The following is a 57,671-nucleotide window of genomic DNA, read 5'->3' as shown; positions in this document are numbered from 1 at the left end:
TATCGTCCGTCGCATCCCGCTCGCAAACCGGATCGGCAGCAAGATTATACCCTCTCTTGCGTTAGATATGCTCAGGGTCGCGACCGGACGCAATGTCATTATACAAACCAACGAGAATGGCATTACCGGCTTTAAGGTAGCGGGCACACTAGTCCCTACAGACACAAAGGGGCGGATTTGGGTAAAGTACGCAAAATATGATCCTTCCCTCTATGTCTCCGCTCTTGACGTCATAAATGGTACGATTGACGAGAATGTGCTGGCCGGTAAGCTCGTTCTTGTTGGTACGTCCGCGACCGGGCTCAAAGATCTGCGAGCGTCCCCCCTGACTTCGAACTTGCCGGGCGTGGAGATGCATCTTCAACTTTTAGAGAACATCTGGACCCAAACCTATCTCTTTCGGCCTGAATTTATCGCTATTTTCGAATGGGCCGGCACGCTCTTAACCGGCCTGTCATTGATTATTCTTGTACCGCTTGCGGGGGCGCGCACGACCCTCGGGTTACTCATTTTCATCTCGGTTACAGCAATTGCATCTTCCGCCTATTTCTTTGTCTATAACTCTGTCTTGATCGATGTGAGTTATACCTTGTTTATATCGATTCTTGTCTACATCACGATGGTCTATTCAAACTATCGCGGCACGGAGCAAGAACGAACCCGCATTCGAACGGCGTTCGCCCATTATCTCTCCCCCGAGCTCGTCAAGCGGCTTTCAGCCTCTCCCGATAGCCTCGTTCTGGGCGGGGAGGAGCGAGAAATGACATTCATGTTCTGCGATGTTCGCGAATTCACCGTTATTTCGGAGGGATATAAACACGACCCGCAAGGTCTGACTCACCTGATTAATCGCTTTCTCACACCCATGACCGGTAAAATTCTCGACCACAAAGGCACTATTGACAAATATATGGGCGATTCCATCATGGCCTTCTGGAATGCGCCACTTGAAAATCCGCAGCACCCAAAAGATGCCGCAGATGCAGCCTTGGAGATGATTGTTCGTCTTGCAGCCTTGAATGCTGAGCTAAGGGAGGAAGCAAAGCAGGAGAACCGTAAATTCAAGGCACTTCATGTTGGCATTGGCCTTAATACCGGAGTGTGTATTGTTGGCAATCTGGGGTCTGAGCAGCGGTTTGACTATTCCGTCCTTGGCGACCCAGTCAACTTGGCTTCCCGCCTCGAAGGTCAGACAAAAGAATATGGTTTCAGCATCATCCTTGGGGAAAGCACCGCACGCGCGATACCTGACTACGCAATGATTGAGCTCGATCTAATAGCTGTGAAGGGCAAGGAAGAGGCCGTGAAGATTTTTGGCCTGCTTGGTAATGAAGAACACAAGAAACGGCCTGAATTCATTGAAGCAAAACAGGCCATAGAAACGTTTCTGACCTTATATTTTTCGCAAGATTGGGATGCTGCCCTCGAAAAGCTTGCTTTTATCGAAAGCTTGAATCCCCGCCTGAAGAAGTTTGTTTTACTTTACCGCAATCGCATTCACAACTTCAGGGTTATCCCACCGCCGGTGGACTGGGACGGCATCTATCGGGCTACAAAAAAATAGTGGCCCTGAATATGCGTGAAGGTAACCAACCCCACCAAGTCAGGGTAAACTGATAATTCTCGCTAATATGTTGAAGCAAGCAGCTCGTTTCAGCTCCCTAACCTGGACAGAGTTCTGTCAGGCAAACGTGAGATTAGCCGCCGCCGACAGGTCCCTCAATGCCTGTTCTTCGCTGACAACCTTAATCGTCTTCATTCCCATTGCGGCGGCAGGCTTCAGATTTATGCCAAGATCATCGAGATAGACAACTTCCTCTGGCGTCACTTCCATCTGCTCGCATGCATATTCATATATACGCGGATCGGGCTTGCGAAGGCCTATCTTACTTGATTCTATAACCTGCCGGAACAATGCCATTACCTTCGCAACCTCTGCCTGCGCCGCGGCATCCCGTGTCATTCCCGGCCCCTTACCGGCGGCAACATTATTGGTAAGGCAAGTGCAATTATACTGTACTCCACATATTTTCAGGGCATTGACCATATTGGGGCGAACGTCGCCCGCCAGCAGCTTGATAATCTCTATACCGGGAATTGCATGCCCTAACGCGCCACTTTCCGCTTCAAACAGTTTATCAAACTCATCCATCGTAACTTCGCTACGTTCAAATTTCGCCCAGGCATTGCTATCAGGATTCGTTGAGTTAACACCCCGAATAAAATCCTTAGGCAGGCCATTTTCACTTTCAAACCGAGAGAAGGCCTCAAACGGACTCGTCGTCAGAACGCCGCCAAAATCCCAAAGGATGGCTTTTATCATTTATGAAATTCCTTATTGGCAAATGATTAAAGGCGACCCATGTCGCCGTATCTTATTATTACTTTTGTTAAATAGTGACAGGCGTATTTTATCCTGTCAAATATCTAGGTAGATTGAATTCGCCATTTTATCCGTTAATTTACTTCCTAAGTAAATTTAAGAATAATAATTTTGCAGGAGCATCCCTATGAGAGCCTCAATTATATGCGCCGTAATTTTGCTGGTCAGCATGGCCAACGCAAGTGCCTTTGAAAGTCAGGATCTTCAAAAACTGACGAAAACGGGCAGTTGTGGTGGCTGTGACCTGCGGGGGGCAAAACTGCAATATAAAGATTTTAGCGGCTCTTATCTCAAGAGCGCAAATTTGCGCGATTCCATATTGAAGCAGATCAATCTCAGCCAGGCAAATCTGACGGATACAGATATGCGCCGGTCAGATCTTGAGAAAGCGATACTCGTCTCTGCCGATCTTGAATACGCAATACTGCAAGATGCGGATATGGAAAAAGCAATGATGACCAATGCTAATCTCCGGCGAACAGACCTGCGCAGTGCAGACTTTGACAGCGCGAATGTAGAAGGCGGAAATTTCCAGGAAGCGGATATCCGAAAGGCTTATTTTAAACGCGCCACTCTGACAAACGCGAATTTTAGCAATGCCTTGGTAACGGAAGTAAACTTTAAACGCGCAAATTTGATGGGCGCCAATATGTTTAAGGCGGAACTAAACGACTCGAATTTTACCCGCGCTAATCTAACGAATGCGCGTCTGGAAAAAGCTGATCTACGACATGCAAATTTCTATAGGGCCGATTTGGTGGGAACAATTCTGTCCGGCGCAAGGGTTGCAAACGCGTCATTCTGGGGCGCCAATCTTTCAGGCGCCAACTTGGAAGATGTATCGGGGTTAAAGCAGGAACAGCTTGATAGCTCCTGCGGTGATAAAAAGACGATCCTTCCCCGCAATATATCCATCAAGGCATGCATGCCCTAAGTTGAGACGGACGTTACCTGAATTTTGTCAATAATTCTGGCAACTCACCAAAATGCGTGATGCTGTGAAAGCGTGTAGCGTTGATCGGCGCCTCTGCATGTTCATGCACCCAGGTTAAGTCATGGGGAATATGCACACCAACACTACCGGCCTCAATCGCTGGAATTATATCACTTTTCAGTGAATTACCCACCATCATGCTTTCATTTGGTGTTTTCCCCGCAGCACTAAAAATCCGCTGATAGGTATACCGATTTTTCTCACTGACAATCTGCACATCGTCAAAAAGATCACCTAAACCCGATTGCGCGAGCTTCCGCTCCTGATCAAAAAGGTCTCCCTTCGTAATCATGACCAATCGGTAGTGGCCAGACAGGTCAGTCAAGGTTTCACGGACATGAGGCAGCGTTTCCACAGGGTGGCGTAACATCTCTCGTCCCGCTCGCAAAATATCATGCAGGATAGTGGCGGGTACCTTGTCCTCCGTTACCTCAATGGCGGTTTCTATCATCGAGAGGGTAAACCCCTTAATGCCATATCCGTAAAATTCGAGGTTCCGCCGTTCTGCGTCCAACAGACGCTCTGTAATATGCTCGCTATCGGCATAATCGCTCAATAGATCCGAAAACTTTTCTTCGGTCATGCGAAAGAAATACTCATTCTGCCAAAGCGTATCATCGGCGTCGAACCCGATTACTGTTAGAGGTTTTGAGGACATATATCGATACAGCTTTCAAAGATTTATTGCTTACCTGGCCTTATTCCGCTGCACGTTCCGGAAGAATTTTACCAGGGTTCATGATGTTGTCGGGATCAAGCGCCTGCTTTACCGCCGCCATCACATCGACTGCATCCCCATGCTCCAGATACATGTATTTCTTCTTCCCGAGCCCGACTCCATGCTCTCCAGTACATGTTCCGTCCATGGAAAGGGCGCGCTTGATCAGACGAGAGTTGAGTCTTTCCGCTTCTTCCAGTTCCTCGGGGTTTTCTTTCTTGATGACAAAGGAGAGATGGAAATTTCCATCGCCGACATGTCCGACCAGAGGGGCAATTAAAAAACTATCGGCAAGGTCCTTCTTTGTCTCCAGAATACAGTCGGCAAGCCGTGAGATCGGAACGCAAACATCCGTTGCCCAGATCTGCGCCCCATTTCGTAGCGCCATGGCCGCATAAGCCGCATCGTGCCGGGCCTGCCAGAGCTTGGTGCGTTCTTCCGCCTGCGTCGTCCATTTAAATCCCTCGGCGCCGAATTCGGAGCAGATTTCGCTTACCCGCTCCGCCTGTTCCTTTACGTAGGCAGGACTGCCATGAAACTCGAGGAACAAAGTTGGCTGTACTGGTAATTCAAGATTGGAATAGCGGTTTACCGCGTCCACCTGTACTTCGTCCAGAAGTTCAATCCGTGCGACTGGAATACCGCTCTGGATCGTCAGAATAACGCTTTGGATAGCGCCTTCGATATCTGGGAAGGAGACCGTTGCTGCCGATATAGCTTCAGGGATGCCGTATAGGCGAAGCGTAATTTCCGTAATAATGCCGAGCGTCCCTTCGGATCCGATATAGAGCTTGGTCAGATCGTAACCCGCAGCGCTTTTCTTCGCCCGATGACCGGTCGAGATAATGCGGCCATCCGGAAGCACCACTTTCATACTCAGTATATTTTCCCGAATTGTCCCATAACGGACTGCATTGGTGCCAGAGGCTCGGGTAGACGCCATACCGCCGATAGAGGCATCTGCGCCGGGATCGATCGGGAAGAACAAGCCAGTATCGCGCAAAAACTCATTCAGTTGCTTGCGGCGAACACCCGGTTGTACCGTACAGTCAAGATCTTCCGGGCTGACCCGCAAAATCTCATTCATCTCATTCAGATCGATTGAGACACCGCCGGAAACAGCATTTACATGCCCCTCAAGCGATGTGCCAGCGGCAAACGGAATAACAGGAACCTTATGTGCCGCGCAGATCTTGACAATACTCGAGACTTCTTCCGTGCTTTTAGCAAAGCAGACAACATCTGGCGCTTTCGGAAAATGCCAGCTCTCGTCCTTGCCATGTTGTTCACGCACGGCGGAGGCAGTTGAACACCGCCCCCCGAGAAGTTCTGTTAATTTGGAAGTCACCTGATCCATTTCCGGATGTCGGGTCATTTCTATAGCTCCCTATTTTCCTTCGTTAACTGGGGTGGCCAGCCACTTTCTTTAAAAGTATCATACAATCTACCGTCCAGTTAAAGGAATAAGAAATAAGGAATGACAATGAACATTTCCACCATGCCAATGATCCATGAGCAAACCGTGCTTCCCGAATGGATAGACCATAACAAGCATATGAATGTAGCTTATTACGTATTGGTTTTTGACCTTTCTCTGGATGCTTTTCTTGATGAGATCGGCCTTACCCGGAAGTATCGAGAGTCAGCAAACTGCACAGTGTATGTGCTGGAAACACATGTAACCTACATTCAGGAAGTGCATGAGGGCGATCCATTGGAAATATATGTGCGGGTTCTGGATTGTGATGAGAAACGAATGCATCTTTTCCTGGAAATGCGTCATCGAGATAAAGGATTCCTCGCGGCGACGTCCGAACAGATGATCATGCATTTGAGCACAGAAGACGGACCAAAAGCAGCCCCGATGCCAGAGTTCCTTCAATCATGCTTGCAAGGCCATAAAGACCAGTTCGCGGATGCGCCGCTTCCGAGTCAGGCCGGTGCAGTGATTGGCATCCGTCGTAAATCACAATAAAAATACACCGCCCTGATAGGGTGGCGTTTCTGCAGGCGGCTTGAATATCCGGCCAGGCCGTTCAAGCGGCCTGAGTATTACCTGTAGAACTGTTGCTAAGCTTGGCGATTAAATAATCAACATTGTCACCATCGAACTCATCCTGGAAGTGGGTAAGAACGCGTTCAATAACCTGGTTGCGATATCGTTCCCGATCCCCAGGAGCCCCATCAAAATCGAGCTCATTGGCGACGTCCAGACCAACTTTCATGATCTCTTGCAAGCCGCCTGAGATATTCGATTTTTTGCAAAGCTGCTGCAAGCCTTTTCCACCCGCGTCATTGATAAGGATATGAACATTTGAAACCGCAATGTTTGAGTATTTTGCCATTGCCGTTTCAAAGAAATCAACATCACCGACACAAAGAGCACGAAGGATAATTGTTGGTGTCAGGCGACCGTTCTCTTGGAGTTGGTCAATAAGATCCACGAGATCTGAATGGCTTGCTCCGTCCTTAATAAAGCCAATCATCGTTTTTTCGCGGCTTTCCAGAATGATATCTGTCGCCATGCTCGGTGACATTTCATGATGCGTCACCAAATGTTCCCGCAACTTATCAGAGACCAATGTCACCAACCGTTCTGTCACAGTAATCGGCAACTTGCTTCTCTGCGTCATCGGCTCCTGGATCTTTTCGCTGTCTCCAAATTGATCAAGCACCTTCTCATAGGTTTCATCGGAGATTTCAGCGCCTTCGTTATGCAACAATGTTGCGACAACGTCTTCTGAACCACTATCGACAAGCTTTTCAGAAACAGCCTCAGATAAGGCTTCTCTGCTGGCTACAGCGATCTGATGCAGATCAGATTGTGAGTTGATAATTTCAAACAGGTCATCATCCGAAAGCGCGTTTGAAAAGCTAAGCATCGGGGTGGCCACGTCGGCAATGTCACTGGCAAGTGTTTTCGCAATGTCATGTGGCAAGTCCGGAACCGATTTCAAACTTTCCGCTAATGTTTGGCGAACAAGAACCTCTGCATCATTTACGAGAATCCGAAAAATTTCCTCGGCTTCGCGACGTTCTGTCTCGCTAAAGCTTGTGCCCGTTATACCGCCCGCAATCTTTGCGACTGTTTCCGCTCGCGCCTTTGCCGAGCGATCCATCAATAATCGCTCTACATCTGCTGGACTTAAAGAACCGTTATTTGACACATTGGCTCCAATAACTTTTAGTTGTTCGGAGCCGCTATTCTCGCTAAATTATGTTAATTTTCCTTTAATCCAGACGCCCTCCGATTACTTCTTTAATTGCTCGAATCTGGTCTTCAACGCTGATTTCAAGCAAACTGGTAATCTCCAAATCTCGATCCTCAAATACATCCACATCAGGCTTTTGCGATTGCCATTCAATGATTTTTGCATCACGCGCAACTATCAGCTGTTCTATTTGGGGGCGAAATATGATCGGCATTGCAGTAAGCCAGCGGTTCGCGGGCCATGACGGGGTGCTATGGTCGATAATAAACCTATCGAGCATGTCAATTACATCTGCCTTATCATACCAGTTTTCTCCAGTAACCCAGCGATTTGTCGTAAAAAGTGCTGTTGGAAACCCTGCGCTATCCATCGAGATTGCGATCAAATGACAAATAATTTCGTCTTCTTCCGTCGGCCATTCGGTATCGCCGTTGTAAGGAACTGGCTCAACCCCTATCCGCATACCCTTTTTGCGCAAGAAGGTATGAAAATGCCCATGCTCGCCAGCCCGATGGGCATGGTAATAATACTGGGCGTGGGTTTCACTATCATAGCAATCACCTTCCGGATAATGGTCCCATTCGTAGAATGTCCCCTGACCTTTCAGAATTTCGCCCACAATATTCGCATCGCCTTTTTTCAGCACACGGTAGCATTCTAATATCTCATCCGCTGCCGTATTCATACGAGCCATCCGCTCTGGGGATATGCCTCTCAATACTTCCCGCAAGTCTTTTGAATTTTTTATTATCCTGCTCTCTGCACCATCTCCAAGACTATCTATCTTGTTCATTTTAGTCCCTATTCCTTCATTACCAAACGGCCCGCATGCGGATGGCTGCTAACCGGCACAACCACATCTGCTGCCAAAGAAGCGAGAAAATAAACAGTGATCGGCTTTAAGGTTTTTCAATTAGCTTCCTTGCTACACCAATATAAACGTCGATAAACGCAACGAAACGGTCTTTCACGGTAAGGTGATGGAATGTGTTGTTAAAATAGCTGTGCCGCGACACTATGCCCCTACTCCACTCATACCAACTATGCTATCCCATTTGGAAATTAGTTACGCCTTGATAAATTGCAAAAGGAATAAACAATGAAAATGTTAAAGCTGGCTTCTCTGGGATTATCCCTTGCAGTCTCTCTAGCGGCAACGACGGCACACGCGGATGGCGACGTCAAGAAAGGCGAGAAGGTCTTTAAAAAATGCACGGCCTGCCACACTATTGAACAAGGTGGCAAGAATAAGATCGGCCCAAATCTTTTTGGCGTTGTCGGAAAAAAATCAGGCTCGGTTGAAGGCTATAACTACTCGAAGGCAATGGAGGCTGCGGATCTCACCTGGGATGACGAGACATTAAATGCATACCTTAAAAAGCCGAAAAAGGTTGTCAAAGGCACAAAGATGAGTTTTGCAGGTCTCAAAAAAGAAAGTGACCGGGAAAACCTGATCGCCTATCTGAAGACGTTCCAATAAGTAGAACTAATTTGAAATAAACGAAAACTGTATTATTCCCGTTCGCTCTAGAACATTCGCTATAGATCGGTAGCCGTCGTGAACGGACACCGATCGCGACTGTAGCTTTTCAACAGTGATCAAGAACGACCCTCCCTCTTGGTTCGATACTGGCCCTTGTTTGTTCAGCCACTACATCAAGCAAGGTTGTAAAAACTTTCCCTTTCGCAGAGTTCTGCTCGAAACGGCACTCCCCCACTTCCCTATCTTACTGTTCCCGGCAAATTTGTCTCCGTCATAATATGGCCTATATTCACATTGAATAGAGACGTAATTGGTAATTATTCGCCTTCTGTCACTCTCTATCTTGTAAAGAAAGAGTGGCAATTATTTCTTATTATGAAAATTAAGACCTTCTTTACATACTAGGTTTATACGTTATTTACGAGACAACCGACATCGCCGTGAAACATACTGTTAATATATTTAACTTCGATAGAGAAATAGTCCATTGAATACCAGAGGTTTAGCATCAAAACAGCTTTCGGGCCATAGTCCCGCTGGGATCCATCGGTCCGCGGCGCCGGACAACCATGTTCTCAAGCTAAACTACAGCAAGTTGCAGCTGTTGATCTTGGAACCGGACGATTACATCCTCAATTTTTGCGATGAAATCAACATCCCGGTTGCTGCCCATGAAGCAATCTACAGCGATTCCGTTGCAAAAGATATTGCAGCCGGTGTCTACAACTGCATCATCATTGACGGCACACGCGGCAGCAATGAGTACAAAGAAATCCTGACTGAAGTTTCCAACAAGCCGCCCTTCTTGCCGGTAATCGTTATTGATGGATCCCTCAACTTTCTTCGCGCCGGCGCCTCCGAGAACATAGCCAGTAATGACCTTACCGCAGAACGTCTTGAAACAGCGCTTTTCAACGCTGATCGACTCTGCAAGCTGAATAACCGTACGGCGATACTTGAAATGGAATTGTCCGCATTTATTGAGGAGGATCCTCTCACGGCCTTGCCCGGGCGCAGCAAGTTCCGCGTGCGCATGGCAAAGGCAATTGAGAAAGCACATAGTGCAAAAAAATCTGTATCACTGATCATCCTCGATTTGAACAGCTTCAAGGAATTGAACGAAAGTCGTGGTCATGACTTTGGTGATGAGGTTCTGAAAACAGTTGCCAAGCGCCTGTTCAAGTTTGCCCCCTATAACTCAATCGTTGGGCGCCTTGGGGATGATGAATTCGCTCTGCTAGCAGTTGATCAGGACTCCAGCCCGGAAGCTAGCGATATTGCTGCACGGCTCATGCATGAAATCCGCAAACCCTATATTATTAAAGGCCAGAAAACGGATGTAAGCGCGACTATTGGCCTTGCCCAGCTTGACGACCATGACACCGCCGACGGGTTGCTTCATAAATCCATTTCCGCGCTTTACTCGGCAAAAAGGGATAAAACACACTTCACCGTCTATACCCACCAAGACGACCTTGAACGACGCCAGCAACTACGGCTGGCCCAGGACCTGCCGGACGCTGTAAAAAACAACCAGCTTGTACTTAATTACCAGCCGATTGTCCGAATTAGCGATCAACAGGTTATCGGTGTCGAGGCATTGGTTCGTTGGCAGCATCCGAAACAAGGCCTCATCTTTCCAGATAGCTTTATTCCTTTAGCCGAAGGATCCGGCTCCATTGATGCATTGACGGAATGGGTCTTGGAGCAAACAATTATACAGGGAAGCTCTTGGTTGGCCCAAGGAACGAGGCTCTCGGTTTCAGTTAATATTTCAGCATTAATCCTGCATAATCCCGCGTTCCCGGATATGGTGGCGAAAAAACTGGAGAAAACGGGTTTTCCCGCTGGACTACTGAAGTTGGAAATCACGGAAAGCGCGATTATCTCAGATGTAAGTCGAGCAACGGAAATTGTGACCCGGCTTCATGAAATGGGTGTTCGACTCTCGATTGACGATTTCGGCACCGGGTATACGTCACTGGCCTATCTACGCAAACTTCCGTTCGACGAGATTAAGATCGACAAAAGCTTTGTCCTTAATATGACGCAAGTTGCAGATGATGAAGTGATTGTTCGTACATTGCTAGACCTGGCAAAAAGTCTCGGCCTTTCAGTTGTTGCCGAAGGTGTGGAAGATGCGCGAACATGGAAAGTCCTGGAAGCTCTCGACTGTGATGTTGCCCAAGGCTACTTCATGAGCAGACCAATTGATCTCGAAGCATTTAACAGCTGGATTATCACTCAGCCCTGGAAAGATGAATTGAAATAAATTCTCTTCCAAACTCCGTTTGACGCCGCGACATATATCCCTGAGAATATCAAAAAACCAAGGGAGTTTCGAATGTCGGAGTTTGGTCCAGACGTCACCATCAATAAGGCCGCCTATCTTCACCCAAGCGCCCTGATATACGGTAAGGTCAGCATCGAAAAGGGTGCGTCGCTTTGGCCCTATACAGTCATTCGCGCGGAATCCAAAGAAGTGATGATTGGCGAATATTCCAATATTCAGGACTTCGTCATGATTCATATAGGTGAGTCAACCGGGACAATAGTCGGCTCTCACTGCTCTATTACGCATCACTGCACATTGCACGGATGTACCATCGGTGATAATTGCCTGATCGGTATTAACACAACGATCATGGATGGCTGTGTTATCGGGGATAACTGTATTGTCGCAGGGCATTGCTTCCTCAAGGAAGGGACGATAATTCCGGATAATTCAATCGTTATGGGCACACCGGGTAAGGTTGTTCGAACACAAAATAATTATGCCCGTTGCCGACTAAACGCCTTCATGTATTATCGCAACGCACTTGCCTTTACGCGAGGAGAACATCGGGAATGGGCCTCCGAAGATTGCTTGATGGAAATGCAGCGCGAAATAGGTAAACTCCAGAAAGAACAGACCGCCCTAGAGCAAAAATCTTCTGTTTAAGTTGGGCTATTAATTTATTGAGAGGCGATATGACGGAAATGCAAAACCCCTACCTCATGTTCCTTGGTGACGTCGAAGATCAACTGGCCGCCAAGACAGCGAAAGGTATTGTCGACTGGCGTCCTGAATGGTGTATTGGCCAATTAAAACTGGCAGGATGCGTCGCGGATCTCGGCATTGAGGATATGACCATCGCAGAGGGGATAAAAAACGGCGCCAAGACAATGGTTGTTGGCATTGTCAATTCTGGTGGTTTCCTGCCGGATCACTGGATTTCTGTCATTGTGGACGCATTGGATGCGGGCATGGATGTGGCAAGCGGGCTACATATGCGCCTTGGTGACGTGCCGGAAATCAAGGCAGCTGCGGAACGGAACGGTCGCGCTCTCTTCGATGTACGCCATCCATCACGCAATCTTCCGACTGGTAAGGGAACGCCACGTCAGGGCAAAAGATTACTTGCGGTAGGAACGGACTGTTCCGTCGGCAAGATGTATACAGCGCTCGCGGTTGAGAAAGAAATGCGCGATCGTGGCATGAAAGCGGATTTCAGGGCAACGGGCCAAACGGGAATCTTCATTGCTGGAACCGGGATTTCTATCGACGCCGTAGTCGCTGATTTCATCTCGGGGGCGGTTGAGGAACTTTCACCGGAAAATGACCCCGACCACTGGGATATTATCGAAGGGCAAGGATCGCTTTTCCACCCCTCATTTGCGGGTGTAAGCCTCGGCCTTCTGCACGGCGCCCAAGCCGATGCGCTTGTTCTGTGCCATGAACCAACACGCACTCACATGCGTGGCCTGCCCCACCAGCCTCTACCGGACCTTAAAACCTGCATGGAGCTTAATCTCACAAGCGCCAGGCTGACCAATAAAAATGCCAAATTTGTCGGCGTCGCGATTAACACCTCTGCTCTTAAAGAGGACGAGCGGCAGGCCTATCTCGCGAAAGTTGAGAAAGAACTTGGGCTTCCGGCAGTCGATCCTTTTAAGGATGGGACAGCGCCGATTGTTGATAATCTGGCATGAACAAGCGAACACTGGAGGCAAGATCGGAAAGCTGGCCAATTACCGGGAGCTTCAGGATCAGTCGTGGGGCAAAAACATCCGCCGAAGTAGTTGTCGTTGAAATTACAGAGAATGGCGTAATAGGGCGCGGCGAGTGCGTGCCCTACGCACGCTATGACGAGAGTGTCCGCTCTGTTCTCGGTCAGATAACTACCGTTCGTGATTTCATTGCTGACGGATTGACCCGTGATGGCCTGCTAACGGTCATGCCATCCGGTGCCGCCCGCAATGCCATTGATTGCGCACTATGGGATCTGGAAGCCAAACTGATGGGTAAAACCGTCGCAGAGATTGCGGGCATTCCAGCCCCGGGGCCAACAATTACCGCCTATACGCTCTCTCTGGATACACCGGAAAATATGGGAGCTGCAGCTAAAGCGCAAAGTAATCGCCCGCTATTCAAGCTCAAGTTGGCAGGCGAAGGTGACCTCGAGCGAGTGGCAGCAGTACGCAATGCGGCGCCGCGAACTCGCCTGATTGTCGATGCGAACGAGGCTTGGACCGCAGATATGATGCGGGAATTTTGCCCTAAAATGGCGGACCTCGGTGTTGAATTGATCGAACAGCCACTGCCCGCAGGCGAGGACTCTATTCTCGGTGAGATGGATCGGCCTGTTCCTATCTGTGCCGACGAAAGCGCCCATGACACCGCTACCCTCGATGAGGTCGTAGAGCTTTACGATTACATCAACATCAAACTCGACAAAACCGGGGGCTTGACGGAGGCTTTGTTGCTCGCCAACGCAGCGAGAGAATTCGGTCTTGGCGTCATGGTCGGCTGTATGCTGGGAACCAGTCTTGGCATGGCTCCGGCCCTATATCTCTCATCTTACGCCCGGTTCGTTGATCTTGATGGCCCGCTTCTTCTTGAAAAAGACCGGGAGAATGGCATCCATTTCGACGGTAGCGTAATGCACCCTCCCTCACGTGAATTATGGGGATAGCGGTCAGGCTATCCCCGTCACCTGTCAGCGCCCCTTGAATTCAGGCGCACGCTTTTCGACAAAAGCAAGAGCGGCCCCTTTATGATCCTCTGTTTCGAAGGCACGCATCATCTGGTTGGCTTCCCAGTCCAGTACTTCAGATAAACTCCCCTCGGAGGCAGTGTTTATGTTCTTTTTCATATAACCAATGGCAACAGTTGGTAGGCTGGCAAGTTTACTGGCCATAGCCGCTGCTGCGGCAGGAAGCTCATCCGCCGGAACAGATTTATTGACCATGCCGAGGGCTTCGGCGTCTTTGCCAAGCACCACATCCGCGGTGAAGTAAAGCTCCTTCGCTTTCGCCTCACCAAGAAGTTTGGTCAGGAAGTAGGAACCACCGAAATCGCCTGAAAGGCCGACCTTCGAAAAGGCTGTCGTTATCTTGGCATCATCCGCCGCAATACGCATGTCACATGCCATGGCAAGAGAAAATCCCGCACCTGCAGCTGGGCCAGGAATAACAGCAAGTGTCGGCTTTGGCATTTCATGCAACAAGCGGCTTACTTCCATACGTTCCCGTAAATCCTGTATTCGCTCGTCCATATTAACTTTCGCGCCAGCATTGGCGGCAAAACCCTTCACGTCACCGCCTGCACAGAAAGCCCCACCGGCACCGGTAAGGACAACAGCGCGGACTGAGTTATCTTTGGCAAGGCGGGACAATTTTTCACTGAGACCCTCCATCATTTCCCGAGTAAAGGCATTACGCGCCTCGGGCCGGTTCATGGTAACAGTGGCAACCCCGTCCTCAATTGTTTCAAGAAGTACATCAGACATTTTTTATTTTCCTTTTTTATATTTATCTTAGAGAAAATTCGCTATCAGCGAGGCAGTTGTTGCTCGACAAGCCGGGCCCAGATGCTGGCACCAATCGACAAAACCTCGTCATTGAAATCAAACTCCGGATGATGAACTGCATGATAATGTGTCTCATCATTTGTGCCGAGGAAGAAATAACAGCCCGGGCAGGCTTCCAACATGAAAGCGAAATCCTCGCTGCCCATCCGGATGGGTGTTTCCATATTCACATTTTCATGCCCAACCACTTCGATCGCGGCACGGGCGGCTATTTGGGTCTCTTTCTCATGATTAACAACACTGGGATAGCGGCGCTGATAATCAAGAGCGATCTCCACTCCATGCGTAGCCGCGACACCGGTGCAGATTTCCCGGACACGATCCTCGATTAAATCTCGGATCTGCGCCGTCATTGCCCGAATCGATACGGCCAGTTTCGCCTCTTGAGGAATAATATTTATACCGCTGCCCGCTTCAAACTGCGTAACACTGACAACCGCGTTGTCGACAGGACCAACGTTACGCGCGACAATGGTTTGCAGCGCCGTATAAAGCTGAACTCCTGCGGCAATAGGGTCATTTGTTAAATGCGGATAGGCAGCATGACCACCCTTCCCCATTATTTTTATCACCGCAGTATCGGCCGATGCCATTATCGGCCCTGCCCGAACATTAAAGGTGCCGCGTGGCATGCCCGGCTGATTATGGAGACCATAAACGCCATCGCAGGGGAATCGCTCAAACAAGCCGTCCTTGACCATAGCATCTCCGCCACCGCCGCCTTCTTCGGCGGGCTGAAAAATGAAATGAACTGTTCCGTCAAAGTTGCGTGTTTCGGCCAGATATTTTGCGGCACCCAACAAAATCGCCGTATGACCGTCATGACCACAGGCGTGCATTTTCCCATCGATAGTCGATTTATAGTCAAAATCGTTCAGCTCCTGCATCGGCAAGGCGTCCATATCGGCGCGGATACCAATGGTCTTTTTGCCGTTCCCCTGCCCTTTCAAGACGCCGACGACACCGGTTACGCCGATGCCTTCATGCACTTCAATGCCCCAGTCGCGCAATTTTTCTGCAACGATCGCGGACGTACGCCGTTCCTCGAAACAAAGTTCCGGATGCTGATGAAGGTCCCGCCGCCAGGCCTGCATATCGTCATGAGTTTCGGCTATTCGGTTGTAGACGGGCATTCGGCTCCCTTTCTTTTTGTTTTAGGTTTAACTGTAATGGTGCCACCCTTTCGGTGGGTTGGCAACAATGCGAGCCGCTGCATTCACTTAATCAGAACAAATAACTCATTTGTCAGAATAACCTTTTACTTTTCATTTTCGTGACTATATGAGAAAACCTGTGTGCAAGTGCGAAAGGATTGCTTGCTAATCCCGCGATCAGCGTTATACTGCGCGCGCTTTTTACAAAGACGAAGAATATATCATGGAAATTCGGAACGTAGCTATTATCGCCCATGTTGATCATGGGAAGACAACCCTTGTGGATGGACTCTTGAAACAGAGCGGGACGTTCCGGGACAACCAGAATGTGGCCGAACGGGCCATGGACAGTAACGATCTGGAGCGTGAGCGCGGAATTACAATTCTCGCCAAATGCACCTCGGTCGAATGGGAAGGATATCGCCTTAATATTGTCGATACGCCAGGCCATGCCGATTTCGGCGGCGAGGTGGAGCGCATTCTCAGCATGGTCGACGGTGTCGTCGTCTTGGTGGACGCGGCCGAAGGGCCAATGCCGCAAACCAAGTTTGTAACGCAGAAAGCTCTCGGACTTGGCTTGAAACCAATTATTGTCATTAACAAGGCGGATCGCCCTGATGCCCGTTCAGATGAAGTGCTGGATGAATGCTTCGATCTTCTTGTCGCACTTGATGCAGATGAGGATCAGCTTGATTTCCCTGTACTTTATGCCTCCGCCAAGGAAGGTTGGGCTGTAACGGATTTATCCGAACCCAAGGAAAACCTCCATCCGCTTTTTGACCTGATCGTTAAACATGTGAAGGCACCTGAGGTTGACGAGAAAGCTCCCTTTCGTATGCTTGTCACGACGATTGAAGCCAACCCCTATCTTGGCCGCCTGCTAACAGGTCGTGTGGAAAGTGGCGTTCTCAAGACAAATGACCAGATCAAGGGGTTGAGCCGCAAGGGCGGCAAGATCGAGGATGCCCGTGCAACCAAGATCATGGCCTTTCGGGGACTAGAGCGTGAAATAATATCAGAAGCGCGGGCCGGAGATATTGTCTCCGTTGCGGGACTGTTTAAAACAACTGTTGCTGATACACTCGGAACACCTGAAGAGACCGAGCCACTTGATGCGCAGCCAATTGACCCACCAACAATCTCCATGACATTCGCAATCAATTCCTCACCACTCGCAGGGCGCGATGGCGACAAGGTACAGAGCCGGGTAATCCGCGCACGTCTCTTGAAAGAAATCGAGGGCAATGTGTCCATTCGCGTTGAAGATAGTGCGGATGCAGATGCTTATATTGTCTCAGGCCGCGGAGAATTACAGCTGGGCGTGCTAATCGAGACAATGCGCCGTGAAGGATTCGAATTATCCATCAGCCGCCCAAGAGTCCTGTTCCGCGAAGGTGAGAACGGCGAGACACTTGAGCCAATCGAAGAAGTTGTGGTTGATGTGGACGATGAGTTCTCTGGCGTTGTCGTCGAGAAAATTGCTCTTCGCAAAGGCGCGATGACCGATATGCGCCCCTCTGGTGGCGGCAAGACACGGATCACATTCCATTGCCCCACCCGCGGGCTTATTGGCTATCACGGCGAGTTTCTGACCGATACGCGTGGAACCGGTATTATGAACCGGCTTTTCCATTCCTATGTGCCCCATAAGGGAGAGATTCCCGGTCGGCGCAACGGTGTGCTGATTTCCAACTCAACAGGCAAGTCCGTGGCCTTCGCACTTTGGAACCTGGAAGCACGTGGTTTCTTCTTCGTCGGAAGTGGCATTGACGTCTATGAAGGCATGATCCTGGGCGAACATAACCGCCCCAATGATCTGGAAGTCAATGCGTTGAAGGCGAAGCAGCTGACCAACATCCGCGCCTCGGGAACTGATGAAGCAGTGCGTTTGACAACCCCACGCAAACTGAGCCTTGAACAAGCGATCGCCTATATCGACGATGACGAGCTGGTGGAGGTTACGCCGAATCACATCCGCCTGCGCAAGCGCCATCTTGATCCGCATGAGCGCAAGAAGGCTTCCCGAGAGAAGGTTGCCATCTAGTCTTCATCACTGAAGGTCGCAAGCAATTGCAACATCCTAAAATAAGGGTGGCGAATAAGTGCGTCTTGTGAAAACATACATCGATCAAAAGAATAACAAAAAACCAAACGAGGGTTGAGATGGCGTTGATTGATGTAATTGCCGAAGTTGCGGGTAAAGTCTGGAAAGTCGAAGCTGAAGTCGGACAAAAACTGGAAGAGGATGATGAAGTTGTCATTCTAGAAAGCATGAAAATGGAAATTCCGGTTGGGGCACCCGCTGATGGAACTCTCAAGGAAATTCTGGTTGGAGAAGGCGATGCTGTTGCAGAAGATCAGGTCATTGCACGTATAGAAGCCTGAAGACTCCCTAAAGTTACCCGGAAAAAAACGACCAGAACCCGGTCACCGGATCAGGAACAGTTTCTTCGCGAGCATGCCATTTATGGCCTGTGGCGTTGCGAAAGACAAACCAGAGATACGCCGCCTGTATAATCAGGAAATCGATGCTCGCGAAGATCAGCCGCGAACAGATCGCTCCTTGAAGGGAAACATCCAGAAGCGGCGTATCTGATGGCGAGGATATACCTAAACACAGGACCCCTGTGTTTAGGCGCTATCTTCCAAATGCTCTATAATGCTATTCATTTGACTACCCCTCTATTGTCACTCCAGGCCTTCCAGGGCCTCCTGGAGCAGGAGGTATACTTTACCCACATCAGCCGTAATAAAGGCGTCAGACAGCAACTCCGAATGATCGACGGACCCTGCCTCGGTCATGATTTCACGAAACTCTGACACATACTGATTGGCAAAACGGCGGAAATCACCATTGTCCCGATAACGCGCACGAATTTTGTCCGCATCGCGTGTTTTGAGAAGTTTCCGCGTAAAGATTCCCTTTTCTCCTTTTCGATAGCGGCGCCACAGCTCCTCGGAAAGGTTGCTGTCCATGATCCGGTTTAAATCGATGGTCAGGGAATTGAGGTTCTCCATAATGAAGGCAGTTGACTTCATGAACTGTTCATTGCGAATCTTGTTCTTCTTTTCGCTCAGGCGATCCGCTTCTTTCTTTGCCCGTGCCGCTGCAGTTGTCAGATTCGTGGTTTGCTGTTCAATTTTCTGCCCCGATAACAGCGCATCCTCCGCCGCCTTCTCCGCTGCGGATTTAAATGCTTCGCTTTCTTCCTTCAGAATGACCGCGGAATGATTAAGTGTATTTTCCACAAGTTTGACGGATTCAGCGAGTTTCTTATGCTGGCTTTCAAATTGTTCACCCAACGCCCGTGCACTTTCGTTGGCTTTATTGGTAAAGCGGATTAAATCTTCCGCCTTTCCGTGAAATAGATCCGCCGCCCCGGAGCCAGTTTCCTTCACCTGCTTGCCAGCCTCAGATATCTTTATTGTCACCCGGTCGAGGTCTTCATGAATATGACGGCGGGTATCATCAATTTCCATTTTGTGTTTTGCCAAAGCCTGATCTGCGTATTGAATACCCTTGATCATAAGTTCGCTGGCCTTCGCAAGCTCAACGGAGCGACGATGGAAACGCTCACTTGCTTCAGATGCCTGATCTACAGACTGGTCCAGCATGTAGGAGCGTTCGGACAAGGTTTTCTCGACAGTCTCCACCTGCTCGGTCAGTTGTCGGGCAATAGCGGAAAGAGCCAAAGTTTCCTGCTGGAGGATTTCCTCCATGGCTTCTGCATGATCTTTTGCGCGGACGGAAATATCAGCAAGTTCTTCCATATGCACCTTGGCCGAGCCGCTCGCTTCACTGATATTGGCAAGAGAAGAACGCGTGACCTCCGCAAGTCGGCTACCCCGGTTTTCAGCCTTGGAAGCGGCCATATTCAACTGCTCGATATGATCAGAAGCCTGATCACCCATCGCGCGCAACTCAGCGGAAGCTCGTTCTGCAGTCTTGGCAAGTTCCGCAGTTTGGGAATATGCTGCCTCACCCGATTGTCGTGCCTGCAACGTCGCCCGTTCTGCCGTGGCCATAAAGTCCTGATGATAGCGTATGGTTTCCTCGATCGCAGCGGCAAGCTTTCCTTTGGAATGATCGGCAGAAACACCAAGTTCTTTCTGCTGCTTGGTGAGTGCTTCACTGGCAGACACCAAAGTGCGCGACGCCTTGTCTGCGCTCACTTCAATCTCCGAGCCTTCACGGCGCAATTCCTCGCCTGCTTCGCGCATTTTCCCTGTAACCGCATCAGAAGTTTGCCGGAGCTCCTCCGCTTGTTGTTGCAAGCTTGTCCCGACCTCGGCAATCCGGCCTTTAGTATCGGTGCTGGCGTCATTAAGCAGCGTTACGTCCTTTTCAAGCCGTTCACTGATTTCCCGTGACATCTCCAGAATCTGCTGTGATGCCTGTTCAAAAACCGCGATCTGGTTCCGGAGTTGCTCCTGAATAAGGGTCGTCCGTGCGCCTGTTGCCTCGGAAGCGTCATTCAGGTTCATCGCATGGTTCGCCAGTTTTTCACCTAGCAGGTCGGCATTACGCAAGGACTTATCACCTGCGGCGTCAAGCAACTCCTTCCCATCACGGAGACTCTGGTCGATTGCCTGCAAACTGCGCCCTGTAGATTTCAAAACATCATCCAGCGCGACCGTCTCATCTTTAAGCTTCATGCTGTTGAGCAGCATTTGTTCCGTCATTTCACTGGTCTTGACGGCTAGGCCCTGCGTATTCTGTCGCAATACTTCGGCGGCCTCATTCGCACCGGTTTCAGCATCCTTCGCCACCTGTAATAAACCACCTTCGCGACTTTCGAGCTGATCCAGCGCCTTATCAACCTCATTAATGCTGTTTATCAAAGTGTTACGGAGCGCGTTAAGACGAGTAACCCCTTCATCGCTTGCAATGCTTAAATCGGTTGTACTTTGCAATAGAATATCGGCGGTCTTGGAGAGCTCGTTCGAGGAATTACGAGATATATTGGCAATTTCCTGTCCGCGTTCGCCAAGATGCGTAGTCCCATCCTCAAGTTTCTGGCGCAGTTCGTCCGCAGCAGCTTCAAGGCTCTTGATCTGCGCGCCAAGAGCGTCTTTTACCGCAGTGGTCTTTTCAAGTGTCTGGGTTGCGCTTACAAAGATTTTCTCACTGGTATCGCCAAGAATTTGGGTGATATCCTTGGATTTCTCATCGGCAGCACGAATAGCATTCTCAAGCGCCGCGATCTGCGCCGCTAGCGCATCTTGAACGGCCTTGCTGCGATCTTCCGTTTCACTGGCCGCGCTATGGAGGCTACTGGTTTGCAGCGTTATGGCGTCATTAAGACGGGTACCCTGCTCATTAATCTTATCAATTAGTACGGTAATCTGCCGTTCGCGGCTTTCAAGTTCATCTTTTATCCGATCAGAGGTTTTAACTAGCCCATCTGTTACAGAGCTGGCCGCATTCCCCTGCTTTTCCAAGCGATCAGAGGCATCTTCAATGCGACTGGCGGCCTTCTCAGTACTTTCCTGCACGGATTTTGATTGACGCTCCAGCGTTGCAGTCAGTCGTGCAACACGAACCTCGGCGTCCGCACTCGGGTACCCGAGATTGGCCATAAGCTGGTCAAGGGCATTGCCTTTCAGGCGCGCCTCAAGTCCGCGATAAAAATAGCCGAGCAATAACCAGAGAAAGGCAAGCGGTGCGAAAGCACCAAGAAACATGATTCCAAGATCAAAAGGAGCAACCTGCAGAATATCGGGCCAGCCGATTCTTGTATAGACAAACGCGCCAACCGCAACAAGCCACACCAATGTCAAAAGAACACCGATACCGAACAGCCAGGTGGCACCGGATAACCCCTTATTTTTCGTTGGTTTTTGCGACATAACGCCTGTCTTCGCGACGGGCTTACTCTCGCCGCTGCGAATTTGAACATTCTGATGTTTTTGCAACATCACCCCTCTCCTACTAAACAATCAGAGAAGGGTTCCGCAAAAGCTTCGCTGCGTCAAGTTTTCTGATTAACGGAACCCCTCCTGAATCTGGAAACCCTTTAAAAAACGATCACTTGATAACACCGGCATTACGCAGGTCATCTATGGCGGCATCGGCAATTCCCCAGTCCCGCATCGCCTCCACCGTATGCTCCCCCGGCAGGCAGGGCGGGCTCTGGATAGACGCCTCAGTCCGGCTGAAACGCGGAGCCGGCGCGGGCTGAACTATACCTTCATACTCGACAAAGGTCTTCCGGTGAGTGTTATGCGGATGCTGCGTCGCCTCCATAATGGACAGGACAGGTGCATAGCAAACATCCGTTCCCAGCATTATTTCATCCCACTCATCACGTGTTTTCGTCTTGAAAATCTCCGTCAGGCGCGCCTTCAGGATTGGCCAGCTTTTGGGATCCGTCTGTGGGGGCAGATCTTCTTTGTCGAGGCCAGTGCGCTCTAGCAACTCCTTATAAAACTTTGCCTCAATAGAGCCGAGCGAGATATATTTACCGTCTGCCGTCTCGTAGACCTCATAATAATGGGTGCCTGTATCGAGCAAATTGACGCCACGCTCATCTTTCCAGTTGCCCCCCGCCATCAAGCCAAAGAATATTGTCATCAGAGAGGCCGCGCCATCGACCATCGCGGTATCAACGACCTGTCCTTTTCCTGATTTTTGAGCTTCAAGAATACCACAAACAAGACCAAGCGCGAGATACAGCGCACCGCCGCCAAAATCTCCAACAAGGTTGAGCGGGGGAACAGGGGTCTCACCTTTCCGCCCGATTGCATGCAGCACACCGGAAAGAGCAATATAATTGATATCATGCCCTGCCGCTTTCGCCATCGGGCCATCCTGCCCCCAACCTGTCATCCGTCCGTATACAAGCTTCGGATTGCGTTTCAAGGCCTCCTCCGGACCCAATCCCATGCGTTCCATCACGCCAGGACGAAACCCCTCAATGAGTCCATCAGCCTGTTCGATCAGTTTAAGTACAACCTCACGCCCCGCTTCGCTTTTAGTATCTACAGCGATAGAGCGCCGACTGCGCATCAACAGGCTATTACGGGAGCTGGGCATACTGCCAAGACCAGGATCCGACAGCCGATCAATACGAACAATGTCGGCACCGAGATCCGCAAGCAGCATCGCACACATCGGACCAGGGCCAATCCCGCCCATTTCAACAATTTTATATCCAGCTAATGGTCCCATTATTTTTCCCTTTTTATTATGTTAGACCGAGATAATTGCCGTCAATTTACACCTTTCCGGTTTGAACTGTCATCCCCTAAAGTTGCAACGGTTCAGGCCGTCTTTGCAAATACAGAGATATTAGCAAGGCGGCGGCACAACTCCCAGCCATGAAAAAATAGGCATGCCCTGCAAAGCCTTCATAAAGGTACCCGGAGAAAAACAGACCGCCGCCCATGATCAGCCCAAGAGAAATAGCGGAATAGAGCCCCTGCGCGCGCGCCGAAACCTCGAGAGGTAGCTCTTCCATGATATAGCGCATGGCACCAAGGTGGGTGGCCACAAAAGTGACCCCATGAAGCATCTGGATCAGGATAAGAACAGGAATATCCGGCGCAAAGCCCATAACTGCCCACCTTATCATTCCGGAAGTACCGCCGAGGATTATAAGATGTATGGGACTAAAGGATTTGAATAAATATCGGGCACAGGCAAATAGAATAATTTCAACGATCACCCCTTCAGCCCAGAGAAATCCAATGGTCGCATCACTAATTCCCTGCGTTTGCCAATGAAGTGTTCCTGCTGCGTAAAGGACGGAATGGCTTCCCTGGATGAGGCCCGCCGCCAAAAGAAAAACCAAGAATGGCGGGCATTTTAGCAGGCGACGAAGCCCCTTCTTGCTTTTATCACCCCGGGTCACTTCTATTTCGGGAAGCAGCAGACAGCATAGAAACAAAAGAAGGTAGGCGGCAGAAAGCATGGCTGGGATATAGTCAGGTGACAGGCCGGCTAGGAGTTGGCCGCCAAAAAATGACCCCACGATAAAGGATATCGAGCCCCATAGCCGGATGCGTGGATAGTCTATATTTCGAGTTAGACCAAGGGTAAGAACCAGATTGTCGCCAAGCGCGGTAAAAGATGAAATAAAAATACCAATTGAAAGAGCCACGCAGAAAATCTGCATAAAGCCGTCAACAAGGAAGTATAGCTGAAAGAGGGCGAAGCAAATCAGCGACATAATCACCAGTGGTGCCCGCCGCCGACCAAGGTGATCTGAAAGGGACGCAATTATTGGGGTAAACAGTATCTTTGACCAGACAGGTGCCGAAAGGACAATGCCAATTTCTTCCGCGGTTAATCCCTTGTAGGAAAGCCAGACCGGCCAGAAAGGCAATTGAAACCCGATAATAAGAAACAACGCGATGTAAAAAGGCGCAAGTCGCAGAGATACCAAAAAATCGTCGGACGGTAACAGTGGCACGAAAGGCGCCTTTCGGCTATCAGAGAGAATTCATTCCTAGTTGCACGGATCCATTCTGTAAAGCGGCAGGATTTATTACGGGGATAAATATTTGCCTGCCAGGATATTCTCTGTCTTAATCGGCGCGTTAGAATTTGCCTTTATTCATACGAAGGGCGCGACGGACGTAATAGATGGAACTGGCAGTTCAATAGAAAACTTTTAGGCGACTAGATAGAGATTAGTGAATAAAGACAATGGATAAAGTAAATGAGAATATCGAGACCGTCTCGGTCTGGATCGACATCGCTACCGATTTCGCTACGGAATATGGCTTTCAGATATTAGGTGCCATAGTCTTCTTGCTGATCGGCCTGGTGGTCATTAACTGGATTGGCAATCGTCTTATAACCTTTGCCCAGTTAAAGAATATTGATGTCACTCTCTCCCAATTTCTGGGAAGCGTTGTCAAGGCTGTGCTGATTGTTCTCCTGATTATTATCACTTTGGGGAATTTCGGAGTGAGCATTGCTCCGCTGATTGCACTTGCAGGTGCCGTCACTTTCGGCGCAACCCTCGCCCTGCAGGGACCAATATCCAATTTCGGCGCAGGTATTGCCATTATCCTGACCCGCCCTTTCGTTATTGGTAATGTCATCACAGTCCAGGGAGTAAGTGGGGTTGTCGACCGGATCACGCTTGGCATTACTTTTCTTACCGGCGAGGACGGAGAGCGGATCGCTGTGCCGAATAAGGAAATTGTCGGACAGGTTATCGTTAATTCCATGGAAGTTCGGATAGTCGAGAGCAACTTTTGCATTGCGGCCGATGTCGACCCTAACCGCGTTATCAAGCTGGTGCAAGAAGCCGTTACCAAGGTTATCGGAGATGAGAATACCCAGCCACCACAGGTCGGTATCCAGGACTTCACTTATGGCGGACTTGTCATCGGCACACGTGTCTGGGTTCCGGGTCTCCAGTATTTTGAAGATCGCTACGTAATAAACGCCGCAATTTATGGCGCGTTACATGAGAACGGTATTAAACTAATGAAATTCGACGGGACGAGCCTTGCCCTGCCCCCGTTGAACGCAGATACCAACCCCGCAACGCCACCGCCTGTTTAATAAAAACCCGGTACAATGTGAATCTTCACAAGTAAGCCAGAATTCTGGTAACATCTATATATGCTCCTCGGTAAGTGGGGCCGCAAAGGGAACAGGGATCAGATCAAATGAAATTTGTATTAATATTAAGTGCCGCTTTCCTCCTGTTAGGATGCGCGAATTTTTCGGTTGAGAACCCCAATCCCTACAGCGTTTACAATTACAGTTATTCTGACTGTTGCCAGCAAGGCAACCGACCTCGTCCATAAAAAGTAATTAATAAAGAGGACAAACTTATGCCTGAACTCAAGCTCGCGCATGCATTTGATATGCAGCTCTCCGTCAAGTCGCCTATTGTCGACCTTGGCAAGACACCGCAGGGCGGACGGTTAATTGCCGAAGTTACCGGTGGCACTGTAGAAGGTCCAATGCTGAATGGACACATACAAAGTGGTGGCGCAGACTGGCTTCTGGTGCGAGATGATGGCGTTATGCAACTTGACGTCCGCATAACCATTGAGACTGAAGACGGCGGGCTTATCTATGCCCGATATGAAGGCCTTCGCCATGGACCAAAAGAAGTTATGGAAAAATTGGCAAGAGGAGAAGCAATCGACCCCAGTCAGTTTTACTTCCGTATCATGCCGCGTTTCGAAACCTCAGCTGCCTCCCACCTATGGCTTAATAAGTACCTCTTCCTCGGTACGGGAGAACGCAATAGTCAGGGACCAAAATATAGCGTCTTTAAAGTCGAATAAATATATCGCCTCTATTCACAGGATCCATCCCAGGGAATGCTCACAAATACGGTTTTGCCGTTGATACCGGGAAAATCCTGGAACAAGGCATCCAATACCTCGTCAAACACACCGGTAAGCGTCGGGCATCGTCCAGCAGACTGCGCGCGGCCTTCATATACTCGTACAGGGTTGGGGGAGTTCTTCGTCTTACCTTCAACAATATCAATCGCGATGAACCGGTTATATTCGACCCAGGTTTGCGTGTTATAGGTTCGCCCGATTGAGCCGCCATAATAAGGCCCACTGCCGCCATATACGCCAAGCCCCAAGCCTCCGAACATAGGAGAAGAGGTGGTTGTTGACCGCGGTTCAGTTCCGTCCACACCATAGGAGACATAGGCGATATAGTCCGGATCAGGCGACTCCTCCTGAACAACAAACCCGACCAAACGGAGCTTGTCAGCTATTTTCGGCCGGTAATTCAAGAATTCAAGGCTCGATTCTTTGGCCTCCGGATGAGCGCGTATAACAATATTCTTCCCCTTGATACCGGCAAGATCCGGCGTAAAAAAGGATGTGACATTTGCTTCTACCGTCGGATTGGCGCATGCAGTCAAAAGCATGCCGGCGATTAGTAAGACAAAGAACTTCATAAATTTACTCCAACAGGTTCCTGAATGGAATCTTCATTTAATATTGTTCACGGAGTGGTCTCAATCAATATGAGCTTGCCAAATTGCCCGGATTTTTATTGGTATAGTCGACTGCAGTATTAACCATGAATGGCAATTATTTTTACTTTGATTCAAATTTTATATACAATTTCTGGGTGACTTTTTGAAACGTCCGAGTCACCCCGCAATAAATATGCAGGGACGATTGCAAAGAATAAATGCCAGCCTCCACTGGCGGCAAAAAGAGGTTGGCAGTCGAATCTTCATATTAACCTATTGATATATTTAAAAATCAGGACGTAGTGAAGGCAAACACAAGAATGAATGTAGATCTTATTGGCAAGCCAGCATTCCTGACAGACATCAAGTATGGTGATTTGTTTTACACACAGATCGGAGAGCGGATTTATCCCTGCATCAAGACATTTTTGGTCAAGGATGATGCGGAAATCATCGATAATGTCGTATCATTCATGCCATCGGAAAGGGACAAGTCCCATCTTCCCCGATTGCTGGAAGAACGCAATCTGACTGCCAAAACCGCCTACCGTGTTTCCTCACCGATCTTTCGCCCCCTCATTGCGGAGAGTGCGTTACTTATGGATGTCGAGTACTGGCCCAAGCCAGGTATCGTCATTGAGAGTTCAGATGCGACATATCTGACAGTTAAAGCTGGCCCGTTGCCTCACAAGCTGATGTACCTCAATGTTAATACCGGTGAATTGCTTACAACACCGCCAAAGGCACCTTCCGTCTTTGTCATGGAATGGAAAATTGTTCTTCACCAAGGAAGCGTGGAACAAACGCTGCTTCGCTTTCCACTTGGCAGCCCGACCTTACTCAAGAACGCAGCGGCACAATAAACCAAGTGATAACGTAAAATCGAAACGACCGCGTCGGCTCGTTTTGCTGTCTTGCTAAATATATCTCAATGTCTTGGGAATGGTGGGCGTAACAAGATTCGAACTTGTGACCTCTGCGATGTCAACACAGCGCTCTAACCAACTGAGCTATACGCCCGTATCTCCGCATCATTTGCGGCGGGAATTGGCGACTTATAATCCGCTGTGAAGACCATTGCAAGCCCTATCTAGATCAAGCCCCGGATAAAGAAAATTTTCAATGGGATCAGGATATGGCTCGGTCATCCAGGGCGTTCCGTACAGCCTCGACAAGGGAATTAAGATGAAATGGTTTCGAGAGAACCTTACTAACACCATCTATGGTATCCAGTGCCTCCATCGCCACCGCTGAAAAGCCGGTTATAAAGATGACCGGCAGGCTCGGATCTTTGTCCCGAGCGTGACGGGCAAGCTCAATTCCGTTCATCCCCGGCATCACAAGGTCGGAGATCAAGATGTCTACCTGCCCCGCGCCAAGCGCCGGCAATGCATCTTCTCCATCGCTGAAGGCGAGAACCTCATGCCCGGCATTTTCCAGGCTACGCGCCAAAAAAGGCCTCAAATTTTCATCATCTTCAGCAAGCAAAATACGCGCCATGGAAAAATCTACATAATTGTCATTCAAATACAAGTCGGAGTTAGAGTATACTATCCAAATGCTGCTGGCAAAATGAGCCGTAAAAAATTTTAAACTGGCACGACAGGTGAGCAACTCAATCATGGTGGCATTTGCATCCCCAGTAAAGATTAGTTGGCCCAAGGAATGGCGGGTTCCGTTCGTTTTTTCTTCACCGCATAGTGGCCGTAATTATCCAACGGACTTCGTTGAAAGCTCAATGCTGGATTTTAACCGGCTGCGCCAGTCAGAAGATTTTCTGGTCGACGAATTATTTGCATGCGCGCCCGATTATGGCGCTCCTCTAATTTGCGCAGACTTCCCCCGTGCCTACTGTGATGCCAACCGCGAAGCCTTTGAGCTTGACCCGCAAATGTACAAGACCCCCTTGCCTGACTATGTAGTGTCGGCCAGTCCACGCCTGGCAAGCGGTATTGGCACTATTCCGAAAGTTGTTGGCGTGGGTCAGGAAATTTATGGCGGCAAACTAGACTTTGAAGAAGCCCAACGGCGTATAAACGAATGTTATTTTCCTTATCATCACGCGCTTCGCCAACTTCTGGACGAAGGCCGGAAAAAGTTTGGGTCTATCTTTTTGCTCGATTGCCATTCCATGCCTGAGGCTTTCCCTGCGAGAACTGGTATGCGTTTAGGGATCAAAGGGCAACGACCGGATATTGTTCTTGGCAATCGGTATGGAACTTCCTGTGGACTGAATCTTTTTAAAGAGACATTCACAAGACTTGAGAGTTATGGCTATCATGTCGGCCAGAACTCTCCCTATGCTGGCGGGTATATCACATCTCATTACGGCGATCCCGACAGAAATATCCATGCTCTTCAGATTGAGATAAACCGTGCACTTTATATGAACCAGAGAACCCTGGAGCCAACGGAAGGCTTCAACATTCTAAAAAACTCAATCGCAGGACTTGTGCGAGATATGAGCTCGGATTACAGCTCCTTGCGAACGGCTTAACGCTGATGAACAAACAGATTACCACAATTGTGCGGCCATCAACGGCTGAAGATATTGCCCCTATCGCCGATATCTACGCGACAAGCGTCTTGACGGGTTTCGGCACTTTTGAAATTGAACCTCCGACCATCATGGAGATGACGGCCCGCCGGAATGTTATCCTGGAGCAACAACTTCCGTATCTAATTGCAGAGCAGAACGAGCAGGTTGCTGGCTTTGCCTATGCAGGCCTATATCGCCCCCGGCCCGCCTATCAGAATACAGTGGAAAATTCCGTTTACGTCCGGGAGGGAATGCAGGGAAATGGAGTTGGGAAAGCCCTTCTTTCCGCGCTGATTAAAGAATGCCGAAACGCTGGCAAAAATCAAATGGTCGCAGTCATAGGGGATTCAGGCAACCGGGGATCAATAGGGCTACATCGCAGTCTCGGGTTTCGCCTTGTCGGCATTCTGGAAGCTGTTGGCTACAAGCATGGTCGCTGGGTGGATACGGTGATAATGCAAAAAAACCTGATTGAAGAATAAAAACTGGCGCGACATTTGCTTCTCCTGGATCAGGAGGAAGTTAATGCGTATTATAATCTGGTCTGTGGTTTTTATTTTGTTAGCTTTGGAAATACCGGCATCAAATGCTGCCAGTGTCATTGCAAAAGCCCCTGAACACGCTGAAACCTGCGGTAAAGCCGTGACAGCGGCTGAGCGCGAGCAGCGTCTGCCCAAGCGGCTTTTGACCGCTGTTTCTTTAACCGAGAGCGGACATTGGCACAAGGAGAAGCAGGAAATGATTGCCTGGCCCTGGACCGTTTATGCCGAGGGGCGAGGACGATATCTGCCGAGCAAGTCCGCAGCCATTGAGGAAGTAAAGTCCCTACAGGCGAAAGGCGTCAAAAACATTGATGTCGGATGTATGCAGGTCAACCTTCATTACCACCCGGAAGCCTTTGAGGATCTGGATGCCGCACTCGACCCCAGGCAGAACACGCAATATGCCGCAAAACTCCTCAAAAGCCTAAGAGAGGAAAGCCGGTCCTGGAACATTGCAATCGCTCATTACCATTCGCGTACCCAAAAATATAATGTCCCGTATCGACAAAAAGTTCTGAAAATATGGCAAAAGGAACGGCGTAAGGATACAGAGGCCAGAATGTCCGCGGCGCGCGAAGCTTACCGGCTGAAACGGGAGCAGCTTGCAGATCGTATTAAGGAGGCAAGCCAGCGGCGTTTTACCGAGGAGAATAAACAGAAATTAGCGGCAGCACCGGCTTCATAATCCGAAACTAGAGGGCACCTTCCCATTTGCGCAATGCCTCCTTCCGCTCAAGACCCCAACGGTATCCATGCAGCTTACCATCCGTACCAATTACCCGATGGCAGGGAACGATGAGCGAAACCGGGTTCGTCGCACAGGCCCGCCCCACCGCCCGCACGGATTTCGGAGCCCCTAAATCTTCAGCAAGCTCACGATAGGTTCGCGTCTTGCCCGGTCCGATCTGGAGCAACGCCTGCCAAACTCGCCGCTGAAAGGCGGTACCATACATATCAAGGGGAATTTCCGGCAGCGCGGCAGACGACTCTTGTAGAAATTCCACTATCGCCTTGGTCCAGTTGGCAAGCAGGCCAATATCGGCAGCAATCTCGGCGCGGGGAAATTCGAGATTGAGTTCAGTGACAAGCGCTTCCTCATCATTGCCAAAATAGATCGCGCAGACACCATGACGTGTGCCGGCAACCAGCATCAGGCCAAGAAAGCACTCGGCAAAAGCATAAGCAATTTCGGCCCCTTCCCCACCCTTTGCGTAAGATGCGGGGGTCATGCCAAATCGTGCATGAGCCTTTTCATAGAGACGGGATGCGGACCCGAAACCCGCGCCATAAGACGCTTCCGAGATACTTTCTCCGGCCTTAACATTTGCCTTGAACGCAATCGTCCGATAGTTGTCGTAATATTCCATCGGGGAAATGCCGAGTATTTTCTTAAAACTGCGGGAAAGATGATCCTCACTATATCCCGTTTCACTCGCTAACCAGCCAAGCGCAAGTTTTTCGCCTGTTTGCTCTTTGATATGCTGTTGGATTAACTGACATATCTGACGGGTCAGGGAGAGGCTGGGATCAGCAATTTTTACCAAGTCGGGCCGACAACGACGACAGGCACGAAAACCTTCGACTTCTGCTATATCCGGCAACTCAAAAAAGCGAATATTTTCCGGCTTGGGGTTACGCGCGGGACAGGAGGGACGGCAATAGATACCTGTTGTTTTCACACCATAGACAAATTTTCCGTCCGCTTGCTTGTCGCGGCTCATGACGGCATTCAGTCTTGCATCATTCGTCATTTTCTTTATCCATCTCAATCTATATTGAGAGGTAATCTAGACAATTCATTGCTTGCCGACTATCCGATTTCCGCGATGAAATTACCTTCGCGGCAGACTGGTTCAGGTTGCAGTTTCCTCCAGTTTAGGCTCCTGTTCTGTTTCGTCCTTTTCGGAATGTTTACGGCGTATAATGATATCGCCATTATCATTCATTATCGGGGCTTCGTACTGCGGAATAGATCCGATAAATGCTCCCAAGGCGTCCATTAGCTTCGTTATACCCTGAAGCGCCAGGTTTTCCGGGTTATCTTTCTGCTCATCAGCGAAAGCTGGCGGAGCGAGAGTGAGAAAAACTGTTGCCGCTGAAGCCAAAATAACCTGTTTCATCGCATAATCCTCTGGCATGGTTTATAAGCCTGATCCCTTTAATGTAGGTAATTCCATGGTAAATACACTGGTTTATCATAATATATTCGGCTCACAGGGTATTAGAAGCTTGGGAAAAGGGTTTTAGGTTGTTTGATCTTGTCATCATGGTGGATTGGTCCGCAGCGGCCTCACCCGGACCGGCCTCACCCTCAGCAGACAGGTGCTGGATCGCCTGGGCTGATAGCGCAACCCACTCCGATGCAGAGTATTTTCGGACCCGCTCCGCCTGCATGAAGCGTATTCATGAATTACTCACAAGTCATGAAGGTCCAGCCTGCGTCGGCTTTGATTTTCCATTCGGTTATCCGAGCGGCAGTGGACTTGGTGGAGGGCGTAACGCGGCTTCACGCATTGCACTTGATCTGGTCTCAGATAGCACGGACAGGAACAACCGTTTTGAGGTTGCTGCAAGTTTCAATAGAGCCATATCTGGCAGATCCGGGCCTTTTTGGGGGTGCCCGGCTACCGCCGCTTCTGACTACCTTACAACTAAAAAGCCTGATTTTATTCATGACAAGTTTGAGGAATGGCGCGTCGTTGAAAAATTTCTCCGGAACGAAAGGAAGGAACATTCAATCTCCACCGTCTGGAAGCTATATACCGTCGGCTCCGTAGGCAGTCAGTCCCTTACAGGCCTAAAAGAACTCAATGATCTTGCCCACTTACCTGATCTGGCACATCGTGTAAAATTCTGGCCGTTTGAGACAAACTGGGAAGCTGACTTAAGCGGCATCATCCTCACAGAAATCTGGCCAAGCCTCAATGGCCATAAACTCTATGACCATCCTATCAAGGATGCCCGGCAAGTTTTAGCCTGCAGGGATTGGCTGCTGGATAAAATTACCTTAGGGGCTGCGCAGGAGGCCTTTGCCGCACCTGATTGGCTAACTCCGTTAGAAGAAAAAAAATGCCGGATTGAAGAAGGTTGGATCTTAGGCGTCCGGTAAAACTTCCCGGAGTAACTCCGCCTTGGTAGATTTAAATCCGGAAGCAATCCAGTGCACCTCCATTTTTCTTAACAGGTTACCAAGCTCGGCGCCCTCTGCAATTCCATGGCTTAGGAGATCGCTGCCAGTAACGGGAAGTTGGGGAGCCTGCCAGCTTGCCGCTTCCAAAAGATAGGAGCTTAGGTCCTTGCCCGCTCCAATTTGCGCCCAAAGCATCATCACCTGATCCTCAAACCCCTTTTTCCCCAGTTGATAGAGAGCCTCCCTAAGCTCTTGAACTGACATATTCTCTTTTACGTCGCCGGCACACATTACGGCGAGCCTCTGCTTCTGGTTGTTGGAAAAGCGGAGCTTATTGGCGAGTTTCAAAACATCGTCCATCTGGACACAAAGGAGTGCCGCAAAACGCTGCAGCGCATCACTCGGAACTTCAAGAGATAGCAGTAACCGCAACATAGATAGATCCGGCTTTCTTCCAATAATAGCCTCAAGAACACCCGTTTCTTCCATTAGATCCAGTGCTGCAACAGGATTTTGGGTATCGAGAAGTAGCATCAACTCTTTCTGCACCCGTTCCACCGACAGGGTATCCAGTTGTCCAGCCGCTCTCGCGCAGGCATGCAGGGCATGTTGGTCCGGATTATCATCACCAAATCGGGCAAAGAAACGAAAGAAGCGCAAGACACGCAATCTGTCTTCACGGATCCGATCGTCCGCGTTACCGATAAAACGAATATGGCTCATCTTCAGGTCTGCGAGACCACCGACCGGATCTATCAACTCCCCTTCTGGGTCAAGATACAGCGCATTAATGGTAAAATCCCGTCGCTCCGCATCTCGCTCCCAATCGCGGGTAAAGGCAATATCGGCATGGCGGCCATGGCCAACCAGATCGACCCGCAAGGTTGTAATCTCGAAATGGCGCTTATTCAGAACGGCTGTTATCGTACCGTGATCAAGACCCGTCGGAAGCGCTAAAATATTCGCCCGTTCAAGCCCCTGAATAACGGAACCAGGCAGCAGGTCAGTCGCGATATCAATATCTTCTGTGGCAAGGCCTAGCAGCGCATCACGAACGCACCCGCCCACAAAACGCGCGCTACCGCCTTCATTTCTCAAGGCATTAATAACTGCCTTGGTCTCTGGCCAACGCCACCAAGCGGGGGGATGCGCGACAATATCGGTAAGCATCCGACCATTTGGCATTCTGCCATCACTCTTTCTTTTCGGCGGGCACAATCTGTGAATCTATTATCCGGCCATCTTCAAAACGCGGCGGCACATAGACCGTCCCCTCACGGGGTTCGCCACTCACAAGGCCCAGTACGATCAGGCTCACGGCCATCAACAAAAGGCCAGATATTGTTGCCACGGCAAGGGAGGTTTTGCCCCATTTCTTGTCTCCTCCAGAGCGGGAGTTGAAATACAGATACACACCATAAACGATAAAAGGAAGTAGGAGAGGAATGATATGAAAGAGTATAGCTCTGATCATTTTTGCATTATCCGTTCCGATAAATCCTTAATCATACCAGCAGTGGCACCCCAAATATAGTACTCGCCGAAAGGGATCGCATACCAAAATCTTTCTACGCCATTTCGAAACCCACTATGTTTCTTCCGGTTTGCCTGATCAAGCAGGAAATCGAGCGGCACTTCGAAAATTTCCGATACTTCGCCAACCTCCGGCCGGAGATCGAATTTTGGTTCCACAAGCCCGACAACTGGAGTCACAGAATATTGAGTCACTGTAATATAGGTTGTCAGGGATCCAATGACCTCCACCAAATTTGGCGCAAGGGAAATTTCCTCCTGTGACTCGCGAAGCGCAGTTGCAACCGCATTCTCGTCCCCCTCATCGGCTCGACCGCCGGGGAAACTAATCTGTCCGGCATGTTTGGAAAGATGTGTCGCGCGTCGGGTCAGAATGACGGTGGGGCCATCCCGCCGGAGAACGATGGGCACCAGAACCGCCGCCGGTACAAAAGGAAGTGCATGATTAGGGGCAGTTGCCGGATTTAAATCATGATCACCACGTATTGCCCCGGTTAATTCCAAGGCTGGTGATACTGCCTTCGGTACAGGCTCCAGAGACTGGCGCAAGACCTCCGTTAGATCCTGTTTCTTATTCGTCAAAAATGTCATTCATCAATCCGAGTTCAAAAAACTGGCCGCTGCTCCAGAAACCAAAGCGGTCCTTACCATCGATACGTTCCTCTTCGGCAAGATTTACAAGATCATAGAAAACCGGCCGATTGATCAGCGCATCCAGATTTGTGCGAATCCGCACGTAGGGCGATGGCTCTTTCGTATCCGGATCAATTTCGAGCCGAAACGGATGCTCCTTATCCAAGATCACGAAATCGTCAACATTGGTACGGAAGCTAACAACTCGGTCTCTACCTTCGCCCTCGATGAACATTTCCACAGCAACAAAGGGCGCGTCATCGACCGTAATACCAATCTTCTCGACTGGCGTTACAAGATAGTATTTGCCATCATCATCAAGCCGTATAACACCGGAAAACAGCTTTACAAGTGGTTTTCGGCCAATAGGCGACCCAAGATAGAACCAGGTCCCATCCCGGGCTATTCGCATATCAAGGTCTCCACAGAATTCGGGATTCCACAGATGGACAGGAGGATGTTTCTGTCCTTTAATCTGTTTGAGGATCGCCCCCAGACCGTCTTTTGTCTCCGCAGTTGTCATAATTTTAGCCTTAAATGCTCGTTATTTGATACTATATTTAGGTTAGGCGTCGCTGGCTATCAATTCGCCGGTTTAGATTACTCATTTTTCTCAGATGATGACAGGCCCACATGAAAACAACTGATAGCACCGAACGGGAAATTCTTGAGAAAGTCGACAGGCTTTCTGGAAAATTCTCTGACCTAAAATCCGGTATCGGAGAGTTTATTTTTGGTCAGGACCAAGTGGTCGAACTTACCTTAATCACTCTACTGGCACGCGGCCACGCCCTGCTAATAGGGGTTCCGGGGTTGGCTAAAACCCGGCTTGTCGAAACATTGGGCAGTGTGCTTGGACTGGATGACAAGCGTGTCCAGTTCACCCCGGATTTGATGCCAGCCGACATTCTGGGTTCGGAAATTCTTGAAACGGCAGACGATGGCAGTCGCCATTTCAAGTTCCTTAAAGGCCCCATATTTGGCCAGATCCTGATGGCAGATGAGATCAACAGGGCCAGCCCACGCACCCAATCCGCCCTGCTTCAGGCGATGCAGGAGGAAATGGTAACGGTTGCTGGCCAAGCCCATCCTTTGCCGACACCCTTCCATGTACTCGCCACGCAGAACCCGATAGAGCAGGAGGGCACCTATCCCCTGCCGGAAGCGCAGCTAGACCGTTTTCTGATGCAGATTAACGTTGGCTACCCGGACCGGGAGACAGAACGACGTATTCTGCTGGAAACTACGGTTAATGAAGAAGCTGTTCCGGCGCAGATTCTCTCACCGGCGGAATTGATCGAAGCCCAGCATCTGGTGCGAGAAATGCCGGTCAGCGATGCGGTCATCGATGCCATCCTGAAACTGGTGCGGGAGGGGCGTCCGGAAGACAGCCAAAATGAGCTCGTTAAAAAATATGTGTCTTGGGGTCCGGGTCCAAGAGCGAGCCAGGCGCTCATCCTCGCGGTTCGCGCGCGCGCCTTGCTGGAAAAAAGACTGAGCCCGTCAATCGATGACGTCGTCGTACTTGCCAAGCCAATATTACGCCATCGGATGGCGCTTTCCTACGCTGCCCGCGCAGAAAATATAACGATGGAGGATATCATCGACTCACTCATCGCCCCATTGGAGTGAAATATGTTCAAACCGAGTCGCGCAAACACCTCACCGCTCCAGGAAAGGGTTAAAGCCGAGAGGCTTGCGCAGACGTTACCGCCGCTGATACTGGCCGCAGAACATCTAGTCAACGCGTTTGATATTGGGGTTCACGGTAGACGGCGAGCCGGAACGGGAGAGGATTTCTGGCAGTTCAAACAATACGGCCCGGATGACCCAACAACAAGCATCGACTGGCGACAAAGCGCTAAGCGCGAACAGGTCTATATCCGACAGAAAGAGCATGAAACTGCTGAGACAGTCTGGCTATGGCGGGACAACTCACTGACAATGGATTACGCTTCGGATCTTACAGAACAGTCCAAGCTGGAACGCGCCACCCTGCTCAGCATGGCACTGGCACTCTCGCTTTCAAAAAGTGGCGAAAAATTTGGCCTGTTTGGACAGGCGGAGAAAGCGTCGACCGGCCCCACCTCTTTTAACCGTTTTGTCGGACGTGTTCTGGAAATGCAAAGCCCGTCACTGCCCGATCTTAAACTCGCGGATCGGCTGTCCAGCAAATCAACGGTTGTGCTGATCAGTGACTTTCTGTGTGAGCCATCAGAGATTGCCGAGACTGTACGCCACTTTGTTAATCTTGGGTGTCGTGGCTTCCTGCTACAAATCGCCGACCCGGTGGAAGCGGACTTACCGTTTCAAGGTCGCACCCGATTTCTTTCCATGGCCGAGGAAGACAGCTTGACTCTGGGCAAGGTTGAAGTTGTGAGAGATGATTATCAGGCTCTTTTTGACGCACATCGACAAGAACTGATCAGGATCGCGAAAAATGTTTCCTGGGAGTATAGCTTTCACCGAACCGATGCGCCCGCAAGCGAAGCTTTTGCCGCATTGTATTCGGCGCTGAATATTCGGAGGCCCAAACCATAATGGCGGCGCTGACTTCCCTCTCATTTCTGTTTCCCTGGGTCCTCACGGCCCTCTTGACGTTGCCGCTGATCTGGTGGCTCTTGCGAATTGTCCCGCCACAGCCAAAATCTGTTATTTTTCCCGCAATCCGGTTTCTCTACCGTCTCAAAAAGGATGAACAGTCGGCTGCGACAACACCATGGTGGCTCTTGCTACTAAGGTTAGTGATCGCAGCACTTATCATCCTCGCGATTGCCGGACCCATTTTGAATCTCCCCGAACAACGTAATAAAGGGGGCGATGTAGTTCTGATTGTAGATGATGGTTGGACTGCTGCGGAATCCTGGGATGGCCTGAAGACTACCCTCAATAAGCTGGTGCAGGAAACAACCCGACAGGACCGGCAGGTTTATATCGTTACTACTTCCCGGCGACCGGAAGGAAGCCTGCCATCGCTAAAACCTCTGGCTAGTCGGGAAGCAGTCGGCATTGCCGCCTCTTTGGAGCCCAAAGCCTGGCCGTCGCAATACAGCAATCTTCCTCACCTATTACCTCGCTTCAACACTCTCAACAATCCAGAATTTATCTGGCTATCGAGTAGTATACTGCGCAGCTCCGATTTCTCCGATCTTAGTAAGTTCTTTTCAGATCTTGCGGAAATTGGCCCCCTGAGCATTTTTCATGAAGAGAACATTGTTGCCCCACCTATCATTGGCATTCCCAAGATTGGTAGTGAAAAACTGGACATCCCCCTGATTCTTCCGACTGGCGCCTCAAATAGTGAAGGCGTATTAACGGCAAAAACGGAGGACGGGAAAATTTTAGTCTCGGTCCCATTCTCATTTTCAGACAGCAAAAGTGCGACAACTGTTTCGTTGAATATACCAAACAAAATTCGCAACGATATCCGCAGACTGGAAATCACAAACAGTAAAAATGCGGGCGGCACCTTTCTGCTAGATCAGCGTTGGCAGCGACGGCAGGTTGGCCTTGTCACCAGCACTTCCGAACAGGGCGACCAGCCTCTTCTGGACGAAACTCATTATCTAACACAGGCACTCTCGCCGTTTTTTGATATAACCCAAGGCACAATTGAAGAGTTATTAATAGAGGATCGTTCCCTTATCGCGCTCGGGGATACGGCAAACTTACCCAAGGGCGCTGAAAGAAGACTTGTCGATTGGATCACTAAGGGCGGTGTTCTGGTTCGATTTGCCGGTCCAAAACTTACCAATTCAAGCGGCGCCCTCGTGCCTGTTGAACTTCGCTCAGGCAATCGAAGCCTGCAGGGTGCCATGTCGTGGAACCAACCGGCTCCATTAGGTCCCATTCCTGCGGACAGTCCGTTTGCAGGCCTCAAGATTCCGGCGGACGTCACCATCAACAAACAGGTTCTCGCCAATCCATCTCCGGATCTGCTTGATAAGACATGGGCTCAGTTGGAAGACGGCACCCCGCTGGTCACCGCCCGCCTGCAAGGCGCTGGATGGCTAGTGCTGTTTCACACCACAGCAACCCCTGAATGGTCAAACCTTGCTATTTCGGGCCTATTTGTTGAAATGCTGCGTGAAATTGGAAACCTCGGTCAAGTGTCCAGCCAGAACATATCCGACTCACGGAACCTACCGCCATTTCAATTGATGGACGGATTTGGCGGTCTCAACAGCGAAACTGGTATAGCCGAACCGATCAATACTGCAACAATGGACAGCCTGATCCTGAGTGCAAGCCATCCACCTGGATACTATGGGGACAAAAACTTCAGCATTGCGATTAACCTTGGTCAGTTTGATACGGACTATTCACTCGCTGATATGAGCCAGTTTCCAGCAACGGTCCGATATTTTGATAGGTCTGCCGTTATCGATCTGGTGCTCCCCGTTATTCTTGCCGCTCTTCTTTTGGTATTAATCGACCAGATCATTTCGCTTCACTTACAAGGTAAACTGTATTCGTTCAGAAGGGTATCGCGAGTTCTCGGGATATTCATTGCAATCGGACTCAGCGTGGTTGTTAAACCTGCTGGGACATCTGCACAGGAAGCTGATCTTGACGGTGACGCCATGACACTTGCGGCGACGCTCGATACCCGGCTGGGCTATATCCGTACCCACGCCCCAGCGGTCGACAGGATGAGCCACAATGGGCTGGCCGGCCTCAGCCGACAACTCAGAAACCGAACGGCCGTCGAAGCCAGGGATCCTCTTCCAATTGATATCGAGCAGGATGAACTCATATTCTATCCACTGATCTATTGGCCAATTACGCCGGAATATCCCCCTCTTTCAGAAAATGCGATACTCAAGATCAATAATTATTTCAATGGTGGCGGAACAATCCTGTTCGATACCCGCAACCAGAACAGTGCGGGCAGCTTTGGAACAGACCTATATAACAGCCCGGAGAATGTTCGCCTTCGGCAGTTAACAGCACGGCTTGATATTCCAAGAATACATCAGATACCCCCAGACCATGTTATTACCCGCGCCTTTTACCTTATGCAGACCTTCCCAGGTCGGTATGACGGTGGCGATGTCTGGATTGAGGATACCACCGGCATTCAGGGAAATGACGGGGTTGCTTCAGTCGTAATTGGCAGTAATGACTGGGCCGCCGCCTGGGCAATTGATGCCGATGGCCGCTATCAGGCGGCAACCCTTCCCGGGAACGAGCGACAAAGAGAATTAGCATATCGTTTCGGCATCAATCTGGTGATGTATACACTGACGGGAAATTACAAAGCCGATCAGGTTCACATTCCGGCAATTCTGGAAAGGCTTGGGCAATGAGAGAAGAAAGCTTTGTCTCGTCGCTCGGCTTTAGTCCTTATCTCTCGCTTGATTGGCTGGCCATCCTTGCCGTGATCTGCCTAGGTATTTCCCTCTTTGCCCTTTGGCGACGGGGACGCGGGACATTGCTGCGAACTGCACTTTTGGCACTACTATTGCTCATGCTCGCGAATCCAGTCCTCCTGACAGAAAAACGCAAATTTCTTGACGATATAGCCATCATAGTCATGGATGAAACCAATAGCCAAAAGATAGGCCGCCGCGGCGAAATGACGAATGCAGCGTATCGCGAACTTAAAGTCCGTCTTGACTCAATTGAGAGTCTGAAGATTGAGACGGTGACAGTTAAAAACGAGACAACCACTCTTCTCGGGGACGAGGACGGTACACACGCTTTTGACGCGCGAAAGGAAACGCTCAAGAACATTTCCCCAGATCGGATATCGGCTACAATCTTTATCACTGATGGCCAGATTCATGACGTGCCTGAAAATGAGGATACATTAAAGGAAGCCGGTCCCGTTCATTTTTTGCTGACCGGGGAGCCCGACGAAAAGGATCGCGTGCTAAAAATTGTGAAAGCACCAACCTTCGGCATTGTCGACCAGCCATTGCAATTCATCATCAAGGTTGAAGATTTTGGACTTAGCGAACCCATTCAGGCGGCGCGGGTAACGATCAAGCAGGATGGCGAGGAAGTCGCGGCGGATCTCGCCCAAATCGGATCGGATCTTACGCTTGAATTAACGTTAAATCATGGGGGCGCAAATTTTTTCGAAATTACGGTCGATCCACTTGATGGTGAACTAACCGAAAAAAACAACAGCTCCTATATCACTGTAAACGGCATACGGGACAGGCTACAGGTTTTACTCGTATCAGGCGAGCCTCATATGGGAGAACGAGGTTGGCGAAACATCCTTAAATCTGATCCGTCTGTTGATCTTGTACATTTTACAATCCTGCGACCGCCAGAAAAACAGGATGGGACACCGATCACGGAACTTTCCCTTATTCCATTTCCGATCCGCGATCTATTCGAGAAAAAGCTCAATGATTTTGATTTGATTATTTTTGATCGATATCGTCGGCGTGGTGTCCTGCCGTCCAGTTATCTTAACAATATTTCCCGTTATGTGAAAGATGGTGGGGCTCTTCTGGAAGCCGCAGGTCCTGCTTTTGCAACACCGCTCAGCCTGTATCAGACTCCATTATCAGAAGTGCTTCCCGGACGGCCAACCGGCTATATCTTTACCGAAGGGTACGTCCCGACGCTTAGCGATACCGGAAAACGGCATCCGGTAACAGGGCAGTTAAGGACAAACGCAAACAGGAGCGAGAAATGGGGTCGCTGGTTCCGAATGATTGAAGCGGAGGCTCTCAGTGGCGAAATCCTGATGACTGGTCCATCAAACCAGCCCCTTCTAATCCTTGAACGAAGCGGGGACGGCCGTGTAGCACAGCTTCTCTCGGACCACGCCTGGCTCTGGGGGAGAGGGTTTGAGGGAGGCGGACCTCAGTCGGAACTTCTTCGCCGCATTTCCCACTGGCTGATGAAGGAACCCGAACTGGAAGAAGAACAGTTGAAGGGTATTGTCTCGGGAAACAATCTTAAAATCCAGCGCCGTTCCCTTGATTTGGCCCCGGCATCGGTTTCCGTAACCGACCCTGACGGGAATGTTACGGAACTTTCCTTATCTGTAGGTGAGGATGGGACGCAAACAGGAACTATTCCTCTGCAAACCAGCGGCCTTCATACGTTGGAGGATGGTCAGCAAAAGTCGCTGGTTGCCGTGGGAGCGCTTAACCCGAAGGAACTGCACGATATCCGTGCCAGTGCGGAAAAAATTGCAAATGCTGCAAAGGCAACAGATGGCGGCATACGCTGGCTGGAAACGGATGGTCTTCCAGATTTCAGACGTACGAAGCCAGATAATCGTCAATCTGCGGATTACTGGTTTGGCTTGCGTGCCAACGAGAATTATGAAGTGACGGGATATGACCGCCAAGCCATGTTACCCCCACTCGTTACACTTTTGCTCGCTCTTGCCTTTCTATGCATCGGCTGGTGGCGCGAAGGCCGCTAGCTCCGCGATCACTTCTTCTGTTTCCACCTCTGTGGCAACCCGGCCCGATGGCGCAAGTTCAAACGGTTTGCCAGTAATCAGGCCAGATACATTATCAAGTGCCCCGGGCTTACATTCTTTCACAAGGAGCCGCCGCTCATCAACCGGCCCCGGCATTTTGAAGCCATGATCTGCCGCATTCTCAAAACCGAATTGACTGTAATATTCTGGATCACCAACAAGAACAATGAGATGATGACCGAGTTCTTTGGCAACTTTTAATGTCTCCCGCATGAGACCAACACCAATCCCTTTACCCTGCAAGTCCGGTTCCACGGCAATCGGCCCGAGGAGCAAGGCCGGCGTGACATTACCGATCACAATCGGCCAGTAACGAATTGTAGCGAGGAGCTTGTCCCCCTCTACCGTGACAAAACTCAGTTCTGGCAAAGGTGTTGTGTTTTCACGAACTTTATATGCAGTTTTCTTGAACCTGTCCGGACCGAAACAACGATCAAGCAGTGGTTCGATCTGCTCTGCATGTTCTGGCTGCTCGTGAATAATCTGGGGCATGACGGAATTCCAATAGTTTACGGGTTAGACAATATGCCTCTCAAAAGGAGCCCCGAACCGTCATGAAATCTTTTCTGACCAAAGCAAAGGCTATTTAAGCGGCAGCACAAATAAGGGCAGCAGCCTGTCGTCGTCGCAATTTGGTCATCTGTTTGTTCATAAAGCGCAAATATCACAGGCGTGGTTTTAAGGAAAGAGATAAATCATGCCTTGCCTGCTTCAATATCAAAGACTAGTTTCTAAATCTTTAAGATAGCGGGCGCGCAACCCTCGCATTTTGCTGGAGAAATTTCGAATGTTTTACAAACCATCCGAACCCCATGGTCTGAAACATGGTCCCTTCAAGGCCATTGTTGCCCCGCGCCCGATAGGCTGGATCAGCACCCTTGCCGCCGACGGCTCCGTCAATCTGGCGCCATTTAGCTTTTTCAACGCAATGTCCGAAAACCCTCCGATCGTTGCGATGGGGATCAATGGCAGTCACACCGAAGGAGGTGCCAAGGACTCACTTGATAATATTGAGGCAACGAAGGAATTTGTATGCAACATGGTCTCCTACAGCCTGCATGAGAAGATGAATTTGAGTTCGGCCATGCTGCCCCGATCTATCGACGAGTTTGACTATGCCGGACTGACCAAAGAACCTTCCACCCTCGTCAAGCCTCCTCGCGTCAAGGAAAGTCTTGCCCATTTGGAATGCGTGCTTCACAAGACCATTAACCTGCCCTCCCACAACCCGAAAGTGGTCAATACAATGGTCTTGGGGGAAGTTGTCGGCATCCATATCAGCGATGAAATTATCGTCGACGGCATGATTGATATGAAGAAATATCAGCCCCTCGCACGCCTCGGATACATGGATTACTGCCATGTCGAAGACGTCTTTTCCATGAACCGCCCTGTCGTCTGAGGGGTTAGCCCTTAGCTAAACCCCCTGCCAGGTCCCACGGATTTCCTGCGCCAGCTTTTCGGTTATGGCGCGGGAAAAGTCATCATACCCTTTCGCCGTTTCAGTAAAGGCACCAATCCCGCCAATCACTTTGTCCCGGTAATAGCTATCTAACTCCGGCTCATCATTAAGGATCGGCAGGCCATTAATGATAACGCCCGCAGCAACAATCTTGTCCCGTGCCACTTCGGGCGGGCGCCCGATGGAAACAACGCCATCTCCAGATATATCAATGACCTTGCGCATAGACGTGTTACGGTCTTGTCGGAAAAGGGAAAAAGCATGATCCAGCGCCCCCGCAATCGCCGTTCCGCCATAGGGAAATGTACGCGACACATTATCCAGTTGGTCAGCGAAATCGCGTGCATCCTCCGGACCCGCAATCGTGTGCCAGTCGAGAATGACCTGTTGTTCACCCAGACCTGCCCAATGGGTGGCGGCAACACTTATTAGCCCTCGCGGACCCGCGGCAATCGCTTCAATAACGAGGTCACTTCGAAACGCCTCTGCAAATCCGCGCATCTGCAGATTATATTCATCATAGTTCACGCTGGACGATACATCGATGGCAAGTACGAGTTGCATATCCACTTCTTCGGCGATAGCTTCAACTCTTGGTGCTAGCACGAAGATAAAAGCCGCGATCAAGGTTAGCCATTTCATTGCAATTTTGTTCATATATCCCAGTTTAAATAGGAGAGTACGAGTCTATCGTAATTCACGGCAAAAGTATGACCAACTTTCCAAAGGGTCATGACCCGGCCCATCTTTTATGTCATTATTGAAAAAGATTACAAATTTAGAAGAGAGTAGATCATGAAAAAAATTGTCATCGCAATCGTTGTGATTCTGGTGGTCATCGTCGGCTTGGTGGTAGCTCTTCCCTTCATTGTGCCAACGGACCGGATCAAACAGGAATTAATTCTGGCAACCAATGATGCCACGGGCCGGGACCTGGCAATCAACGGTGACTTCAACCTCTCCGTTTTTCCAACATTGGGCGTAACCGCAGAGTCAGTCACTTTTTCTAACGCTCCCGGCGCACAGAATGCTGACATGGCGACCATCGATAGCCTCACTGTCAAGCTTAGTCTAATGCCACTGATTACCGGGAATGTTCAGGTTGATGAATTTATCCTGACCAAACCAGTCATCAATCTTGCAGTCGATAAAAGCGGCAAGGCAAATTGGGAATTTGATACTGCCAAGAAGGAAGAAGAACCCAAGGCAACAGAGTCCGCGAGTTCCGAGGGCGGCGCAGCTGACCTTGGCATATCTGATCTAAATCTTGGGGATGTGCGTATCGTCGACGGTGTGGTCAATTATATCGACCAGAGCGGCGGCACCGATATAAATCTCAGCGATATCAATATTGAGCTCGTACTTCTTGGTCTTGAGCAGCCATTTGAAGCGAAAGGCAGTGCCGTCTGGAATAGCGAAAAGGTCGAACTTGATGTCAACGTTGGTGCTCTTCGCAGCATTCTGGAAAACATTGAGACAACCGCCGCTGTCGATGTTAAATCCAAGAATATTAACCTCAATTTTGACGGGCAGGTGAAAAGTATCCAGCCCCTGAACCTTGGCGGAACCACAACACTAGATCTCCCGTCGGTGCGAGATCTTGCGGCTTGGGCGGGTGCTCCTCTGGAGGGCGTCTCAGAAACCGGCTTCGGACCCTTTAAGATCAGTGGCAAGCTTGGCGCAAACGATACAAAGTACAGCTTTTCAGAGGCCAACATCAGCTTTGATGAAATTGTTGGCGCCGGCGATTTCAGTATCGATCTCGGCGGCAAGGTTCCGGATATTGTCGGCAAATTGGCGCTTGAGACGCTGGATCTGAACCCATATCTCCCTGCAGATGAAGGTGGAGAAGGCAGCGCAGAAGCCCCGACCGCCCCGGCACAAAAAGCATCGGGAGAAAAATGGGATACGACCCCGATTGACTTGTCCGCATTGAAGACGGTTAACGCCAAATTCGATCTTTCTGTTCAGCAAATCCTGTTCAAGAAAATCGAAATCGGCGCCAGCGCCCTCGCAACCACGCTTAAGAATGGGATCCTTGATCTCGCGCTTAATGAAATGAATCTCTACGAGGGTACTGGACGGGCTACAATTCGATTGGATGCACAGAATCCAACATTGAAGATCACAAACGCCGTGACCGTTGAAAATATTCAGTTGAATCCGCTACTGACTGACGCAGCGGATTTCGAGAAGCTGGAAGGCAAAGGGATGTTCCAAACCGATCTTTCAACGAGTGGAAAATCACAAGCTGACATGGTGAACGCCCTCAATGGAAATGGTCAGATCCTGTTTGAAGATGGTTCCATATCTGGGGTCAATCTTGCCGCTATGGCCCGCAATATAACGACCGCCTTCACAGATAGCGGCGAAGAACAGAAAACGGACTTCGCAGAAATTTCAGGAACCTATCAGATTACCAATGGGATCCTCACGAATGATGACCTCAAAATGCTGAACCCATTTATCCGGCTTACCGGTTCAGGAACTGTTGAACTTCCTCAGCAAACCGTCAATTACCGGATTGAGCCGAAACTGGTCGCGACGACCGAAGGACAGGGGGGCGGTGAAGCGACTGGTGTTGCTGTTCCTATCCTTGTCACCGGCTCATGGGATAACCTGAATTATGCACCCGATCTCGCTGGCGTACTCAAAAACGCTACAAACCCTGAAGGTGTAAAGAAACTTCTTGAAGGGGCAAAAGGATCTGGCGACGGAGTTAAGGATACCCTGAAGGGGGTAAAGGAAAAGGATCCTGCTGCCGTGAAGAACCTGCTTGATGCCGCCGGCGGGTTGCTCGGCGGCAAAAAGAATTAAAGGCAAAGCCTGAGCTTTGACAAATGGCCCGCGGGAAAGTTAGCTTTCCCGCGGTTTGCGTTCCTCTATAGCGCCGCCGGATTTCTTCCAGGCGCCAAATCCACCTTCCATATGACACACGTTCGGCAGGCCCATCTCCTGAACAGCCTTCGTTGCAAGCGCAGACCGCCAGGCTGATGCGCAATAGAAAACGAAACGGTTGCCGTTGGCGAACAAATCACGGTGATACGGGCTATCAGGGTCAACCCAGAATTCCAACATGCCGCGCGGCGCATGAACCGCGCCGGGCACCTGACCGTCCCGCTCCAATTCCCGAATATCGCGGATGTCGACAAAGGTTACATTTTCCTGACCATGAAGTGCGAGCGCATCTTCAATCGATACCGTTTCGATTTCGCTATTCGCTTCTTCAACAAGCTGTTTGACACCTTTTTTCATTATTATTGCTCCTTCTCGCTTCAAATGACGAAAACAACCTTGTCTTCCGCCCTATATATGGTGTTACTATTTACCATTACAGGACGCCACTAGCGTACGTCGAGATAAAAAAGAGAGAATGAGAATGGACCTTTCATTTACCAAGCAAGATAACGCTTTTCGGGACGAGGTACGCCAATTTCTGGCGGAGGAATTCGACGAAGATCTCAAGCAGAAAATGGCGGAAAACCGGAACAACTACCTTCCGAAGGATGATCATGTCCGCTGGCAGGACGCGTTAGCGAAGAAAGGTTGGCTCACTCCGGACTGGCCCGTGGAACATGGTGGGCCCGGCTGGACAACGACACAAAAATATATCTTCCAGACGGAGATGGCGAACGCCAATGCGCCGGGCGTCATTCCTTTCGGCATTAGCATGTGCGCACCGGTCATCATGAAGTTCGGCAGCGAAGAACAAAAACAGCGCTTCCTCCCGGATATTCGCGACAACAAAGTATGGTGGTGTCAGGGCTACTCTGAGCCAGGATCAGGTTCCGACCTTGCCAGCCTGCAAATGAAAGCGGAAGACAAGGGCGATCATTTCCTTTGCAATGGCTCAAAAATCTGGACGACCCTCGCGCAGTATGCCGACTGGATCTTCTGCCTTGTCAGAACATCAAATGAAGGCAAGCGTCAGGAAGGCATTTCATTCCTACTGATCGATATGAAATCCGAAGGCATAACCGTTGATCCCATTCAAACCCTCGACTTACCGATCAAGGGTGCGCAGGAGGTCAACCAGGTTTTCTTCAACGATGTGAAGGTTCCAAAGGAAAACCTCATCGGCGAAGTCAACAAGGGATGGACCTACGCCAAGTACCTCCTTGAGTTTGAGCGGGGCAATGCCTATGCCGGCCGCCTCAAGCGCGGTGTCGAAAAAATACGTACTATCGCCGCAGCGGAAGTCGATGGACGGGAACCCGTCATAAAGAATGCTGCCTTCAATGCCAAGCTCGCACGATTGGAGGTTGCTGTTCAGGCCCTTGAAATGACCGAGCTGCGCATCCTTAGCAAGCTGAGCTCCGGCCAGAATATGGGCCCTGAATCCTCCCTGATGAAATGCCGGGGCACAGACCTGTATCAGGAAGTTGTCCAGATGGCGCTTGAAGCAGTGGGCACATATTCGATGCCTTTTACACCGCTGTATCCGGGCCAGAATGAGGAACCGATCGGTGCGGATTACGCCAGCGGCGTTGCACCTCGATATTTCAATGCCCGCAAGGTTTCTATCTATGGCGGATCAAACGAAATTCAGCGCAACATCATGGCCAAGCTGATCCTCGGCCTCTAGGTAGTGAGCGACTTCATCGTGACGTGCTCGCCTTGTGCAATATGGACCGGATCATGACAGGTAAGGATGAAGCTATCCGAATTTCAATGTGGTCCGGACCAAGAAATATTTCCACAGCGATGATGCGATCCTTCGGTAGTCGGCCCGAATGTCAGGCTGTGGACGAGCCCTTCTACGCCTATTATCTTGCGACAAGCGGCCTCAAGCATCCCATGTATAAGGAAGTGATCGCAAGCCAGCCGACGGACTGGAAAGTGGTCGCGGGGGATCTGAACGCGTCTCGTCCAGCGGGAAGTATGCTCTACATCAAGCATATGACGCATCACATGCTTCCAGAAGTCGACCTTGGCTTTTTGGTGAAACATCGCAACTGCTTTCTTATCCGAGATCCCAAGAGGGTTATTGCGTCCTATGCTGCCAAATGGGACCGGATTTCAACGGAAGATATTGGCATCAAACGGCAGCTCGAAATATTCAGGGCCATTGAAAAACTCACTGGTCAAACACCTGTCGTCGTTGAGGCAGAAGACATCCTGAAAAACCCAGCTGAGATGCTGAAAAAGCTATGCAATGCCCTTGATATTCCCTGGCAGCAGAGAATGCTTGGCTGGCCGAAAGGGCGGCGGCCGGAAGATGGGATCTGGGCAGAACATTGGTACGCTTCCGTTGAAGACTCGACCGGTTTCGCCCCATACGAAGAGCGCGATATCGTCTTGAAACCAGAGTTGGAAGGGTTACTGGCAGAGCAGTTGCCCTATTTTGAAGCGCTCCGCTCCCATAAAATTTAGGATTTGTTCACCGCCTTCTTCACAGCAAAATCAAGTTTTCGCATCCAGTCTTTCACACGCGCTTCATTGACGCCGAAATCGCGATAGCCATAATGAGCTCGACTAAAAACAGCCAAGGTCGATTCTTCACCACCCAGATCAATAAAGCGGACCGTAATTGTATCAGGATAGCCAATCAGCTTGGAATATTGCACATAGTCAGTCTGCAGGTCCTTATTGATTTCCAGGCTACCGATTTTCTCGGTTCTTGGTTCAGCAAGGACAACGGCCTCAAACATCTCGGCCAATTCAGCTGAACTGATTTCGAAAATCGGACTAATGGTTTTTGGGGGATAAAGGCAGTAATCCGGCGGCGACATCAAGTAGGTATTTGGTTTGCGTGGCCTCTGTAGAGATGAAAAATCCAGCTGCGGCCTCTGGACATTCTTTAAAAGTTTCTTCAACATTATCTTACTCGCTTTGTAAAAAACCTTATAATCCCTAATTAAACACGGAGATTAGCGAACTATAGCAAGAAAGTTCAAATAAATACGATGCTTGTGCGAGAAGAATTTAATCGAGAACGGATAGATAACCTCATTCGGGAGGCAAACCGCCACGGATCTTTTCATGCCCTGTCTCACGAGGAGCGCGAGGCTACCCGCCATGCGTTTCTATCTAACATTGTAAAAGATGATGGGTTGTGGGTATTCGGTTATGGATCCCTCTTGTGGAACCCGGCGTTTCACTTCACGGAGTGGCAGCCCGCGCGTTTATTCGGATTTCGCCGGCGCTTTTGTTTGCAGGCATCTATTGGTCGAGGCAGTCCGGAAAAGCCTGGCTTGATGCTCGCCCTCGATCATGGGGGCTCCTGCAAAGGTCGGGCGTTTCACATCGCACCGGAAAAGATTGATAGCGAGACGGATATCCTGTGGATGCGGGAAATGGTCTCAGGGGCATATAATGCCCGGCATATTCATATTCAGTTGCCAGACAGAAAGGTAAAAGGCCTGACTTTCGTCATTAATCGATCCCACCCACGCTATGTTTCGAATATCGGTATGGAAGAAACCGTGCAATTGCTTGCCTCTGGTGAAGGGCACCTTGGCACCTGTCGCGACTATCTCAATAATACCATTGCTCATCTGGATGAGATGAATGTGCAAGACCGCTATCTACACGAAATCCAGCAAAAAATGAGAAAGCTTGATCATCAGAACGACATCGCCTAACAATCTGCGGGTACGTTTTTATTACGTGAGTCACATGCTTTGAAAACCGATATTTCCACCGCCCTGCCGCCTGTTTTCGTCATCAACCGGCCAAAAGACCAACAGCGCCGGGCTGATATGACGGAACGTCTTGCAAAAGTCGGATTGACCCCAATCTTTTTTGAGGCCGTTGATGGCTATCAACTCGATATTCCAAATCTTGCTGACTATGACGGCGAAAAGCGCCGCCGCTATTTCGGGAAGGATTTAAAGGCAGGGGAAATTGGCTGCCTGCTCTCCCACCGGGCAATTTATGAAAAAATGGTGACGGACAAAATTCCATGCGCGCTCATACTGGAAGATGATGTTTTTCTTGCTGATAATTTCAAGGACGTCATTGAGGATCTTCAAGGGTGCAGCGTCCCATGGGACCTGATCCGCTTTGTCGGCCATGGCAAGGTTTTCGATATTGGCTATCGTTCTCTTGCCTCTCTACGCCATGGCTACGACATAACGCGCGTCCCGACATCCCCCAGTGGGGCCTATGCCTATCTGCTGACCCAAGAGGCTGCAAAACGTCTGCTTCACTTCATGCACCGAAACTGGATACCCGTGGATATTATTCATAGTCGTGCCTGGCAAACATGCCTGGAAACCTTACTTATTCACCCATCTCCAGTTACCCCTGATTTGGAGGGGCCCTCTACCATCGGGGATGCGCGCTTCGACAATTCAAAGCAGATCCGCGGACTTACGAAGCTGCTCCACCCGTTTTGCCGGTGTTGGTACAAGCTGAGTAACGGAGCAGGAAAGAGAATTGTTTATTTTCTAAGCTGGTTCCGTGACCGCAAATATTTGTCCAATTAGATAACAATAACGGCCAGCGAATTAAGTGATTCTGCAATTCCAGACTAAATCGGCAACAGTCCTGAGATCAGAAGAGCAATGCTTGTAAGCAACCCCATCACCGGTACCCAGAGGGGCACGACAAATACGCCTTCTGTAGGCTGTGGAGCTGTCATTTTCAGGCGGATCAGGGCGAGATTCACTAATGAAAAAACTAACAGGACAATTGAAGACGTCGCTTCGGCCAATTGATCAATGGGCAGTAGCGTCGCGAATAAGAGCACCAACGCGACAATTATAGCGGTCGCGGTAAGTGGCGTCCTCGTCACCGGATTAACAATTGAAAGGAAAGACGGCAGGCTTTTCTGTTTAGAGAGACCATAAATTACCCGGGACGCCATGATAATCTGAATCAGCACCCCATTGGTTGTTGCTATGATGGCAATAAGTCGAAAAATTCCTGATGCGGTACTTCCCGCTTTCTCAAAGACAAGAGCGAGCGGTGCGGCAGAGCTGGAAAGCTCCGCCATGGGAACCACGAGGACGACAACAGACACTACAAGAAAGTAGAGGACTGTCGCGACCACGAGGGTAAGAATAATTCCACGCGGCAATGTTCGATGGGGTTCGACAACTTCCTCCGCGACATTCGCGATATCTTCAAAACCCACAAAAGCAAAAAAAGCGAGCAAGCTTGCAGAAATAATGCCGCCCCAGACAACCCCTTCCAAGGGAGGGAACAAGGTCCCGACTTTCGAAATAATAGCTGGGTCAGAACTGATGCCAAAGTAAATTACAAAGCCTAATCCTGCGATTTCAACTATCGTAAAAACGGCGGCGATGAACACAGATTCCAAAATTCCCCATGCAGCAATAACCCCGACAATCAGTATTATAGCGATCGATAGAAAGGTCTGTGATAACGGAACAATCTCGCCGATATAGGCCGCAGCTCCGATTGAAACTGCGGCTGATGAGACAATTCCCGATGCCGCAACCAACAATCCAACGATTAACGTCAGACTGTTAGAATTAAAACCCGCTCGCACGTAAGCTGCTTCCCCTGCACTAACAGGATGGCGGGTCGATAATTCGGCATAAGCAAAACCGGTAAAAGCAACAACTGTCGCGGCGATGAGAAAAGATACCGGGGCGTATACTCCGGCTCGAGCGGCAGTCGTTCCCACCAGCACATATATTCCAGCGCCGATCGTAACGCCAAGGCCGTACAGGATCAGAAGAGGCAGCGTAAGCTTGCGCTTCAGACTTACCTCATGTGTTACCGGGCCGCTTCCTTCCGCATCGAGCATAGTATACCTTTATGTTTTGTAGTTGATGACAATCAACGGTGTATTTGGCGGTGTTACTGAACGAATAACAACGGATGTCGGCTTACTATCAGGGATTCCAGATGGGCAGGGTTTTCCAGAAATATCCCTCCTGTCTTCAAAACAACAACACAATCATCAGGAGATAAAAACCTCATAACTCTAGCACCATCTTCAGCGACATTTGGTCCGATTTTAATCTGGGTGCGACCTTCAGCAGTTTTCATAGTTTCCTCAGCAAACTGCTCAATAATTTCTCGGAGTTCCTGACATTCCTGATCGTTTAAGGCATACGGAAGAAGTGTAATATTTTCCGGCTTTACCCCGAGAAGCGTTGTCACTGTCCGCACTCCTAACTTCGCGGCTTCAACAGAATCGCATATTACGGTTACGAAAGACGTTAGACGCTTGCCTCCCTTCAGCAGTAGTGTCGGACACAAGTTTGCAACTGCGCTGCGTCGATTGGTGCGATGACCGCGATAGGTTCGGCTATGCAGTCGGCCTGTGCTTTCAATTATGACCAAATCGGCGTCATTAGAGGTTTCCTCCTCAGTACGCCAGGTATCACCACGAACGGACCTGAACCCGATCGTCACCTTCTGGCGGTTACCTGCCCGCTCAAGCTGTCGCCTGACAGATCGCGCCATCGCACGGAGCTGACTTTCAAGTGTAAGCAGGTCCAATGGATGCGCAGTTGGCGAGGAAAGACGAAATTCATGTATGAACTCAAGTTCCCCAACAGCAACAAGGTCCGTATCCTCAATAAAAAGCCCATGCAGCTCGCCGCCGAGGCGGGCGGCAATTTCGACGGCCGCTCCAACCGTGTCCTGACAGAGCGTTGCCGCATCAATCTGAAGCAATACCCGGCGATATTTGCGGCTTGAAGGTTCAGCCATCGCCTGCCCCCGACATTTTGTCCTCACCCCCAGATTTTACATATTGCCGCGCCGACTCAGCAAAAACCTCAAGCCGCGCCTTGACCCGACCGTTGACTGATTCTGGTGGATAGTTGCCGGCTGCATCCAGTTCTCCGGCCTGTATACCTGTTAAAATCTCGATTCCCTGATCAATGCTCGTAACAGAATAAATATGAAACTGGCCTTTCTCTGCGGCGGCCACAACCTCATCTTTAAGCATTAGATGCTTGACGTTTGATTCCGGGATGAGCACGCCCTGATCGCCAGTCAGCCCACGGAAGTTGCAAAGATCAAAAAAGCCTTCAATCTTTTCGTTTACACCGCCAATTGCCTGAACCTCACCAAATTGATTAACCGATCCGGTTACGGCCAGGGACTGCTTAATCGGAGTATTTGAAAGCGCCGATAAAAGCGCATAAAGCTCAGTCGAGGAAGCGCTGTCGCCATCGACCCCGCCATAGGATTGCTCAAAGACCAGACTCGCATTCAGAGATAGTGGTCTATTATTGGTATAACGGGCCGCCAGAAAATTCGAGAGGATCAATACTCCTTTTGAATGAAGTGGGCCGCCAAGTTCTACTTCGCGCTCGATATCGATGACCCGCCCTCGTCCAAGATGTACCCTCGCTGTAATCCTGCTAGGGCGGCCAAACGCAAAATCGCCAAGTTGCAGAACCGACAACCCGTTGATCTGCCCAACCTTGGCGTCAGAAGTATCCAGCATCATCGTCCCACGCTGAAACTGTTCCTGTGTGCGTTCACGCATCCGGTCCGACCGATGAATATGGGCCTTTACTGCATGTTTTACATCTTGAGCTTCAATACGCGGCGCAGAGCGGGACGCAGCCCAATAATCCGCTTCTGACAACAGGTCAGAAAGAGAGCGTGTATGGCTGGACAGGCGCTCCGTATCCGAGGTGAGGCGGGTCATCCGCTCCATAACCTGTTCAACAGCGCTACGGTGCAGCGGCATTAACTGCTTTTTCCGCGCCTCAGTCGCAATAAATTGGGCATATAGAGAAATCGCCTCGTCCGTGACAGGCACGCGATCATCAAAGTCAACAGGCACTTTGAACAGGTTATTAAAATCGTGATCATTCTGGCTGAGCAGATAGTAAAGCGTCGGATCCCCAATCAGGATTACTTTTATATCGAGCGGGATCGGTTCAGGCTGCAAGGTTACCATGCTGCCGAGCGACATCATTTGAGAAAGCGTCTCAACCCTGATTTCCCGGCTGCGTAACTCACGTTTCAATGTTTCCCAAGCATAGGGCTGAAAGACCAGGCGCCGGGCATCCAAGATGAGATAGCCACCGTTCGCCTGATGTAAGGCTCCAGGCTTTATCAGGCGAAAATCAGTCACCAGAGAACCAAATTCGGAACGATGCTCTATCCGGCCAAGCAGATTTTCGACTGTTGGATTATCTTCATAAACAATCGGTGCGCCGCCATCGGCTTTATGGCTTATAAGAACATTGACTTGGCAATTTCCGATAACGCGTTCCTGCTGCATCAGAAAATCTGCAGCCATGCGGGCGGGAATTGTTTCCGCCGCTTCGTCCTTGCTCAGGCGGAAAACGTCACTGTGATTGATGATATAGTCCTGGACTTCATCAAAGAATACAAGCACTGCCGTGCAGTCTCGCCATTTTTCCCTAATCTCATCAATCAAATGATCAACTGTAAAGCTTGTTACCTCCCGGTTTAACTTCACAATTTCACGCCGTTGCTCACGTTCAAGTTCAGGTAACATTCTGACAACTGCTTGCAGGTCAACTTCCAGCTCACTGATGTCTTTCTTAACTTGCTCCTGCTCTTCAGTTGGCAGCTTTGAAAAGGCTTCTGGATTAAGGACTTTTCCTTCGCGCGAGGGTGCCAGGGCGAGCCCCATGGGAGTGCGGACAATCGCGACATTTTTCTCACCCGCCTTCTTATGAAGATTCTCGAAAGCTTCTTCCTGCTTTAGCTTAAACTGTTCGACAATGACATCGAGCCGGGTGCGATAGTCCTCACTTTCATAGGCGGCAGAGATCACGACACGAACTTCCGCCGTCAGATTTTCCATTTGTCTCGCCAGATCTTTTGCACGACCAGCAGGAAGGCGTAGCATTTTAGGATGATCCGGCGTTGTAAAATTATTCACATAACACCAATCATCCGGGACCGGCTTGGCCGCAGCTTCCGGTTCAAGATAACGACGGATTATTTCAGTCTTGCCCGATCCGGAGGGGCCAAAGGCAAATAGGTTGAACCCTTGATGACGCACGCCTATGCCAAAACGAATAGCCTCAACAGCACGATCCTGACCTAAAGGTTCACGTAGATCCTCCAACTCGGATGTATCCGTAAACCCAAGTGCCTCAAGATTATATCTGCGGCATAATTGCGAAGCTGGCAATGCTTTACTACCCACCATCGAACAATCCTTTATATCTGCCTAATGTTCTAATATTAGCATATTATCTGTAGCCCTAATTGAGACAAATCAAATCAGGGAGGAGAATCCGGTATTTCGGGATGTATCTTGCAAAGTGGTCTTTGAAAATCCGCTCGACAGCCCGTAATTAAAGTGCGAACCTTTCTCGAATGGTTGTCGTCCTGAATGTGATCGGGAACCAATAGTCGCGGAAATACGGGTTATTTCATAACGACAGGGAGGAAAATTACATGATAAAATTACAGAAACTTACGGCAGGCATCATTTTCTGCCTGACAGCGTCTGTTATGACGTTACCTTCATTACAGGCACTTGCTGAAACACCACCGGATATGCTGGTTATCGCCAACCGGATAGATGACATAACAACTCTGGATCCTGCTGAGTCCTTTGAATTTGCTGGAAGTGACGTTATTCGTAACGTCTATGGTCGGCTAGTCAATTTTGATCCGCTCAACCTGGAAAAAGGTTATGAGCCGGACCTCGCGGAGAGCTGGACGGTATCCGAAGACGGTAAAACCATTACCTTTACGATGCGTGAAGGCGTAAAATTTCATTCTGGCAACCCGGTTACGGCTGAAGACGTTGAATTTTCCCTGCGGCGCGCCGTGATTCTTGCAAAAACACCGTCCTTTATTCTGACACAGTTCGGCTTCACTCCGGAAAATGTCAGCGAGACGATTGTTGCCGATGGAAATACGATCCGTATCACAACTGACAAAAAATATGCGACTTCCTTTGTTCTCAACTGCCTGACCGCCACAATTGGCGGCATTGTTGATAAAAAGCTGGTGATGGAACATGAAGAGGGCGACGACCTTGGCAATAACTGGCTGAAAACCAACTCGGCAGGTTCCGGCGCCTATAGGGTGGTGAGCTGGAAACCCAGCGAGTCTGTCACCCTCCAGGCAAATGAGAATTTCTTCCGTGGGGCACCGGCCATGAAGCGGGTAATTGTCCGCCATATCCAGGAAAGCGCAACCCAGCGTCTGCTGCTTGAAAAGGGAGACATTGATATCGCCCGCAACCTCAATCCCGAGGATATTGCCGGTATTTCAGGCAAGGAAGGCATTACCGTTGACAGCGAGCTTCGTGGCCGCCTCATGTATATTTCGCTCAATCAGAGTCACCCGGTTCTATCGAAGCCAAAAGTCGTTGAAGCGATCAAGTATCTTATCGACTATACCGGAATGCAGGACAGCTTCCTGAAGGGACAATATACTGTTCATCAATCCTTCCTGCCAAAGACCTATCTCGGTGCGATCGAGGATAAGCCTTACAGCTTTAACCTTGAGAAAGCCAAGGCATTGCTGAAAGAAGCTGGTGTTGAAAGCCTTGAGATTGAAGCCGGCGTTCGTGAGGCGCAGGAACGTGTCGAAATCGCTCAATCCTTGCAGAACACTTTCGCCCAAGCTGGTATTAAGCTCAACATCACGATCGGAACCGGCAAGCAGACGCTCACCCGATACCGCGCCCGGGATCTTGACCTTTATGTCGGTGCCTGGGGCCCCGATTATCCAGATCCACAGACAAATGCCGGCACGTTCGCCTACAATCCCGACAATTCCGAAGAGGC

The 57,671-nt window shown here is 49.9% G+C and carries 53 protein-coding genes and 1 tRNA gene (2 of these 54 running past the window's edge); 28 read left to right on the top strand and 26 right to left on the bottom strand.

The window, feature by feature from the left end:
* Positions 1-1,564: the 3' portion of a CHASE2 domain-containing protein gene (locus GQE98_RS05810; protein ID WP_161314673.1), read on the top strand. It extends 581 nt beyond the left edge of the window; 1,564 of the gene's 2,145 nt are visible here — the last part of the coding sequence; its start codon lies off the left edge, out of view; it ends in the stop codon at positions 1,562-1,564.
* Positions 1,565-1,681: 117 nt separating this feature from the next.
* Here the strand turns inward: GQE98_RS05810 and GQE98_RS05805 are convergent, their stop codons facing one another.
* On the bottom strand, positions 1,682-2,323 hold the full coding sequence (locus tag GQE98_RS05805; protein WP_161314672.1) for an HAD-IA family hydrolase: 642 nt from the start codon (positions 2,321-2,323) through the stop codon (positions 1,682-1,684).
* A gap of 187 nt (positions 2,324-2,510) precedes the next feature.
* Between GQE98_RS05805 and GQE98_RS05800 the strand changes: the two genes are divergently transcribed.
* Complete coding sequence (locus GQE98_RS05800; protein ID WP_161314671.1) at positions 2,511-3,317, top strand: pentapeptide repeat-containing protein; 807 nt, start codon at positions 2,511-2,513, stop codon at positions 3,315-3,317.
* 13 nt (positions 3,318-3,330) lie between these two features.
* Here the strand turns inward: GQE98_RS05800 and GQE98_RS05795 are convergent, their stop codons facing one another.
* Positions 3,331-4,035, bottom strand: coding sequence for an HAD family hydrolase (locus GQE98_RS05795; protein ID WP_161314670.1), 705 nt, complete (start codon positions 4,033-4,035; stop codon positions 3,331-3,333).
* A 40-nt stretch (positions 4,036-4,075) separates the two neighbouring features.
* Positions 4,076-5,470: an FAD-binding oxidoreductase gene (locus GQE98_RS05790; protein WP_161314669.1), complete on the bottom strand. Its 1,395-nt coding sequence runs from the start codon at positions 5,468-5,470 to the stop codon at positions 4,076-4,078.
* A gap of 102 nt (positions 5,471-5,572) precedes the next feature.
* On the opposite strand from GQE98_RS05790, the gene GQE98_RS05785 reads away from it, so the two are divergent.
* Entirely contained in the window at positions 5,573-6,070 is a 498-nt protein-coding gene (locus tag GQE98_RS05785) for a thioesterase family protein (protein WP_161314668.1), read from the top strand.
* 61 nt (positions 6,071-6,131) lie between these two features.
* Here GQE98_RS05785 and spbR read toward each other — a convergent pair whose 3' ends face one another.
* Both spbR and GQE98_RS05775 read right to left on the bottom strand, forming a co-directional pair.
* The gene (spbR, locus tag GQE98_RS05780; protein WP_161314667.1) at positions 6,132-7,262 is read right to left on the bottom strand and encodes a SpbR family protein; all 1,131 of its coding nucleotides are present in this window, start codon (positions 7,260-7,262) and stop codon (positions 6,132-6,134) included.
* A 64-nt stretch (positions 7,263-7,326) separates the two neighbouring features.
* Positions 7,327-8,100 carry a DUF6969 family protein gene (locus GQE98_RS05775; protein WP_202526101.1) on the bottom strand — a complete coding sequence of 258 codons (774 nt, stop codon included), beginning with the start codon at positions 8,098-8,100 and terminating at the stop codon, positions 7,327-7,329.
* 306 nt (positions 8,101-8,406) lie between these two features.
* On the opposite strand from GQE98_RS05775, the gene GQE98_RS05770 reads away from it, so the two are divergent.
* The 5 genes from GQE98_RS05770 (at position 8,407) to dgcA (ending at position 13,745) form a co-directional block, all read left to right on the top strand.
* Positions 8,407-8,787: a c-type cytochrome gene (locus GQE98_RS05770; RefSeq protein WP_161314666.1), complete on the top strand. Its 381-nt coding sequence runs from the start codon at positions 8,407-8,409 to the stop codon at positions 8,785-8,787.
* A gap of 490 nt (positions 8,788-9,277) precedes the next feature.
* Positions 9,278-11,062 (top strand): putative bifunctional diguanylate cyclase/phosphodiesterase, encoded by a 1,785-nt coding sequence (locus GQE98_RS05765; RefSeq protein WP_161314665.1) that lies wholly within the window; start codon positions 9,278-9,280, stop codon positions 11,060-11,062.
* Between the two features lie 72 nt (positions 11,063-11,134).
* Complete coding sequence (locus tag GQE98_RS05760) at positions 11,135-11,731, top strand: gamma carbonic anhydrase family protein (RefSeq protein WP_161314664.1); 597 nt, start codon at positions 11,135-11,137, stop codon at positions 11,729-11,731.
* Between the two features lie 29 nt (positions 11,732-11,760).
* Positions 11,761-12,762: an N-acetyltransferase DgcN gene (dgcN, locus tag GQE98_RS05755; protein WP_161314663.1), complete on the top strand. Its 1,002-nt coding sequence runs from the start codon at positions 11,761-11,763 to the stop codon at positions 12,760-12,762.
* The gene (gene dgcA, locus GQE98_RS05750; RefSeq protein WP_161314662.1) at positions 12,759-13,745 is read left to right on the top strand and encodes an N-acetyl-D-Glu racemase DgcA; all 987 of its coding nucleotides are present in this window, start codon (positions 12,759-12,761) and stop codon (positions 13,743-13,745) included. The genes dgcN and dgcA overlap by 4 nt, the downstream gene beginning before the upstream one ends.
* A gap of 24 nt (positions 13,746-13,769) precedes the next feature.
* On the opposite strand, the gene GQE98_RS05745 is transcribed toward dgcA, so the two are convergent.
* A complete protein-coding gene (locus tag GQE98_RS05745; RefSeq protein ID WP_161314661.1) occupies positions 13,770-14,561 on the bottom strand; it encodes an enoyl-CoA hydratase in 792 nt (263 codons plus the stop codon).
* Positions 14,562-14,605: 44 nt separating this feature from the next.
* Positions 14,606-15,775: a M20 aminoacylase family protein gene (locus tag GQE98_RS05740; protein WP_161314660.1), complete on the bottom strand. Its 1,170-nt coding sequence runs from the start codon at positions 15,773-15,775 to the stop codon at positions 14,606-14,608.
* 244 nt (positions 15,776-16,019) lie between these two features.
* Here GQE98_RS05740 and typA point away from each other — a divergent pair, with 244 nt between their 5' ends.
* Positions 16,020-17,840, top strand: a complete 1,821-nt coding sequence (gene typA / locus GQE98_RS05735; protein ID WP_161314659.1) for a translational GTPase TypA — start codon at positions 16,020-16,022, stop codon at positions 17,838-17,840.
* 83 nt (positions 17,841-17,923) lie between these two features.
* Positions 17,924-18,181 carry an acyl-CoA carboxylase biotin carboxyl carrier protein subunit gene (locus tag GQE98_RS05730; RefSeq protein WP_343044163.1) on the top strand — a complete coding sequence of 86 codons (258 nt, stop codon included), beginning with the start codon at positions 17,924-17,926 and terminating at the stop codon, positions 18,179-18,181.
* A gap of 303 nt (positions 18,182-18,484) precedes the next feature.
* Here the strand turns inward: GQE98_RS05730 and GQE98_RS05725 are convergent, their stop codons facing one another.
* The 3 genes from GQE98_RS05725 to GQE98_RS05715 all read right to left on the bottom strand — a co-directional run bounded on the left by GQE98_RS05725 (position 18,485) and on the right by GQE98_RS05715 (position 24,210).
* Positions 18,485-21,715 carry a hypothetical protein gene (locus GQE98_RS05725; protein ID WP_161314657.1) on the bottom strand — a complete coding sequence of 1,077 codons (3,231 nt, stop codon included), beginning with the start codon at positions 21,713-21,715 and terminating at the stop codon, positions 18,485-18,487.
* 109 nt (positions 21,716-21,824) lie between these two features.
* Positions 21,825-22,967, bottom strand: a complete 1,143-nt coding sequence (locus GQE98_RS05720; RefSeq protein WP_161314656.1) for a CaiB/BaiF CoA transferase family protein — start codon at positions 22,965-22,967, stop codon at positions 21,825-21,827.
* A 76-nt stretch (positions 22,968-23,043) separates the two neighbouring features.
* Entirely contained in the window at positions 23,044-24,210 is a 1,167-nt protein-coding gene (locus GQE98_RS05715; protein ID WP_161314655.1) for an MFS transporter, read from the bottom strand.
* A gap of 236 nt (positions 24,211-24,446) precedes the next feature.
* Between GQE98_RS05715 and GQE98_RS05710 the strand changes: the two genes are divergently transcribed.
* Together GQE98_RS05710 and GQE98_RS05705 are read left to right on the top strand one after the other, a co-directional pair.
* Positions 24,447-25,316 (top strand): mechanosensitive ion channel family protein, encoded by an 870-nt coding sequence (locus GQE98_RS05710; protein ID WP_161314654.1) that lies wholly within the window; start codon positions 24,447-24,449, stop codon positions 25,314-25,316.
* Between the two features lie 275 nt (positions 25,317-25,591).
* Positions 25,592-26,053, top strand: a complete 462-nt coding sequence (locus tag GQE98_RS05705; RefSeq protein ID WP_161314653.1) for a DUF3237 domain-containing protein — start codon at positions 25,592-25,594, stop codon at positions 26,051-26,053.
* 11 nt (positions 26,054-26,064) lie between these two features.
* Here the strand turns inward: GQE98_RS05705 and GQE98_RS05700 are convergent, their stop codons facing one another.
* The gene (locus tag GQE98_RS05700) at positions 26,065-26,688 is read right to left on the bottom strand and encodes a DUF4136 domain-containing protein (protein WP_161314652.1); all 624 of its coding nucleotides are present in this window, start codon (positions 26,686-26,688) and stop codon (positions 26,065-26,067) included.
* Positions 26,689-27,029: 341 nt separating this feature from the next.
* Here GQE98_RS05700 and GQE98_RS05695 point away from each other — a divergent pair, with 341 nt between their 5' ends.
* On the top strand, positions 27,030-27,572 hold the full coding sequence (locus GQE98_RS05695; protein WP_161314651.1) for a hypothetical protein: 543 nt from the start codon (positions 27,030-27,032) through the stop codon (positions 27,570-27,572).
* Positions 27,573-27,652: 80 nt separating this feature from the next.
* On the opposite strand, the gene GQE98_RS05690 is transcribed toward GQE98_RS05695, so the two are convergent.
* Together GQE98_RS05690 and GQE98_RS05685 are read right to left on the bottom strand one after the other, a co-directional pair.
* Positions 27,653-27,729: transfer RNA gene (locus GQE98_RS05690), tRNA-Val, on the bottom strand.
* A 108-nt stretch (positions 27,730-27,837) separates the two neighbouring features.
* A complete protein-coding gene (locus GQE98_RS05685) occupies positions 27,838-28,209 on the bottom strand; it encodes a response regulator (RefSeq protein ID WP_161314650.1) in 372 nt (123 codons plus the stop codon).
* Between the two features lie 106 nt (positions 28,210-28,315).
* Between GQE98_RS05685 and GQE98_RS05680 the strand changes: the two genes are divergently transcribed.
* Genes GQE98_RS05680 through GQE98_RS05670 form a run of 3 tightly spaced genes read left to right on the top strand, consistent with a single transcriptional unit; the run spans position 28,316 to position 30,475 of the window.
* Positions 28,316-29,206: an N-formylglutamate amidohydrolase gene (locus GQE98_RS05680; protein WP_161314649.1), complete on the top strand. Its 891-nt coding sequence runs from the start codon at positions 28,316-28,318 to the stop codon at positions 29,204-29,206.
* A 5-nt stretch (positions 29,207-29,211) separates the two neighbouring features.
* The gene (locus GQE98_RS05675) at positions 29,212-29,730 is read left to right on the top strand and encodes a GNAT family N-acetyltransferase (RefSeq protein WP_161314648.1); all 519 of its coding nucleotides are present in this window, start codon (positions 29,212-29,214) and stop codon (positions 29,728-29,730) included.
* 43 nt (positions 29,731-29,773) lie between these two features.
* Entirely contained in the window at positions 29,774-30,475 is a 702-nt protein-coding gene (locus GQE98_RS05670; protein ID WP_161314647.1) for a transglycosylase SLT domain-containing protein, read from the top strand.
* Positions 30,476-30,482: 7 nt separating this feature from the next.
* Here the strand turns inward: GQE98_RS05670 and GQE98_RS05665 are convergent, their stop codons facing one another.
* Together GQE98_RS05665 and GQE98_RS05660 are read right to left on the bottom strand one after the other, a co-directional pair.
* The gene (locus GQE98_RS05665; protein ID WP_161314646.1) at positions 30,483-31,541 is read right to left on the bottom strand and encodes a bifunctional transcriptional activator/DNA repair enzyme AdaA; all 1,059 of its coding nucleotides are present in this window, start codon (positions 31,539-31,541) and stop codon (positions 30,483-30,485) included.
* 102 nt (positions 31,542-31,643) lie between these two features.
* Complete coding sequence (locus GQE98_RS05660; RefSeq protein ID WP_161314645.1) at positions 31,644-31,910, bottom strand: hypothetical protein; 267 nt, start codon at positions 31,908-31,910, stop codon at positions 31,644-31,646.
* Positions 31,911-32,038: 128 nt separating this feature from the next.
* Here GQE98_RS05660 and GQE98_RS05655 point away from each other — a divergent pair, with 128 nt between their 5' ends.
* Positions 32,039-32,899 (top strand): hypothetical protein, encoded by an 861-nt coding sequence (locus tag GQE98_RS05655; RefSeq protein ID WP_161314644.1) that lies wholly within the window; start codon positions 32,039-32,041, stop codon positions 32,897-32,899.
* Here the strand turns inward: GQE98_RS05655 and GQE98_RS05650 are convergent.
* The 4 genes from GQE98_RS05650 to GQE98_RS05635 are packed head-to-tail and all read right to left on the bottom strand — an operon-like array spanning position 32,885 to position 35,609.
* On the bottom strand, positions 32,885-34,105 hold the full coding sequence (locus tag GQE98_RS05650) for a CCA tRNA nucleotidyltransferase (RefSeq protein ID WP_161314643.1): 1,221 nt from the start codon (positions 34,103-34,105) through the stop codon (positions 32,885-32,887). The two genes, GQE98_RS05655 and GQE98_RS05650, sit on opposite strands and share 15 nt — an antisense overlap.
* A 7-nt stretch (positions 34,106-34,112) precedes the next feature.
* The gene (locus GQE98_RS05645) at positions 34,113-34,394 is read right to left on the bottom strand and encodes a DUF6111 family protein (protein WP_161314642.1); all 282 of its coding nucleotides are present in this window, start codon (positions 34,392-34,394) and stop codon (positions 34,113-34,115) included.
* Entirely contained in the window at positions 34,391-35,044 is a 654-nt protein-coding gene (locus GQE98_RS05640) for a CoA pyrophosphatase (RefSeq protein ID WP_161314641.1), read from the bottom strand. The genes GQE98_RS05645 and GQE98_RS05640 overlap by 4 nt, the downstream gene beginning before the upstream one ends.
* Entirely contained in the window at positions 35,025-35,609 is a 585-nt protein-coding gene (locus GQE98_RS05635) for a DUF1285 domain-containing protein (RefSeq protein ID WP_161314640.1), read from the bottom strand. Before GQE98_RS05635 ends, GQE98_RS05640 begins: the two co-directional genes overlap by 20 nt.
* A 110-nt stretch (positions 35,610-35,719) precedes the next feature.
* On the opposite strand from GQE98_RS05635, the gene GQE98_RS05630 reads away from it, so the two are divergent.
* The 4 genes from GQE98_RS05630 to GQE98_RS05615 are packed head-to-tail and all read left to right on the top strand — an operon-like array spanning position 35,720 to position 42,482.
* The gene (locus tag GQE98_RS05630; protein ID WP_161314639.1) at positions 35,720-36,718 is read left to right on the top strand and encodes an AAA family ATPase; all 999 of its coding nucleotides are present in this window, start codon (positions 35,720-35,722) and stop codon (positions 36,716-36,718) included.
* A gap of 3 nt (positions 36,719-36,721) precedes the next feature.
* Entirely contained in the window at positions 36,722-37,627 is a 906-nt protein-coding gene (locus GQE98_RS05625) for a DUF58 domain-containing protein (RefSeq protein WP_161314638.1), read from the top strand.
* Positions 37,627-40,395: a DUF4159 domain-containing protein gene (locus GQE98_RS05620; RefSeq protein ID WP_161314637.1), complete on the top strand. Its 2,769-nt coding sequence runs from the start codon at positions 37,627-37,629 to the stop codon at positions 40,393-40,395. Before GQE98_RS05625 ends, GQE98_RS05620 begins: the two co-directional genes overlap by 1 nt.
* Positions 40,392-42,482, top strand: coding sequence for a hypothetical protein (locus GQE98_RS05615; RefSeq protein ID WP_161314636.1), 2,091 nt, complete (start codon positions 40,392-40,394; stop codon positions 42,480-42,482). Before GQE98_RS05620 ends, GQE98_RS05615 begins: the two co-directional genes overlap by 4 nt.
* On the opposite strand, the gene GQE98_RS05610 is transcribed toward GQE98_RS05615, so the two are convergent.
* A complete protein-coding gene (locus tag GQE98_RS05610) occupies positions 42,450-43,034 on the bottom strand; it encodes a GNAT family N-acetyltransferase (protein WP_161314635.1) in 585 nt (194 codons plus the stop codon). The two genes, GQE98_RS05615 and GQE98_RS05610, sit on opposite strands and share 33 nt — an antisense overlap.
* Positions 43,035-43,329: 295 nt before the next feature.
* Here GQE98_RS05610 and GQE98_RS05605 point away from each other — a divergent pair, with 295 nt between their 5' ends.
* Positions 43,330-43,944, top strand: a complete 615-nt coding sequence (locus tag GQE98_RS05605; RefSeq protein WP_161314634.1) for a flavin reductase family protein — start codon at positions 43,330-43,332, stop codon at positions 43,942-43,944.
* A 15-nt stretch (positions 43,945-43,959) separates the two neighbouring features.
* Here GQE98_RS05605 and GQE98_RS05600 read toward each other — a convergent pair whose 3' ends face one another.
* Positions 43,960-44,661: a DUF1194 domain-containing protein gene (locus tag GQE98_RS05600; protein ID WP_161314633.1), complete on the bottom strand. Its 702-nt coding sequence runs from the start codon at positions 44,659-44,661 to the stop codon at positions 43,960-43,962.
* A gap of 138 nt (positions 44,662-44,799) precedes the next feature.
* Between GQE98_RS05600 and GQE98_RS05595 the strand changes: the two genes are divergently transcribed.
* On the top strand, positions 44,800-46,821 hold the full coding sequence (locus GQE98_RS05595; RefSeq protein ID WP_161314632.1) for an AsmA family protein: 2,022 nt from the start codon (positions 44,800-44,802) through the stop codon (positions 46,819-46,821).
* Positions 46,822-46,860: 39 nt separating this feature from the next.
* Here the strand turns inward: GQE98_RS05595 and GQE98_RS05590 are convergent, their stop codons facing one another.
* A complete protein-coding gene (locus GQE98_RS05590; protein ID WP_161314631.1) occupies positions 46,861-47,259 on the bottom strand; it encodes a rhodanese-like domain-containing protein in 399 nt (132 codons plus the stop codon).
* Between the two features lie 124 nt (positions 47,260-47,383).
* Here GQE98_RS05590 and GQE98_RS05585 point away from each other — a divergent pair, with 124 nt between their 5' ends.
* Positions 47,384-48,589, top strand: a complete 1,206-nt coding sequence (locus GQE98_RS05585; RefSeq protein WP_161314630.1) for an acyl-CoA dehydrogenase family protein — start codon at positions 47,384-47,386, stop codon at positions 48,587-48,589.
* 53 nt (positions 48,590-48,642) lie between these two features.
* Positions 48,643-49,377, top strand: coding sequence for a sulfotransferase-like domain-containing protein (locus GQE98_RS05580; protein ID WP_202526100.1), 735 nt, complete (start codon positions 48,643-48,645; stop codon positions 49,375-49,377).
* On the opposite strand, the gene GQE98_RS05575 is transcribed toward GQE98_RS05580, so the two are convergent.
* A complete protein-coding gene (locus tag GQE98_RS05575; protein ID WP_161314629.1) occupies positions 49,374-49,823 on the bottom strand; it encodes a DUF1499 domain-containing protein in 450 nt (149 codons plus the stop codon). The two genes, GQE98_RS05580 and GQE98_RS05575, sit on opposite strands and share 4 nt — an antisense overlap.
* A gap of 87 nt (positions 49,824-49,910) precedes the next feature.
* Between GQE98_RS05575 and GQE98_RS05570 the strand changes: the two genes are divergently transcribed.
* Entirely contained in the window at positions 49,911-50,588 is a 678-nt protein-coding gene (locus tag GQE98_RS05570) for a gamma-glutamylcyclotransferase (RefSeq protein WP_161314628.1), read from the top strand.
* Positions 50,589-50,627: 39 nt separating this feature from the next.
* Entirely contained in the window at positions 50,628-51,434 is an 807-nt protein-coding gene (locus GQE98_RS05565; protein WP_161314627.1) for a glycosyltransferase family 25 protein, read from the top strand.
* A 44-nt stretch (positions 51,435-51,478) separates the two neighbouring features.
* On the opposite strand, the gene GQE98_RS05560 is transcribed toward GQE98_RS05565, so the two are convergent.
* Genes GQE98_RS05560 through GQE98_RS05550 form a run of 3 tightly spaced genes read right to left on the bottom strand, consistent with a single transcriptional unit; the run spans position 51,479 to position 56,074 of the window.
* A complete protein-coding gene (locus GQE98_RS05560) occupies positions 51,479-52,723 on the bottom strand; it encodes an APC family permease (protein WP_161314626.1) in 1,245 nt (414 codons plus the stop codon).
* A 53-nt stretch (positions 52,724-52,776) separates the two neighbouring features.
* Complete coding sequence (locus GQE98_RS05555) at positions 52,777-53,637, bottom strand: universal stress protein (protein WP_161314625.1); 861 nt, start codon at positions 53,635-53,637, stop codon at positions 52,777-52,779.
* Positions 53,630-56,074, bottom strand: coding sequence for a Lon protease family protein (locus tag GQE98_RS05550; RefSeq protein ID WP_161314624.1), 2,445 nt, complete (start codon positions 56,072-56,074; stop codon positions 53,630-53,632). The genes GQE98_RS05555 and GQE98_RS05550 overlap by 8 nt, the downstream gene beginning before the upstream one ends.
* A 308-nt stretch (positions 56,075-56,382) precedes the next feature.
* Between GQE98_RS05550 and GQE98_RS05545 the strand changes: the two genes are divergently transcribed.
* Positions 56,383-57,671, top strand: partial view of an ABC transporter substrate-binding protein gene (locus GQE98_RS05545; RefSeq protein ID WP_343044161.1) — the 5' portion only. The gene runs 259 nt beyond the window's last position; the window shows 1,289 of its 1,548 coding nt (coding positions 1-1,289); the start codon lies at positions 56,383-56,385; its stop codon lies off the right edge, out of view.

Source organism: Sneathiella litorea (assembly GCF_009882915.1).
GTDB classification, from domain to species: Bacteria; Pseudomonadota; Alphaproteobacteria; order Sneathiellales; family Sneathiellaceae; genus Sneathiella; species Sneathiella litorea.
This window is presented reverse-complemented; position numbering and strand designations above follow the sequence as displayed.

What these genes read in the sequence shown, in the direction of transcription:
- GQE98_RS05805 (WP_161314672.1), bottom strand. Translation starts at nt 2,323, where the DNA reads ATGATAAAAGCCATCCTTTGGGATTTTGGCGGCGTTCTGACGACGAGT.
- GQE98_RS05800 (WP_161314671.1), top strand. Translation starts at nt 2,511, where the DNA reads ATGAGAGCCTCAATTATATGCGCCGTAATTTTGCTGGTCAGCATGGCC.
- GQE98_RS05795 (WP_161314670.1), bottom strand. Translation starts at nt 4,035, where the DNA reads ATGTCCTCAAAACCTCTAACAGTAATCGGGTTCGACGCCGATGATACG.
- GQE98_RS05790 (WP_161314669.1), bottom strand. Translation starts at nt 5,470, where the DNA reads ATGACCCGACATCCGGAAATGGATCAGGTGACTTCCAAATTAACAGAA.
- GQE98_RS05785 (WP_161314668.1), top strand. Translation starts at nt 5,573, where the DNA reads ATGACAATGAACATTTCCACCATGCCAATGATCCATGAGCAAACCGTG.
- GQE98_RS05775 (WP_202526101.1), bottom strand. Translation starts at nt 8,100, where the DNA reads ATGAACAAGATAGATAGTCTTGGAGATGGTGCAGAGAGCAGGATAATA.
- GQE98_RS05770 (WP_161314666.1), top strand. Translation starts at nt 8,407, where the DNA reads ATGAAAATGTTAAAGCTGGCTTCTCTGGGATTATCCCTTGCAGTCTCT.
- GQE98_RS05760 (WP_161314664.1), top strand. Translation starts at nt 11,135, where the DNA reads ATGTCGGAGTTTGGTCCAGACGTCACCATCAATAAGGCCGCCTATCTT.
- dgcN (WP_161314663.1), top strand. Translation starts at nt 11,761, where the DNA reads ATGACGGAAATGCAAAACCCCTACCTCATGTTCCTTGGTGACGTCGAA.
- dgcA (WP_161314662.1), top strand. Translation starts at nt 12,759, where the DNA reads ATGAACAAGCGAACACTGGAGGCAAGATCGGAAAGCTGGCCAATTACC.
- GQE98_RS05745 (WP_161314661.1), bottom strand. Translation starts at nt 14,561, where the DNA reads ATGTCTGATGTACTTCTTGAAACAATTGAGGACGGGGTTGCCACTGTT.
- GQE98_RS05740 (WP_161314660.1), bottom strand. Translation starts at nt 15,775, where the DNA reads ATGCCCGTCTACAACCGAATAGCCGAAACTCATGACGATATGCAGGCC.
- typA (WP_161314659.1), top strand. Translation starts at nt 16,020, where the DNA reads ATGGAAATTCGGAACGTAGCTATTATCGCCCATGTTGATCATGGGAAG.
- GQE98_RS05725 (WP_161314657.1), bottom strand. Translation starts at nt 21,715, where the DNA reads ATGTTGCAAAAACATCAGAATGTTCAAATTCGCAGCGGCGAGAGTAAG.
- GQE98_RS05720 (WP_161314656.1), bottom strand. Translation starts at nt 22,967, where the DNA reads ATGGGACCATTAGCTGGATATAAAATTGTTGAAATGGGCGGGATTGGC.
- GQE98_RS05710 (WP_161314654.1), top strand. Translation starts at nt 24,447, where the DNA reads ATGGATAAAGTAAATGAGAATATCGAGACCGTCTCGGTCTGGATCGAC.
- GQE98_RS05705 (WP_161314653.1), top strand. Translation starts at nt 25,592, where the DNA reads ATGCCTGAACTCAAGCTCGCGCATGCATTTGATATGCAGCTCTCCGTC.
- GQE98_RS05700 (WP_161314652.1), bottom strand. Translation starts at nt 26,688, where the DNA reads ATGAAGTTCTTTGTCTTACTAATCGCCGGCATGCTTTTGACTGCATGC.
- GQE98_RS05695 (WP_161314651.1), top strand. Translation starts at nt 27,030, where the DNA reads ATGAATGTAGATCTTATTGGCAAGCCAGCATTCCTGACAGACATCAAG.
- GQE98_RS05685 (WP_161314650.1), bottom strand. Translation starts at nt 28,209, where the DNA reads ATGGCGCGTATTTTGCTTGCTGAAGATGATGAAAATTTGAGGCCTTTT.
- GQE98_RS05675 (WP_161314648.1), top strand. Translation starts at nt 29,212, where the DNA reads ATGAACAAACAGATTACCACAATTGTGCGGCCATCAACGGCTGAAGAT.
- GQE98_RS05670 (WP_161314647.1), top strand. Translation starts at nt 29,774, where the DNA reads ATGCGTATTATAATCTGGTCTGTGGTTTTTATTTTGTTAGCTTTGGAA.
- GQE98_RS05665 (WP_161314646.1), bottom strand. Translation starts at nt 31,541, where the DNA reads ATGACGAATGATGCAAGACTGAATGCCGTCATGAGCCGCGACAAGCAA.
- GQE98_RS05660 (WP_161314645.1), bottom strand. Translation starts at nt 31,910, where the DNA reads ATGAAACAGGTTATTTTGGCTTCAGCGGCAACAGTTTTTCTCACTCTC.
- GQE98_RS05650 (WP_161314643.1), bottom strand. Translation starts at nt 34,105, where the DNA reads ATGCCAAATGGTCGGATGCTTACCGATATTGTCGCGCATCCCCCCGCT.
- GQE98_RS05645 (WP_161314642.1), bottom strand. Translation starts at nt 34,394, where the DNA reads ATGATCAGAGCTATACTCTTTCATATCATTCCTCTCCTACTTCCTTTT.
- GQE98_RS05640 (WP_161314641.1), bottom strand. Translation starts at nt 35,044, where the DNA reads ATGACATTTTTGACGAATAAGAAACAGGATCTAACGGAGGTCTTGCGC.
- GQE98_RS05635 (WP_161314640.1), bottom strand. Translation starts at nt 35,609, where the DNA reads ATGACAACTGCGGAGACAAAAGACGGTCTGGGGGCGATCCTCAAACAG.
- GQE98_RS05630 (WP_161314639.1), top strand. Translation starts at nt 35,720, where the DNA reads ATGAAAACAACTGATAGCACCGAACGGGAAATTCTTGAGAAAGTCGAC.
- GQE98_RS05625 (WP_161314638.1), top strand. Translation starts at nt 36,722, where the DNA reads ATGTTCAAACCGAGTCGCGCAAACACCTCACCGCTCCAGGAAAGGGTT.
- GQE98_RS05620 (WP_161314637.1), top strand. Translation starts at nt 37,627, where the DNA reads ATGGCGGCGCTGACTTCCCTCTCATTTCTGTTTCCCTGGGTCCTCACG.
- GQE98_RS05615 (WP_161314636.1), top strand. Translation starts at nt 40,392, where the DNA reads ATGAGAGAAGAAAGCTTTGTCTCGTCGCTCGGCTTTAGTCCTTATCTC.
- GQE98_RS05610 (WP_161314635.1), bottom strand. Translation starts at nt 43,034, where the DNA reads ATGCCCCAGATTATTCACGAGCAGCCAGAACATGCAGAGCAGATCGAA.
- GQE98_RS05605 (WP_161314634.1), top strand. Translation starts at nt 43,330, where the DNA reads ATGTTTTACAAACCATCCGAACCCCATGGTCTGAAACATGGTCCCTTC.
- GQE98_RS05600 (WP_161314633.1), bottom strand. Translation starts at nt 44,661, where the DNA reads ATGAACAAAATTGCAATGAAATGGCTAACCTTGATCGCGGCTTTTATC.
- GQE98_RS05595 (WP_161314632.1), top strand. Translation starts at nt 44,800, where the DNA reads ATGAAAAAAATTGTCATCGCAATCGTTGTGATTCTGGTGGTCATCGTC.
- GQE98_RS05590 (WP_161314631.1), bottom strand. Translation starts at nt 47,259, where the DNA reads ATGAAAAAAGGTGTCAAACAGCTTGTTGAAGAAGCGAATAGCGAAATC.
- GQE98_RS05585 (WP_161314630.1), top strand. Translation starts at nt 47,384, where the DNA reads ATGGACCTTTCATTTACCAAGCAAGATAACGCTTTTCGGGACGAGGTA.
- GQE98_RS05580 (WP_202526100.1), top strand. Translation starts at nt 48,643, where the DNA reads ATGACAGGTAAGGATGAAGCTATCCGAATTTCAATGTGGTCCGGACCA.
- GQE98_RS05575 (WP_161314629.1), bottom strand. Translation starts at nt 49,823, where the DNA reads ATGTTGAAGAAACTTTTAAAGAATGTCCAGAGGCCGCAGCTGGATTTT.
- GQE98_RS05570 (WP_161314628.1), top strand. Translation starts at nt 49,911, where the DNA reads ATGCTTGTGCGAGAAGAATTTAATCGAGAACGGATAGATAACCTCATT.
- GQE98_RS05560 (WP_161314626.1), bottom strand. Translation starts at nt 52,723, where the DNA reads ATGCTCGATGCGGAAGGAAGCGGCCCGGTAACACATGAGGTAAGTCTG.
- GQE98_RS05555 (WP_161314625.1), bottom strand. Translation starts at nt 53,637, where the DNA reads ATGGCTGAACCTTCAAGCCGCAAATATCGCCGGGTATTGCTTCAGATT.
- GQE98_RS05550 (WP_161314624.1), bottom strand. Translation starts at nt 56,074, where the DNA reads ATGGTGGGTAGTAAAGCATTGCCAGCTTCGCAATTATGCCGCAGATAT.